This window comes from Pseudomonas sp. MPR-R2A5, from assembly GCF_058793055.1.
Genome location: NZ_JBXAFK010000016.1, coordinates 55876 through 113546 on the forward strand (window position 1 = coordinate 55876; position 57671 = coordinate 113546).

Consider the following 57671-nt stretch of genomic DNA (forward strand, 5'->3'; position numbering starts at 1 on the left):
CCAATGCTGGCCGGGTCCCATTGGTGCACGGCCAACAAGTAAATCGCCAGGTACGGTCCCAGGCCGTCACGCACATCGGCCAGGAAGAAATTCAGGCTGTCCAGGGACAAGGTGGTGCGCAGGTCGTTGTGATGGGCCACGGTGCGATCTTCGAGGAGCGGTGTTCAAGGACTGGACACCCGTTGGCTTAATGACCTTCGGGCTTGCCGGGAAGTTTCCCCTGCGCATAGGGTTTTATCTGACAGGCAATTGGCTTATTTTCCCAAGCTTGCCGCACTGATTCTTAGGAGATGCAATGGACATGCCCTCGGCTCAACAAGCAATTGCCAGCAATAAGGACGCCTGGGATGCATCCGCCAGGCTGCACAAAGACACGCCGACTTGGAAAGCGCTGTTGGGCGCAGTGGTCAACCCGAGGTTTTCGTGCCTGGACCCGACCATCACCGCGCTGCTGCAAGCGGTCGGCGTAGAGGGCAAGGATGTGGTGCAGCTGTGTTGTAACAACGGCCGCGAAAGCCTGTCGCTGTTCGGCCTGGGCGCGCGCTCGGTCGTCGGGGTCGATCAATCCCGGGCCTTCCTGCAACAGGCCGAAGAGCTGGCCGCCGTGTCGCCCCATTGCCCCGAATTCATCGAAACCGATATCCATCAACTACCCGAGCGCTTGCACGAACGCTTCGATGTCGCCTTAGTGACGATCGGTGTACTGGGCTGGATGCCCGATGTGGCGTTGTTCATGCGGCACGTTGCCAGTACCTTGAAACCGGGTGGCACCCTGGTGATGTATGAAACCCATCCGTTCCTCGAGGTGTTCGACCCGCGGGCGAGCGACCCGCTGCGGCCCGCCAGCGCCTATTTTCAGCGTGAGCCCTTTGTGCTGCAGGAATCCATCGTGTACGAAGGGCTGGCTGAAACTACCGGTCCAACCTCCTATTGGTTCGTGCATACCCTGGGCAGCCTGGTCAACGGAGCGATTGCGGCGGGCCTGCAGATCGGCCACTTGCAGGAATACCCGCATTGCAATCGTGAGGAACTCTACGATCAGTACGAGGATCAGCCGGCGCAATTGCCCTTGTGCTTTACCCTGACAGCGACCAAGCGCTGCGTATAACGACCTTTTCGGCACGCAAAAAAAGCCCGCACGTAGAGGCGGGCTAAGGGATTCACTGGAGTAGGTAAGTTTCACTCTATAGACCGCGAAGTGAACGCTTCGTGAAAATGCGGTCGCAAGTTTGCGCGGTGTATAGGCTTACCGCCGGCGTACAAAGGTCCTCATTGTCTGACCTGGGCCAGTAGTGAAGACGGTTGGCCTGGGCATGCCTTCATCTGCGGCAATGAACACAAAATCATCCCCTTCGAGGCGGTAGCTCGCAGGCAGTTGCTTACCCGCATCTTCGCCCATGGCGTCCACCCAGGTAATGCGCTTGGGCACTGCGCTGCTGTCCAGGAAGAATCGGCCAGCCAGTAATATTGCTCCAGTGGTGGTAGTCACGGTGAACTGGTCGCCTGTAATGGTGGTTAGAGCACCAGGCGCGCTATGGGCATCCACCGGGTTAAGCACGCCACTGTCTTCGAGCGAAGTTTGCTCCCAGGCACCTTGAAGGGCTTGGTAGTCCGGGTCTGAAATGGATGACATACAAATTCCTTTTTGTTGAAGGGCTAATTGCAGGCGGTCTTGGGAAGGGAGGACGATTAAATCACCTGAGACGCTATCAGATGTGGGATGGATCTGATCGATGCCCGACCGTCATCTTCCACACCCTCAAAAGCACACTCACTAGACAGCTTTTCACAAATCTTAGTTAACTTTTGGTTACAAGATGTGGCTAAATAACGGCCAATGCGCATGACCGGTCTGTCACCCGGCCGATCATGCTGCGTCTATGTGAATTGTGATTTCAGGTGCTGCTATCCAATCCTCGGCCGTCGTGGGCACGCAGGAGCAGCCTGTCTTCTTCTGACTTGTGACGAAATCTCTTGAAACTCATCATTGTTGCTCTCTACGTTGCCTCTATTGCGTATGTCCACCTGCGTGGCCGGGTGCGGCATAAGTTGGGCCGCCAGCTCAGCGATCACTCGACTTTCCTGGCGCCGGTCAACTGCTTTCTCTACCTGTTCTCCAAGCTGCCCAGCCGGCCCTTCCTGTCGCCCAGCGACTTTCCGGACCTGAGCCCGTTACAGGAGCATTGGCAGGAAATCCGCGCGGAAGGCGAGAACTTGATGCGGGAAGGGGCGATCAAGCGCTCGGATCAGTACAACGATGTGGGTTTCAACTCGTTCTTCAAGTCAGGTTGGAAGCGCTTCTATTTGAAATGGTACGGCGACAGTCATCCTTCGGCGATGAAGCTGTGCCCGCGTACCACTGAGCTGGTGCAGAGCATCGGTTCGATCAAGGCGGCCATGTTTGCCGAGCTGCCACCAGGTTCCCGGTTGGTGCGGCACCGCGACCCCTATGCCGGTTCCTACCGCTATCACTTGGGTCTGGACACCCCTAACGATCCGGGCTGCTACATCAATGTGGATGGCGAAAGCTATTCCTGGCGTGATGGCGAGCCGGTGATGTTCGACGAGACCTATATTCACTACGCGGAAAACACCACCGCGCAGAACCGTCTTATCTTGTTCTGTGACATCGAGCGACCGATGAAATACCGCTGGGCGGCGGCGTTCAACCGCTGGTTCAGCCGCACGGTCATGGCGGCAGCCGGCTCGCCCAATGATGACGGCGACAAAACCGGTGGCCTGAACCGTGCCTTTAACCGCCTGTACAAGATTCGCCTGCGTGGCAAAGAGCTGAAAAAGCGCAATCGCACGCGCTACTACCTGGAGAAGTGGGCGATTTTCGCAGTGCTGGCGTTGATCTTCATCCTGATCTGAGCCTGGGCCGGCGCGACTCACTCAGGTGGAGTCGCGCCCAGCTTGTCCCACATCTTCTTGCTGATCTTCTGTCGATTGGCATAACCCGCCCACGGGTTGTCCTTCAAACCCTGCAAGCGTTCGTGCAGGTTGGCCACCGTCCACTGCTGGGCACCGCGCAACCCTTTCAATTCGTCACGGCTGACCGGCACCGATACCGGCAGGCCGGGTCGTGCCCGAACCGAGTAGGCCGCGACCGTGCTGGCGCCACGGGCATTACGCAGGTAATCGATGAAAATCTTGCCGACGCGGTTGTTCGGCCCTGACGTGGCGGTAAAGCGCTCCGGCAGTTGCTGGGTCATGAACTGGGCGATGGCCTTGGCGAAGGCTTTCACGGTGTCCCAATCGTCGCGACGTGCCAACGGGACAACCAGGTGCAAGCCCTTGCCGCCACTGGTTTTGATAAAGGCTTGCAGCCCCAATTCATCCAGCACCGATAAGGTCAGTTGCGCCGCTTCCAGCATGGTTTTCCACGGCAGTGCGGGGTCCGGGTCGAGATCGAGCACAAACAGATCTGGGGTCTCGATCTTGTCCGAGGTGGCGCCCCAGGTGTGCAGCTCCACGGTGCCCATCTGCACCGCGCCCACCAGGGCGGCGGTGTTGTCGATTTCCATCAGGCGGGCATGACCGGGGTCCAACGCCGGGTCCAGTTGCTGGAGATGCGGGATCGCCAGGCGCTCTGTGTGCTTCTGGAAGAACTGCTCGCCCCCCACACCTTCCGGGGCACGGAGCAATGCCACAGGGCGATGGTGCAGGAAGGGCAGGATCCAACGGCTGATGCTGTCGTAGAACTGCGCCAGTTGCAGTTTTTGCGTGCCGCTGTGCTGATCGATGATCCGCTCCGGGTGGGTAATCTTCACCCCGGCGACGGTGCTGGGCGCGCCGGACTTCCGGGCCGTTGGTGCTTGCAGCGATTTGGCCGCGCGTGGCTGCTCATGAATGATCTGTTGCACCGGTTTATCAGAACGCAGCGCGACAAACGCGGCCTGGCGTACCACGCCTTCCCGGGTCCACTCGGCAAATCGCACCTCGCCGACCAATTGCGGCTCCACCCAATGCACGCCGCGGGCCTGGGCGCGGGTCAGTGGCTTGTCCAGGGGTGAAGTCTTGCGCTGCAGCGGCGTAAGCCGGGCGTAGATGTCCTGCAGCGCGGCCCGATCAAACCCGGTGCCGACACGCCCGGCATAGACCAGCCCGGCATCGCCGTTGACCGCCAGTAACAGCGCGCCAAACCCGCTGCGCGAACCCTGGGGGCGGGTGTACCCGACAATCACGAACTCCTGGCGCAGGCGGCATTTGAGCTTGATCCAGTCGGTGTTGCGACTGGATACATAGGGGCTACCCGCACGCTTGCCGATCAAGCCTTCCAATGCCAGGTCGCGGGCGCTTTCGAAGATATCGTGTTGGTTGGCGGCAAACGCCTCGGAGAAACGCAACAGTTTGCTCTTGCTACGGGCCAAGGCCGCCTTGAGCGCAGCGCGGCGTTTTTCCAGCGGGTCTTGCCGTTGATCGCGGCCCTCCAGAAACGGTGCGTCGAACAGGTAATAGACAATGTCCAGGCTGCGTCCGATATCGAAGGCGTTTTGCAGGGCCTGGAAATCCGGCAAGCCATCGCCATTGAGGCTGACCACTTCGCCGTCGAGCCAGCTGTCCTTGAGTTTCAGGGCTTGCAGGGCCTTGGCCTGGCGCGGCAAGCGGTCAGTCCAATCATGGCCGTTGCGCGTGAACAGGCGCACTTCGCCGTCACGAATACGCGCCAACATGCGGTAGCCGTCGAACTTGATTTCGTAGAGCCAGTTACCCTCCGGTGCACGGTCGACCAAGGTGGCCAGTTGAGGCGCGAATTGATCGGGCAGGGCGAGCGTTTTCTTGCGTGAGGCTTTTTTCGCGGAGGGTTTGGCGGCGGTCGTCGGCGTGCCCACCGATGCATCACTGAGCACGCTCCGGGGCTGTGCCTGGACGATATCGTAGTCGCTGCTCGGGCGTGCCTGCTGATCCTGTTCCTTGATCAGCAGCCATTGTTGCTTATCGCCGCTGCCTTTGAGGCGGGTACGCACCAGGGTCCAGTCGCCGGCGAGTTTCTCCCCGACCAGGGTGAATTTCAGCTTGCCGGCGGCGTAGGCTTTTTGCGGATCGTCATGGGGTTGCCAGACGCCGCGATCCCATACGATCACGTCGCCGGCGCCATATTGGCCCGCCGGGATGCTGCCCTCGAAACTGCCGTAGCTCAAGGGGTGATCCTCGACATGCACGGCCAGGCGTTTCTGGCTGGGGTCCAGGCTGGGGCCCTTGGGTATTGCCCAGCTCTTGAGTACCCCGTCGAGTTCCAGGCGAAAGTCGTAATGCAGGCTGCGCGCATCGTGCTTTTGAATCACGAACGCCAACGCCGATGCCTGGCGCTTGTTGGGTTTCGAGTCACCCGCAGGTTCGCCAGTGATCTCGAAATCGCGCTTTCGGTGGTATTCGCTCAAGGGTTTTGCCATGTCGTTTTCTCCCTTCTATGGCGGACTCAAGAGGCCTTTTTGCTGGTTTTTTTCGCGGCTGGTTTTTTCGCCGGGCGCTTGGCGGTGGATTTGCCGGCCAGACTGCGCTTGAGCAGTTCGGTGAGGTCGATCACGTCAGCCGACTTGCGTTCTTCGCTGCCGGCCTGGCTTTCCACGTCCTCGATCTTGCCGGCCTTGGCCTTCTTCGCCACCAACGCCATGATCTTCTCCTGAAAACTGTCACGGTAGGCATCGGGCTGCCAGTCGGCGCTCATGTCTTCCACCAGGCGCCTGGCCATGTCCAGCTCGCCCTTGGCCAGGCTGGGCCGGGTCACATTGCTGCCCAGCTCCAGTTCATCGAGGCTGCGCACCTCAGCGGGCCAACGCAGCATCACCAGCACCAGGGCCGACTCCAGCGGCATCAGCGCAGCCAGGTGCTGCTTGGTGTGCAACACCACATTGGCCAGGGCGACCTTGTTGGTTTTCTTCAGGGTTTCGCGCAGTAATGCATACACCTTGCCGCCGCGTTTGTCCGGGGCCAGGAAGTAGGGCGTATCGATGTTTTGCAGGGGGATCTGGTCGCTGGCCACGAAGGCGATAATCTCGATGGTCTGGGTCGACTTGGGGTGGGCCGAGCGGATTTCCTCTTCGCTGAGCACCACGTAGCGGCCTTTCTTGAACGCCACGCCCTTGACGATGTTGTCCTTGGTGACTTCCTTGCCGCTGGTCTTGTTGATGCGCTTGTAGCCCACCGGGTCCATGCTGCGTTTATCCAACCAGTCGAAGTCGACCCCCTGGGAAGCCGTGGCCGAAACCAGCGACACCGGGATATGGACCAAGCCAAAACTGATGGCACCTTTCCAGATTGCCCTAGGCATGCGTGCAGTTCCTTGAGAAGAGGCTATGTGCGGCTGACTCGTGGGCGTTGGCAAAAGTTTCGATCAGCGGATGCGCGGACAGATCGTGTTACACCTGATGAGAAACTATTTAGTGTCGAAATTCGAACCCAGCGCGTAGCGTGTTATCGAAAGCACGTACTCCTCGCCTAGAGAGGCTTTGTCATGAACATCTGTGTGCGTCATCTTGCAGCGCTGGCATTGGGCTTGGCGCTGGCCACCGCTGCCCAGGCGCAAAACCTGCCTGGCAGCAACAACTCGGACAATGGCCCGATCCACCGGGCCAACCCCAACAGCATGCAGGGCACCCAGCCCAATCCGTCGCTGATACGCGGCATCCAGACCGCTCCGACCCCGCGTACACCCACCCTGGAAAACGGCGGCATCGGCAATCGTTATCCGCAGCGCGACGCAGCACCCAGCCGCCCCGCGACCGAAACCAAAGCCCCCACTGTTGATGCCAACGGCAATCGCCGGCCTTGAGCGCCGGTAAGGACCCCGCCTTATGTTTCTACGCAAAACGTTTCTTGCCGCCTTTTGTGCCACGACCTTGCTGCCGCTGACGGCGGTTTACGCAGCCGATGTGCAGCAATTCCCAAGTGAGCAGGGCAGCATCACCGTCACCCCGATCGCCAAGGGCCTGGACCACCCATGGGCGGTGGCTTTTTTGCCCGACAGGCAGGGCTTCCTGGTGACCGAGCGGCCTGGGCACCTGCGCTTTGTCAGCCCGGACGGCAAGCTGTCGGCGCCGCTGAGCGGTGTGCCTGAGGTCTGGGCCAAGGGGCAGGGCGGCTTGCTTGACGTGGTGCTCTCACCCGACTTCAAGCAGGACCGCATGGTGTACCTGTCGTACGCTGAGGGCGGTGGCCAGGGCGGTACGGCCGGTACGGTGGTAGGGCGCGGGCGTTTGTCGGACGACTTGAGTGGCTTGAAGGACTTCAAGGTGATCCTGCGCCAGGAACCCAAGCTGTCCACCGGTAATCACTTTGGCTCACGCCTGGCCTTCGACCGTGATGGCTACCTGTTCGTGACGTTGGGCGAAAACAACGACCGGTCCACGGCCCAGGACCTGGACAAGTTGCAAGGCAAGGTGGTGCGGATTTACCCCGATGGCCGCATCCCCGATGACAACCCATTCGTGGGGCAGCCAGGCGTACGTCCGGAAATCTGGTCCTATGGCCAGCGCAACCCCCAGGGCCTGGCACTGAACCCCTGGAGCGGCACGATCTGGGAAAACGAGCATGGGCCGCGTGGCGGCGATGAAGTCAACATCATCGAGCGTGGCAAGAACTATGGCTGGCCGCTGGCGACCCATGGCATCAACTACTCCCTGACGCCGATTCCCGAAGCCCAGGGCAAGACGGTGGAAGGCACAGTCGCGCCGCACCATGTGTGGGAGAAGTCTCCAGCTATCAGCGGCATGGCGTTCTACGACGCCGACCGCTTCAAGGCCTGGCAGCACAACCTGTTCATTGGGGCGCTGTCCAGTCAGGAGTTGATTCGCCTGCAGTTCGATGGCGACAAGGTGATCCATGAGGAACGCTTGCTGGGGGGCTTGAAAGCGCGGATTCGTGACGTGCGCCAGGGGCCGGATGGGTTTCTGTACGTGCTGACGGATGAAGACGATGGGGTGTTGTATCGCGTCGGTCTGAATCAGGACTGACACTTACGGGTTTCCAAACGGTGGGATAGCCCGCTGACTCTGCAACTTAGCGCTGCCGCACAGCAAACTGGAACCCCTGTGGTGAGGGAGCAAGCGCCCTCACCACAAAGTGCAGTCGTTTAAGCCGGCATTTAATCTTGGATAATCAATAAATTATCTTATAGGTGCCGGGGGCTCCCGCCTTCTGGAAGCGTGCAAGCCCTAAAGGCCGAGTTCGGACAGCCCCGGGTGATCATCCGGGCGCCGGCCCAGGGGCCAGTGGAACTTGCGTTCACTTTCCTTGATCGGCAAATCGTTGATGCAGGCAAAACGGTTGGCCATCAGGCCATTCTCGTCAAATTCCCAGTTCTCGTTGCCGTAGGAACGAAACCAGTTACCGGAATCGTCGTGCCACTCATAGGCATAGCGCACGGCAATACGGTTATCGGTGAACGCCCACAGCTCCTTGATCAGCCGATAGTCCAGCTCCTTGGCCCATTTACGGGTCAGGAAGCCCTTGGCTTCTTCGCGGTTGTAGGCGAATTCGGCGCGGTTACGCCACTTGGTATCCAAGGTGTAGGCCAGGGACACCCGTTGCGGGTCGCGGGAGTTCCAGCCGTCTTCGGCCAGGCGGACTTTTTCGATCGCCGATTCACGGGTGAAGGGCGGCAGCGGTGGACGGATTTGCGAGGTGGATGGCATGTCATGGCTCCTGGGCTAAAGAAAGTTGCGCGGGTGATGCGTTCAAAGCCCCAATAACGTTCGCGCCATGCATTGCGCATTATCAGCAGCGGTTGAATCGCCCATCACCAGGGCAACGGTAATGGCGCCATCGATCAGGATCAGCAGTTGCGCGGCCTGCCGTTCGGGGTCGGGGGTGCCATGTGCTTGACACAGTTGGCGTGTGTATTCGAACAGTTTCTGTTTGTGCGCCTTGGCCAGCAGGCGCACGGGGTCTTGAGGGTTGCCGGTTTCACCGCTGGTGTTGATGAAGGCGCAACCGCGAAAGTCCGCCGAGCCGAACCAGGCCTTGAGTGCGCTGAACAGCGCAAGCAAGCGTTCGCCGCTATCGTCGACGCGCTCCACTTCGTCGCGCAGCCACTGCATCCAACGCTCATCACGGCGTTGCAGGGCGGCGACCACCAACTCGTCCTTGTTGGCGAAGTAACGGTAAATGCTTTTGCGCGAGACCCCGGCGGTTTTCACCAGGAAGTCCATGCCGGTGGCGGCGATGCCATGGCGATAGATCAACTTTTCGGTGACGTCGAGGATGATGTCGCGAGTTTCATTGTGGGTCATGTCGTTCATGCTGCATAAAGTAGAACGATCGTTCTTCTTGGTCAATAGGCTTTTTCCATGCCGGGCAGCGAGACCTGAGCAACCCCATGGTGTAAGCTCGGGGCCTCTTCGGATTCGACCCATTGCGAGCCTTATGCCGTCGTTCTTCAAACGCTCCCTGTTGCCCAAACTGCGCGGTTTTCCTCTGACTACCGATGCCATCGATGTGTTGTCCGGCGCCGATGCGTTTCGTCGTTGCCTGCTGGAACAAATCCACAAGGCCACGCGACGCATCTACATCGTCGCGCTGTACTTGCAGCAGGACGAAGCGGGGCAGGAGATCTACGACGCCTTGCACGCGGCCAAGGCCGCGCGACCGGAATTGGACATCGTCGTGGTGGTCGACTGGCTGCGCGCCCAGCGCGGGTTGATCGGCGCTGGCAAGCAGCCGGGCAACAGCGCCTGGTACCAGGCCATGACCCAGAGCCATGCCAGTGAAGTGCCGGTGTATGGCGTGCCGGTGCAAACCCGCGAACTGTTCGGCGTGTTGCACCTCAAGGGGTTTGTGATTGACGACACTGTGCTCTACAGCGGTGCCAGCCTGAACAACGTGTACCTGCACAAGTTCGACAAATACCGCTTCGACCGTTACCACCTGATCCACAGCCAAGCGCTGGCCGATTCGATGCAGCATCTGGTGGAGCACGGGTTGGTGGCCTCCAAGGCGGTGCATCGACTCGACTTGCCCAACCCGCCGACCACGCGCAGCCTGCGCAATGACATTGGTGACCTGCGCAGCCGCCTCAAGCATGCGGCCTACGACACCACGGCGGGCCAGTTGCCCACTGGCAACCTCTCGGTCAGCCCGTTGCTTGGTGTGGGCAAGAACAACCCACTGAGCCGGGTCATCTTGGAGCTGATCGCCAGCGCCCAGCATCAGTTGACCATCTGCACGCCGTATTTCAACCTGCCGCTGCCGGTGACCCGCGAGATCAACCGCGCCCTGGCGCGCGGGGTGAACATCGACATCATCGTCGGCGACAAGACCGCCAACGATTTCTACATCCCGCCCAGCGAACCGTTCAAGGTCATCGCAGCGCTGCCGTATCTATACGAAATCAGCCTGCGCCGCTTTGCCAAGCGTCATCAGCCGATGATCGACAGCGGCCAACTGAACCTGCACCTGTGGCGCGACGGCGATAACACTTACCACCTCAAGGGCATGTGGATCGACCAGCGCTACACGTTGCTGACCGGTAACAACCTCAACCCGCGGGCATTCCGCCTCGACCTCGAAAACGCCTTGCTGATCGATGATCCCAAGCATGAGTGGCTGGAGCCGAGGGGGGCCGAACTGGCGCAGATCTTCCAGCACACCACACGCATCGAACGCTATCAGGATTTGCAGAGCCTGGTGGACTACCCGCAAGCGGTCGGCAAATTCTTGCGTCGCGTCAGCCGGGTGCGGATTGAGCGGTTGTTGTATCGGATTCTCTGAATGTGGCCTCGCCACGACATTTCTCATGATTAACCGTGAACCGATGACGGGCCTGGGACCACTTCTCTGACGGAATAACCTCAAGAGAACGTGCCCATGTCCATTTCCTTGCAAAACCGCCAGCGATTTATCCCGGATAACCCGATCCCCGTCGGGCTCACTGTGCTTACCCCCGAGCACCCACGCGTGCCGGTTGAGCACTCACGGCCGGCATCGCGGGGGCGCCGTGCCGCAGAGGGGCAGGGTGATCAACGCCCCGCTGCCGATGTGAGGCTGGGGCAACGGTTGGGTGCGGCAATGGAGAGCGGTTACGCCATGGTCGAGGTGCCCGCCAACAGCAGCCTGGCGCTCTACCGCCAGCTTTGGAGCCAGCCGGCCCTGCAGGCCTGGCTGACCAGCAAGGGCCTGGAGACGGGGACCTTGAGACTGCATAAAGATTTCATCCAAGGCTACGTCGTTCGCGATGGCGTGCGCACGCCTGTGAGGTTCTCCACCAGCGATGCGTCGGGATGGTGGCAAGTTTCAGCGCCGTTGCGTGCTCTTCGCGAGGTTCTGGACCCACGGGACCGAGGTCTCACCCACCTGGCAGACGGTGAGCAGTGGGTGCCTCGGCACCTGGTTCTACAGGCGTTTGGCATTGAGCTTCCGATGGGCATCGAGCAGGCCAATCAATTGGAGCGGCAATTGCGCACCCAGGGCCTGTCGATGCCGCCTGCGCGGGCCCGATCAATGGCCGCCGATCTGGCCCAGGTGCAGCTGACCCTTGGCGAACTTGAAGAACGTCCCCGCTTGGCGGACCAGCTTGAGCGACTCATCACGGATTTGCCGGACACCACGCCCTGGGACGGGGCGCTGCCAGCAGACGGTTCCCCTACGCTGCGCCAGATCGTTGAGCAAAAGGGCCTGGGTACCCCACACACCGTGGGAGAAGTGCGTAACGTCATCCAATGGCTGCGCACCACCTTGCCTCCGGCGCCGCCCTTGGGCAATTACGCCGGTTTCATGGATTGGACGTGGGCTCCGGGCCAGTTATCGGTGTCAGACAAAGCCACGCTGGCGGCATTGGCCAACGCACAGTTGGGCGGTGCGAGCGCCGAGGGCTTCGACTACCTGAAGGGCCATGGCCTAGAGGCACTGCAAGCGGATCCGGCCGGGCATCTGCACCGCCTGCTCGACAGTCCCGAGGCATTGGATCTGGGCGAGCGCTGGGCCCGCAGTGTGAATTGGTACGGTACGTTCGATATCGGCACGACAGTGCCAAAGGCGGTATGCCAACAGATGGTCATTGCGGCAATCAAACTGCACGCCGATCCACAGGCACCGGGAAAACCGGGGCAGGTGGCCGGTTATGACCTCTACCAGCCCGCCAACATGGGGCGCACGTTTACCGCCATACGCCGCGACCTGGAAAACCATCTGATCCACCAAAAAGGCCTGGACTCGAAACTGGCGGTACTGGCCGCGCATATCGGCCTGGCACAGGCTGCGCCGGAGTTCCTTGTACGCGATGTGCCTGATGCGATCCACATGGGAACCCCGGCATGGATGGAACTGCGCCTGGGATGCGGCATGGTCGACAACTTGGCCCCGGGTACTTCGCGAGCGATGGACGAAGAGCAGATCAGCGCCATCACTGTCCTGGGGCCCACCAGTGAGGCGCAGGCGACCCTGATGCGCTTGCTCGGCCTGCGTATCATCACCGATTGGGCCGTGCTCAACGGGGTGATTCCTCGCGCACCCGACGGCGAGTACTCCGCGCACATGATTCAGGCCGCGTCTGCGGCATTTCAGGGCCAGCGCGAAGATGTCAGCCGCGCATTCACGCAGTGCGCGTCCGGGTTGCCGACGCGCAGGTCGGTCGCCATTGCCGAGTTGCTCAAGGTTTTCCCAGGCGTCGCCGCGAGCCGCCTGGAAGGCATGACGGTACAGCTCGCCGATGCCGGGGCGCGTCGTAACATGCGGGTCTCCGAACCCCGTACGCGTTCGCTGGTGGAGACCTATATGACCGGTGATCTGACCCCCGGCAAGTGGGTGCTCACCAGTGACCTGCCACAAGCACCAGCGCGCGCGGCGAGTTCGCCCTACCAGCCACGCAGTGAGGTGATAGCGCCCGTCGAGAAACGCAACGAACTGGATGCCCGCATTCGCCGTCTACCGGCGTTGGACGGCCTGCTGAAAAAGGCTGTCGATGAGCATCGCAGCGCCCTCAAGAGCGCTTATGCGACCCAGCTCAAACTCAGAATCGCCGAGTTGCCATTGGCGGATCGCAAGCTGCTGGAACTGGGCAATGTCGAGCTCTTTACCCTGCGCGGCGAAACCGGGGAGATTCAGGCCAAGGAGACTGATGCGCATCGTGACGCGGCCAAGTACCGGCAAGGCACCCTGATACGTGCGGAGCACGGCACCACCGTGAGTTATTACGAGGTGTTCGCCAAAGGGCCAATCGTCAAGCGCACAGACCTGCCGTCGCAGTTGGTGTTGGGGGGCGTGGTGGAGAGAAAGCGCGTCCCCGCGCCGTGGGGCGTTACCTCCGTGCCGATTGTCCGCGGCACTGCCCTGGCCATCGACGTCGACGCCTACGCCAAGGGATCGGATCCTCGGTCAACGCGGGAGCCTTCCAAGGTCATTGTTGAAAAGCTTGGCGCAACGCTGCCCGGCGTTCCCCGCCCGGAGGGTTTCGCACCCGATGATTTCGTCCCTGACAGCTACTCATCGTCGAAGACAGCCGACATCGTGACGCGAATCACCCAAGGCAATTTTTATGAATCGCAAGAGACTATGCTCGCCAGGGCGAAGGGGGTGTTGCCCCTTGAACAACACCGCGAGGCCGTTGCGCGCGATCATGGGATCCTGCTCGGGTTGGTGCCTTTCGTGGGGGCTTATCAAGAGTTTGCGGCAGGCAATATTGGCAGCGGCTTGTTCAGCCTGGCATTGGATGTGGGCGGGGTGGCACTGTCGGCCGCTGGCCGGGCACGCTCGTTGATACGTGCGGGAAGGGCACTGGCGCAGGCCCCCGTGGCCGGGGTTATCCGGCGGCTGGCGCCGACGCTCAGTCCCCTTGTACCGAAAACGGCCTGGGTAAAACCGGTAGCGTCCTTCAGCGACAAGGCCTTCGATTTCGTCAGGGAAGGCGTATTGTTCACCAGCGCCGCACTCAACCCGTTCGATGGCTACCCGCAAATGGTCAGCGCGGCCACGAAGGGGCTGGTCAAGTTACCTGCGTTGGTTGCAGGCGGCGCGACCCGGCTGGGTAAGTCTGTGCCGCATTTGATAACGGCCGAGGAGAAGATGAGGTGCTATCTGATGGCGGCGGCCGGTCAAGCAGCACCCTCGCGGCCTCCAGCGGCGGGCGTTGCGGGAACGAGCCAGGGCATTGACGTGCACGCCACGGGCAACAACGGACGTTGGTATGCGATTGATCCGCGCAGCGGCCGGCCGTTCGGCACGCCATTGAGCGGGTTCCAGCAGGTACGCTGAGCCGACGACCTCCCGCGCCGGGCGCGGGAGGGTGAGCGGCCATTGGCGCGTTGTGTCAGTTCAAACCCAGTTTGCCGCGTAAGGTGGACAGGTCTTCCGCCAGGGTGTTGACCGGACCCACCAGGGCCTTGCGGTCGTTTTCCTTGACCTTGTCATAGGTCTCGAAACCGCCATCCTTGGTTTTGTACTTGGCGAGGATCTTGTCTACGGTGGCGAAGTTTTTGTCGACCTTGGCCAGGAAGGCTTTGTCCTGCTTCTCGATCTGGCCACGGAACAGGTCGACGATTTTCTTCGCGCCGTCGATGTTGCCCTTGAAGTCATACAGGTCGGTGTGGCTGTAGCGGTCTTCTTCACCGGAGATCTTGGTGGCTGCGACTTCTTCGAGCAGCGCCGCGGCACCGCCGACGACTTTCTCAGGCGGGAAGGTCAGGCCGTCGACACGGGTCTTGAGATCGTTGACATCGGCGTTGAGCTTGGTGGTCAGCGCTTCCAGGCCTTTGGTCGAGTTCTGCGAGAACAGCGCGTATTCGATACGGTGGAAGCCGGTGAAGTCTTCGGCGGTCACGCCTTTTTCATGGTCATCCACGCGCGAATCGATCGACGCATCCAGGTCGCTGAACAGTTCGGCGATCGGCTCGATCGACTCGTAGTGCACGCGGGTCGGTGCGTAGAGCTTCTTGGCCGTGGCCAGGTCGCCTTTGTTGATCGCATCGGTGAACGCCTGGGTCTGGGTCACCAGCTCACCGATTTCCTCAGTGACGTAGATCTTGTAGTCCGACACCGGGCCTACAAGGTCCAGCGGCGCGGTAGCGGCGAACGCTGCCAGCGGCGAAAGGGTGATTAACAACGACAATGCGATAGACGACTTCTTCATGGGACGATTTCCGCTCTGGTGTGTGTTTTAGGTGTTGGCAGGGGTGTGCGGGTGCGTTGCCGCGAGGAGCGTGCGCCCGATGAAATCCTTAGGGCCCGTGACCCCCGGCAAGGTGAAGAAATACCCACCGCCGACCGGCTTGAGGTATTCCTCCAGAGGCTCGCCGTTGAGCCGGGTTTGCACGCTGATGAAGCCTTTCTCCAGGTCAGCCTGGTAGCAGATGAACAACAGCCCCATGTCCAGCTGACCGTTTTTATTGACGCCGTTGGAGTAGTTGAACGGCCGGCGCAGGATCAGGTTGGCCTGGGTCTGCGGGGTGCGCGGGTTGGCCAGGCGGATGTGGGCATCGAGCTTGGTCAACTTGCCTTCCGGGTCCTTGCTGTAGTCGGGAACCTGGGTTTCCTGCTGGCCACCCATGGGCGCGCCCGTGGTCTTGACACGGCCGATGATGCTTTCCTGCTCTTGCAGGGGGGTACGGTCCCAACGTTCGACAAAGTTGCGGATAATCCGCACGGCCTGGTAGCTGCCATGGGCGGCCCAGGCGGGCTCATCGCTGCCGGGCTGGACCCAGACGATCTGGTCTATCGCCTGGTTGTCGTTGGAGTTCGGGTTGGCCGAACCGTCACGAAAGCCGAGGAAGTTGCGCGCGCTCTGCGCCGGCTCGCCAGGGCGGGCAGGGGCCTGGGGCGGGACGCTGCCTTCTTGTTTCCAGCGCACCAGCAGCAGGTCGGGCAGGTTCTTCACGATGTCGCGCAAGGCGTGGATATTGGTGTCCGGGGTGTTGGAGCAAAATTGCAGGCTCAGGTCGCCGTGGCACTGCGCCGGCTCCAGGGCATCGTTGGGAAAGCCGACCATGCGGCTCAGGCGCTTAGGCTTGACGCTGCCAAGGCCGAAGCGTTCGTCGAACAGGGATTCACCCACGGACACGGTGATGGTCAGGTTGTCCGGCGTCACCACCGGGCCGAGAATCCCGGAATCGGTGGGCGGCAGCTTCGGGTCGACTTGCGGCACGGTACCGCCGCTCATCAGGAAGCGGATGCGCTCGTTGAGGGTACGGAACAAGCGCTCCAGGTCCTGGCGGTCGTTGGCCAGTACGTCGAACGCCACCAGCATGCCGCAGGCCGGGCGCGGCGTGACGATGCCGCTCTGGTGTTGGCCGATAAAGTCGTGGTGGTCCTGGGTCTTGTCACTGCTGGGGGCGGTGGTGACTTGGGCTTGCGCGGCGGCCGCCATGGCCGGGCAGCTCAAGGTGCTGCCGGCAATCGCGGCGCCGGTGGCGGCCATGCCCAGCAGGACACGGCGGCGCTGAAGGTCAAACAATTGTGAGTCACTCATGTGTGCGGTCGTCTTCACTGCAGGCCGGAAAGGCCAAGGGCGGGGTCGATTCCATCGAGTACATTGGCCAGAGCCTTGGCCTTGTCGGCGATCTGCTTGCGCTGATCGGCGGTAACACTGTCATAGCGGCGGTACTGGCCGTCGACCTTCAAGCCACTGAGCTGGGCATCGAACGCATCGAGCGCGCTGTCGATCTTGGGCAGCAAGTCAGCGGCGGATTTGCTCAGCAACGGGCGCATCAGGTCCACGACCTTGTGGGCGGCATCCAGGTTGGCGGCAAAACCGTTGAGGTCGATATGGCTGTAGCGTTCTTCTTCACCGCTGACGGCGCGTACATCGGCCAGGCTGTTGAGGTTGCGCACCACGATGCTCACCAACTGCTCCGGTGGCAGCGACTGCGCCAGCAGTTGTTGCTTGAGGGTGGTCACGTCGGCAACCAGCCGCTGGGCAATCGGCGCCAGGCCATCGAGGCTGCGCTGTTGGAACAGGCTGTATTCGAGGCGGTGGAAGCCGCTGAAGGCCGGGTCTTGTTCGCGTTTTTCAAAGTAATCCGCGCGGGCGTTGATGGCATTGTCCAGCTCCGCCAGGCGTTGCGACGCCGGGGCCAATCGCTGGTAAGCCTCACGGGCCGGCACGTACAACGCCTGGGCCTGGGCCAGGTCACCGGCGTCGATCGCTTGCTGCAAGGCGCTCACGGCCTTGACCAGTGCACTGCCCTGGCTGCTCAGGTACACGCGGAACTCCGACAGCGGGCCGATAAACGCCACCATCGACGGCTTGGCCTTGGCCTGGGCGTCGGACTCCGCCGTCGCGGTCACATGCAGGGTGCCGCGCGGGTTGCTCAGCAGGCCGCAGGTGATCGCATAGTCGCCGGGCAGCAGGTTGGCATTGATCACCTGGCTCAGGCCGGGGGCGATATTTTCACGTTCTTCGACCACCAGCACGCCATCGAGGATTTCCCACTCCACCGCGCGATCCGAGCGGTTGATGATGCGAAAGCTTGCGCGGCCAGCCGGTACGGTCAGTGCGTTCGGCTCGCAGGCGTGGCCATGAATGGTCACGGCAATTTCATTGTGGTTGGTCTGGCGCTTGGCGGCGGCCATTTGCGAGGCGTAGTAGAACAGGCCTGCGGCGGCGATCATCACGACCACCGAGCCGGCTACCGCCCAGCGCAAGGCGCGGTGCGGGGAGGCGGGTTGAGGCGTTGGGTTGGACAAGGGACGGTCCTTACTGGCTGGAAACGGAAGAAGAGGTGACGGCCGGCTTGGCCGGTGCTGCGGGCAGGAAGAACATCACCAGGGCCACGACCAGGTAAATCAGGTAGGCGCCCAGGGTGCTGACGGTCGGCGCTTCTTGATACCCGAACATCCCGGCCAGTACCGAGCCCAACGGGCTGTCCATCGGCAGCACGGCGCTGAAATCGAACAGCACGGTTTGCAGGTGGTTCCACAGGCCGGCTTCATGCAAGGCCTGCACTGAGTTGGCGAGAATGCCCGCGGCCACCACCAGGATGAACAGACCGGTCCAGCGGAAGAACGCCCCGAGGTTCAGGCGCATGCTGCCGGTGTAGATCAGGAAACCGACGATGACCGCCAGGACCAGGCCGAGCAGGGCGCCCAACGGTGCACCGGGGCCTTCGCTTTGCTGGAACACCGCCAGCAGGAAAAATACGGTTTCCAGGCCTTCGCGCGCCACGGCGAAAAACACCATGAGGATCAACGCGATGACCTGATGTCTGGAGCCGGCCAGTGCATGATCGAGGGAGGCGTGCAGGGAATGCTTGATGGAGCGCGCCACCTTGCGCATCCAGAACACCATGGAACTGAGGATGCCCACAGCCACCAGGCCGACCACGCCTTCAAACAACTCCTGTTGCTTTTGTGGGAACTCGGCGCTGACCAATTCCAGCCCGCCGCCCACCAGCAAGGCCAGCGCGGCAGCGAGAAACACGCCGATCCATACCGCTGGCATCCACTGGCCGCGGCCGGTCTGTTGCAGGTAACTGGCGATGATGCCAACGATCAGGGCTGCTTCAATTCCTTCGCGCAACATGATGAGAAAGGGGACAAGCATTCGGCACCGCAGGGTAACTAGATAGGAAGCTAATTTGTAACATAATGATACTCATTGCTAAACAAGAAATATTGACCTTTACTGAACGCCGGCTGAACGGTGGTGGGGAAGCGCAACCGCCCTTATGATGCACACCACCTTTTGAGCCGTTGGATTGCCCCGCCCCCATGTCGGAAAAAGACACCATTTCCATCCATCTTGTGCGCGAAGCGCTGGCGCAGAGCTGTGCGCCGGGGGCCGCCACCGTTGAAGCGTTGAACAAGGTGGGCATCGACCCCGAGCTGTTGCTGCAGCCCGGCGCACGTGTGTCGGCCACCGCCTACGCGCGGTTGTGGCGCCTGCTGGCGCGTCGCCTGGACGATGAGTTCTTTGGCATGGACCCGCGCAAGCTCAAATCCGGCAGCCTGGCGTTTCTGTGCCGGGCCGCCCTGGCCCAACCCACCGTGGTCGATGGGTTGGAAACCGGGCTGGGGTTCCTGTCATTGATGCTCGACCATCTGCCCGCGCAACTGGTGCGCCAGCAAAGCCTGGCGGAAATCGTGCTGTTGGAAACCGAGGCAGAGCCACGCCGGGCGTTTACCTATTTCACGTACTGGATGATCGTCCACGGTGTTGCCTGCTGGTTGGCGGGGCGGCGTATACCGATCCTCGCCATCGAGCTGCGCTGCCCCCAGCCGGATTTCTGCGATGACTACCAGGTGATGTTCTCTGACAACCTGCGCTTTGATCGACCTCGCACCCGCATGATCTTCTCCGCCGACTGCCTCGACCTGCCCATCAAGCGCAGCCCCGAGGAGCTCAAGCGCTTCCTCGCCCATGCGCCGGCGAACATCCTGGTCAAGTACCGTGACCCCGACAGCCTGGCCACCCGCATCAAGCACGACCTGCGCCAGATGCCACCCGACATCTGGCCGGAAACCGACGGCCTGGCCGCCAGCCTGTGCATCTCCGCCTCAACCTTGCGCCGCCGCCTGGCGGAAGAAGGGCAGACCTATCAGGGCCTCAAGGACAGCGTGCGCAAAGAGCTGGCGATCGTCTGGCTGGCGGAACCCCACATCAGCTTTGCCGAGATCGCGACGCGACTGGGGTTTGCCGACACCAGTTCGTTTTATAAGGCGTTTCGTAAATGGGCGGGGTCGAATCCGGGGCATTATCGGAGTTTGATTTTGAATGAGACAAATAGGCTGTAACCGCAGGGGTGTGCGGGATTAGGAAATAACTGACTTAGTTCTTCTTGCGGACGACAGAAGGGTCTTTCGAGATTTTAGGAAGTTGGGGGCAGAGCGCCACAGATTTACATTCAACAACAGGTGGGCGGTTCCTGGAAAACAGTGGCCGGTAACCCCTTGTCAGCCTATGCCTCATGGCTCGGTCCACTGGGTACTTACCGGGTAATGCTAGAGAACCGCGAAACGGTCTCCAAGTCCTATTGGGGAACGGTCAGGTTCGGTCGGTAATGTCCTGAAGCAGCAGGGCGCCGAGGATGTCGTTGGCGCCCTGCATGGGGCTCATTTCAAGCATGCTCTTCTATCGAAAGTTCGTTTTTGGATGAATTGACGAAAAATGTCAGTGCATTGATTGCGTGATTGGCAGCGACCATGCCCTGGATATATTCGGGGATGCCTTGGGAGCGCTTGACGTTTGGATGACTTTCAACAAACGACAGGTAGTCTTCTAGCTTTTCATTGAATAAAGCGATTGCATTGTATTTTACGTCGGTTTCGGCTTGCTGGCCGTTGGCATCAAAAGCACCCAGGCCAGAGATGAACATATGAAAAGCTTCGCCATCAATGACGCCACTGTTATAGAGTCGGCTGCCGACTTTTTTTAGTTCGTTGGTGGTGATCGACGTCATGTCATAGTCTTTCAAGAATACTTTCAACTCATCAATCGATTGCTGCTTGCCAAGTTTCAGCGTTTCCGCGGCTTTTGATTCTTCCGTTATTGTGAATTTGTTCGTCACCTGTTCCGGATGTTGTATTTGAAACGGGTTCGACGCTTTCGTGTGCCTCATTTGTTCCGCAGTCAACAAAACGGCCATCGTGAAATCCTCCATTAGTTGAAAACTACACTTAATTTATCGGCCATCCTAAATGTCACTTTAAAAAAAAGCCCCGCGACCGAATGGACCGCGGGGCAAAAAATTGGCTGGATGCGACCAACCAAAGGAGCTCTTTACGTTACTGGGCAGTCGCCACGACGGTGTCTGGTTTCCAGCCACCCCCTAGCGCCTTGTAGATCGCCACAATCCCGCGATACAGGTCGACTTCGGCCTGGGCCTGGGAGTCTTCGGCGGCCAGGCGTTCGCGTTGGGCGTCGAGCAGGACCAGGAAGTCCACGGTGCCTTCGCGGTAGCGGATCGCGGCGAGGTCGGCGGCGGCGCGGCTGGATTCGCTTTGACGGATCAGCGAGACCAGGCGTTGCTGGCGTTTGCCGTAATCACTGAAAGCATTCTCGGACTCTTCCAAGGCCAGCAACACTTGCTGCTCGTAGGTCGCCAGGGCGCCATCGGCTTCGGCGTCTGCGCCGCGCAGGCGGGCACGCACGCTGCCCAGGTCAAAGGCGGCCCAGGTAATGCTCGGGCCGAGGGCCCAGGCGTTCGCGGCCGATGAGCCGATCTGCGAACCCCGCCCGGCGGTAAAACCGAGGAAGCCGCTGAGGCTGACCCGTGGGAACAGGTCGGCCTTGGCCACGCCGATGCGCGCGGTGGCGGCGGCGAGTTTGCGTTCGGCGCTGAGGATGTCCGGGCGTCGTTGCAGCAGTTGCCCTGGATCGCCGATCGGCAGCGCCTTGGCAATCGCCGGCAAGTCTTTCGGGCTCAGGTCCACGGTCAGCTTGTCGGGGCGCTGGCCGAGGAGGGTGGCGATGCGGTTACGCTCGCGCACTTGCTCGGCTTGCAGTTGCGGCACGCTGGCTTCCACCGCCGCCAGGCGTGCGTCGGCACGCTCCACGTCGAGTTGATCGCCCACACCGGCGTCGCGCAGGCTGACGGTGATGGTGCGTGACTCCTGTTGGTTCTTCAGGTTGTCCAAGGCGATGCGTTCACGCAACTGCGCGCCACGCAGTTGACCGTAGGCGTCCACCAGTTCGGCAATCATCGTGACTTGCAGTTGGTAGAGGTCGGCTTCGGCGGCCTGCTGGTCGGCGTCGGTGGCTTCCAGGTTACGCTGGATGCGCCCGAACAGGTCCAGTTCCCAGGCCATGTCCAGGCCCAGGTCATACCGCTCGCTGTTCACCCGCCGGGTGGTCTGGCCAGGGATTTGCCCCTTGGCCAGGTCACTGCTGGCGCGGCTGGTAATCGTCGGCATGGCGTCGTTGCTGGCGTCGTCGCGGATCGCCCGTGCAGCGCGCAGGCGGGCAAAGGCGACGCGCAGGTCACGGTTGCCTTGCAGCGATTGCGTGACCAACTGGTTGAGGGTCGGATCGTCGAACTGCTGCCACCAGATGCCTTCGAACTTGGCGTGGTCATACTGTTTGGCATCCGCGGCGGCGGTGATATTCGCCGCCTCCGGGGTCTGGGTTTTGTAGTCCGGGCCCACGGCACAGGCGCTCAGCGCCAGGACCAGCAAGCTCGGCAGAAAGACTTTCACACTCATTGCTGTGTCTCCAGCTTCAAGGCCTTGGCCGCTTTGCGCGCTTCGCTGCGCTCCACATAGCGACGGATCAGTACGTAGAACACTGGCGTCAGCAACAGACCGAAGAAGGTCACACCGATCATCCCGGAGAACACCGCCACACCCATGGCATGCCGCATCTCGGCACCGGCACCGGTGGACAGCACCAAGGGCACCACGCCCATGATGAAGGCGAACGAGGTCATCAGGATCGGCCGCAGACGCAGACGGCAGGCTTCCAGCACCGCAGCGAGCGGGTCGAGGCCTTCCTGCTGTTTGTCCTTGGCAAACTCGACGATCAGAATCGCGTTCTTACAGGCCAGGCCCACCAGTACGATCAGGCCGATCTGGGTGAAGATGTTGTTGTCGCCGCCCGAGATGATCACCCCGGTGATGGCCGACAGCAGCGTCATCGGTACGATCAGGATCACCGCCAGTGGCAGGCTCCAGCTTTCGTATTGGGCGGCCAGTACCAGGAACGCCAGCAGTACGCAGAGCGGGAATACGAACAGCGCGGTGTTGCCCGAGAGGATCTGCTGATAGGTCAGGTCGGTCCACTCGTACGTCATGCCGTTGGGCAGTTCATCCTTCAACAGTTTTTCAATCGCCGCCTGGGCCTGGCCGGAGCTGTAGCCCGGTGCCGCGTTGCCGTTGATTTCAGCGGTGATAAAGCCGTTGTAGTGCATCACACGGTCTGGCCCTGAGGTGTCGCTGACCTTGATGAAGGTGGCCAGTGGGATCATCTCGCCTTTGTTGTTACGCACTTTCAGCTGGCCGATCTGGTCGGAGTCCTGGCGGAACTGTTGTTCAGCCTGCACGTTGACCTGATAGGTACGCCCGAAGCGGTTGAAGTCGTTGGCATACAACGAACCCAGGTACACCTGCAGGGTGTCGAAGATGTCGCTGATTGCCACGCCGTGGGTCTTGGCCTTTTCACGGTCGATGGCCGCGTCGACCTGTGGCACGTTGACCGTGTAGCTGGTGAACAGGCCGAACAACTCCGGCACGCCACGGCTCTTGGTGATGACGTTCTGCACTTCTTTGTACAGCTCGTCATAGCCGAGGTTGCCACGGTCTTCGATCTGCAGGCGGAACCCGCCGATGGTGCCCAGCCCCTGTACCGGCGGCGGTGGGAAGATCGCCATGTAGGCTTCTTCGATGCCGCTGTACTTGCCGTTCAATGCACCGGCAATTGCCCCGGCGGACATGCTCGGGTCTTTGCGCTCATCGAACGGTTTCAAGGTCACGAACACGATGCCGCTGTTCGGGCTGTTGGTGAATCCGTTGATCGACAGGCCCGGGAAGGCAATCGCGGCTTCCACACCGGGTTGCTTCAAGGCAATGTCCGACATGCGCTTCATCACGTTTTCGGTGCGGTCCAGGCTCGCAGCGTCGGGCAGTTGGGCGAAGGCCACCAGGTATTGCTTGTCCTGGGCCGGTACGAAACCGGTCGGGGTGTGGGCAAACCCGAAGAAGGTCAGCACCATCAGGCCGGCGTACACGAACAGGGCAATGCCCGTGCCGCGAATCACCCGGCGTACGGTACCCACGTAGCCATGGCTGGCTTTCTCGAAAAAGCGGTTGAAGGGACGGAACAGCCAGCCGCCAAAGAGCTTGTCGAGGAACTTCGAGAAGCGATCCTTCGGCGCATCGTGACCGCGCAGCAACACGGCGGCCAGGGCAGGGGACAGGGTCAGCGAGTTGAACGCCGAAATCACCGTCGAGATCGCAATGGTCAAGGCGAACTGTTTGTAGAACTGGCCGGTCAAGCCACTGATAAAGGCGGCTGGAATGAACACCGCACACAGCACCAGCGCCGTGGCGATGATCGGGCCGGTCACTTCACTCATGGCTTTTTCAGTCGCCGGGAACGGCGCCAGGCCCAGCTCGATATTACGTTCGACGTTCTCCACCACCACGATGGCGTCGTCCACCACGATGCCGATGGCCAGTACCAGGCCGAACAATGACAGGGCGTTGAGCGAGAACCCGAACAGGTGCATCACCGCAAACGTACCGATCAACGATACCGGTACTGCCACCAACGGAATGATCGAGGCGCGCCAGGTCTGCAGGAACAGGATCACCACCAGCACCACGAGGATCAGTGCTTCGAACAGGGTATGCACGACCGCTTCGATGGAACCGCGCACAAAGATCGTCGGGTCATAGGCGATACGGTAATCCATGCCCGCCGGAAAGCTCTTTTTCAACTCGGCCATCTTGGCGCGCACATCGTTGGAGATGTCGATGGCGTTCGAGCCGGGGCGCTGGAAAATCGGAATTGCGACGGCCGGCTGGTTATCGATCAGCGAGCGCAGCGCGTATTGGCTGGACCCCAGCTCGACGCGGGCGATGTCCTTGAGGCGCGTGATTTCACCGTTGGCGCCGGCGCGGATCACAATGTTCTCGAACTCTTCCTCGGTGACCAGGCGACCCTGGGTATTGACCGACAACTGGAAGCTGGTATCCGTTGGAGCAGGCTGGGCGCCCAGGGCACCGGCTGCTACCTGGCGGTTCTGCTCGCGGATCGCGGTGACCACATCGGTCGCGGTCAGGTTGCGCGAGGCGGTCTTGTTCGGATCCAGCCAGACACGCAGGGAGTAGTCGCCCATGCCGAACAACTGCACGTCGCCCACGCCACCCAAGCGGGCCAGCTCATCCTTGATATTGAGGATCGCGTAGTTGGACAGGTACAGCATGTCGTAACGCTGATCCGGCGAGGTCAAGTGCACCACCATGGTCAGGTCGGGGGAGGCTTTGTCCACGGTAATACCGATGCGCGTCACTTCCTCAGGCAATTTTGGCTGAGTCCGCGTCACACGGTTTTGCACCTGCACCTGCGCGTTGTCCAGGTCGGTGCCCAGGGCGAAGGTGATGGTCAGGGTCAGCTTGCCGTCGGCGGTCGACTGCGAGGACATGTACAGCATGTTCTCGACGCCGGTGATGGCTTGCTCCAACGGTGCGGCCACGGTTTCACCGATGACCTTGGGGTTGGCGCCCGGGAAGTTGGCGCGTACCACCACGGTGGGCGGCACCACTTCCGGGTATTCGCTGATCGGCAACTGGAACAGCGAGATCGCACCGGCGATCAGGATCAGCAGCGACAGCACCGCTGCGAAGATCGGCCGCGAAATGAAGAACTTGGAAAAATTCATCTTGAGTCGTATCCCTTAACCGCGTGGAGTCGCAGCGCTGGCAAGTTTGGGCGCGGTTTTGTCCGGCGCCACTTGTTCCAGGTTGCTGGCTTCAAGCGCTTGTCGTTGTTGGGCCAAGGCGGCGAGGGTTTCCTTGCTGGCCATCGGAATGGTTTCCGGGGCGACCGGCGAGCCGGGGCGCGCGCGTTGCAGGCCCTTGACGATAATGGTGTCGTCCTTGTTCAGGCCGCTGCGCACAATACGCAAGCCTTCGATCTTCGGCCCCAGCTCCACCGCGCGATAAGCCGGCTTGTCGCCTTCCATCACCAGCACGAACTTCTTGCCCAGGTCGGTACCCACGGCCTCGTCGTTGATGAGCACGGCGGAGTAGGTGCCGCTGCCGACCAGTTTCAGGCGTGCGTACAGGCCAGGGGTGTATTCGCCTTTGCTGTTATCGAACACGGCGCGGCCACGGATGGTGCCGGTGGCCGGGTTGACCTGGTTGTCGACAAAGTTCATCTGGCCCAGGTGCGGGTTGCCGGTTTCATTCGACAGGCCCAGGTACACCGGGGTGGTCGCCCCGCGACGGCCTTGGCGAGCCAGCTCGGTGTACTTGAGGTACACGCGCTCATCGGCGTCGAAGTAGGCGTAGACCTTGTCGGTGGAGACCACGCTGGTCAGCGCGGTGACATCGGCGGTCACCAGGTTGCCGGCGGTGATTTCGGCACGGCTGACGCGGCCGCTGATCGGCGAGGTCACGCGGGTAAAGCTCAGGTTCAGCTTGGCCAGGTCCAACTGCGCCTGGATCCCGGCGACAGCCGCGCGGGCTTCCTGGGCGGCGGTGGTGCGCGAGTCGGCCAGTTCGGCGGAGATCGCATTGCTCTGGCGCAGGCGCTCGCCGCGTTGGGCTTCGTTATCGCTGCGGGTGGCAGCGGCTTTGGTTTGCGCCAGTTGGGCTTCGAGGCGGCGCACTTCAGCCTGGAATGGACGCGGGTCGATCTGGAACAGCAGGTCGCCTTTCTTGACCAAAGCGCCTTCGGTGAAAGCGACTTGGTCAATCTGGCCAGAAACCCGTGGACGAATCTGTACGGTCTCAGGCGCTTCCAGGCGACCGGTGAACTCGTCCCACTCGTTGACCGGTTGTTCGAGTACCTTGGCCACGCTGACTTTCGCAGCAGGCATGGCGGCAGCTTGTTCCGGCGCCTTGCCGCACGCGCTCATCACTACCACGGCCAAAATCGCCAAGGGAAAGCGTAAGTGTTTGAGTGACTGTTCCATGAGGTGCATCCGCCAATGTATTTGAGATGGGCGGATCATGCGCGGCGAGGCGGTATGTCACGAATCGAATGAAGCAAAGGTAACTATCATTCGGAATGATATAAGCGCGTTGTCAGCCCTCTAGCATGCAGGTTTCATTAGGCAGCTATCAATGTGATTGATAGCAAAGGTGTGTTGCGCAGGCTGCAAGGAACTTATCCAGGCTTACGGTGTGCCCTCAGCCGTCAACTGCGCGGCGATCCGCTCTATCAGCAGGCGCACGCGCCTGGGCTGGACCCGCGAGGGCGGGTAGACGATGTTCAGTGCGGTGCCACCCAGGTCGTAGTCCTTGAGTACTTCGACCAAGCGCCCGGCATCGAGGTCGGCGCGCACATCCCACACCGATTTCAAGCACAGGCCATGGCCGGCCAGGCACCATTGCCGGACCAGCGCGCCGTCATTCGCCACGCGGCGGCCACTCACCAGGATGCGGTGTGTCTTGCCGTGCAGCTTGAAGGTCCATTCCCGCGCGATATTGATACCGAAGCGCATGACCAGGCATTCATGTCGGGTCAAGTCCTCGGGGTGTTGCGGGGTGCCATGCCGGGCCAGGTACAGCGGTGACGCACACACAACACGTCGGTTTTCACCGATCAGCCGCGCATGCAGCGTGCTGTCGGCCAACGCGCCGAAGCGCACGGCGAAATCGATTCCCTGGCTGACGGGATCGACGTAGCCGTCGCTGAGGTTCAGGTCGATGCTGACCTGCGGGTACTCCTGCATAAACTGCGCAAGGATCGGCTCGATGTATTGGCGGCCCAGGTCTTCCGGGGCGCTGAGGCGGATCGGCCCGGAAATTCTCTGGGTGCCCAAGCGAATGCTGCTGTGCAACTCATCCGCCTCCGCCAGCAGGCGCCGGGCGCCATCGACCAGCAGGCGACCTTCATCCGTGAGGTTTATCGCGCGGGTGGTGCGGTTGAGCAGGCTGGCACCGTAGAAACTCTCCAACTGCGCCAGCCGTTCCGACACGGAGGCCGGCGATAAACCCAGTTCCCGGCCGGCCGCGGATAACCCGCCTTTCTCGACAATCAGCAAAAACAGCTCAAGGTTCTTCAGTAGCATTATTCGGTTTTTCCGAAAGTGATTTTTGATTTTCGCTCAATTATCAAAATAAACCTAAAGGCTTAGGGTTGCATCCGTGTTTATCCAACGGAGTGACGCTCATGTCATACGTGAACCTGCAACGGCGTACTTTCCTGGCCCAGGCGGGCGCCGGTGCCGCGGTACTAACCGCCGGATCGTTGCTCGGCACGGCCAACGCGGCCACGGCGCCAACGGACGCTGCCCCAGCGGCAAGCGTACGCCGGGCCAAGGGCGGCTTCTGGCCGGGCAATACGCGCCTGGTGGTGTCGGTGTCGATGCAATTCGAAGCCGGCGGGCAACCGCTCAAGGGCACCGACAGCCCGTTTCCCCCTGTGGACTTTCCCGACAACGTGCCCGCCGATCCGGCCACCAATACCTGGTTCGCCTACGGCTACCGCGAAGGTATTCCCAGGCTGCTCGACCTCTGGGACCGGCATGGCGTCAAGGTCACCAGCCACATGATCGGGGACGCGGTAAAGCGCCACCCTGAATTGGCCCGCGAGATCGTCGCGCGCGGCCATGAAGCCTCCGGCCATGGCCCGCGCTGGAGTTCGCAATTTGCCATGAGCCGTGATGAAGAACGCACGTTCCTGCGCCAGGCCGCCCGCATGCTGCAAGACGTCACCGGCCAACCGGTCAGCGGCTACAACTGCAATTGGTTGCGCCGCGGCCCCAATACCTTGTCGTTGCTGCAAGAGCTGGGCTACGTCTATCACATCGATGATGTGAGCCGTGACGAGCCGTTTATCGAACAGGTCAACGGCAAGGACTTTGTGGTGGTGCCGTACACCTTGCGCAACAACGACATTGTCCTGATCGAAGGCCGCAACTACTCACCGTCGCAGTTCCTGGAACAGGTGAAGCTGGATTTCGACCAGCTGTACGAAGAGGCCGGCAGCCGGCGCCGCATGATGTCGATCAGTGCCCACGACCGCATCAGCGGTACGCCGCAAATGGTCAGGGTCTGGGATGAGTTCCTGCGCTACGCCAACAGCCACCCCGGCGTTGCCTTCATGCGCAAGGACGCGATCGCGCAATACACCCTCAAAAGCCCCCTCAGCGTCAGGGAAAGCGAGACGATTTGAACCGTCCCCCATACAAGGAAACTGCAGCATGAAACACTCAGCAATATCGCGCTTTGGCATTGTCATTACGCTCCTGGCCTCGTCGTTTTGCAGCGCGGCCATGGCGGCAACCCCCGAGCTGGTGAAGCCGGGCGTGCGGGTGATCGACAACAGCCTGTCGGCCGCACAGCGGGCCAGCATGGAAACCGCCGCCCTGCGCTATGACACCTTCTGGAATACCGGTGACGAACGCCTGGCGCTGCAAGCCCTGGCCGATGATTTCGTCGACAAAACCCCGCCGCCCGGTCGTCAACCCGGCCCGCAGGGCGCGTTGCTGGCGTCGCGGACCTTTCGCGGTGCGGTGCCGGACCTGCGTTGCGAGGTCGAACAGATGATCCTTGCCGGTGACCGGGTGGTGGTGCACCTGCATTTTCGCGGGCATTTCACCGGTACATTCGGCCAGATCAAGGGGGCCGGGCAATCGGTGGATTTTATCGCCACCGATATCTACCAGATCGAAAACGGCAAGATCGCCGCCAACTGGCACATCGAAGACAACCTGAGTGTGATGAAACAGCTGGGCGCGCTCTGACGCCTGAGAGGGGCAGGGCAGACACTTCGGGCCAGGTCGAAGCATCCTGGGGTGGCAATTCCCTATAGTTGGGGCTTCTATTATTGCAGTGTTGCCCCCTGAGGAAACTCCATGACTTCGTCTATCGATCCTGGCCTGTTGGGTATTTATGAAGCTTGGCACACCACCGTCTGTGCGGGCGACCTCGCGGCCACTGCAGCGCTGTACGCAGAACACGCGGTGTTCGAGACACCCCTGGTGCTGGCGATCTACCCCGACCACGGCAGCGGGGTACTGGTGGGGCGCGACGTGATCCAACGGTTCATGGAAGACAGCAAGCGCAAGTTCCCCAGTGACTTGGCCGAGTGGTATCGCAGCGACAAAGCGTTCATCAATGGTCGCAACCTGACCTGGGAGTACCCGCGCAAGACGCCCAAAGGCGAACAGGTCGACCTGATGGAAATGATGGAGATCGAAAACGGCCTGATCACCTATCACCGCGTGTATTGGGGCTGGTACGGCGTACGGTTGCTGGCGCCTGTCCTGGCCAAGGCGCATACGTTGTGACGCGGCGGGCGACGGTCGCCATCATTGGTGGCTCAGTCACCGGCGTTGCGGCCTTTATCAAGCTGGTGCGCACGGGCGTGGCGGGTTGCATCGAGATCATCGATCCCGAAGGGCTGGCGGATTCAATCGCCTTCACGGCCTCCCAGGACGCGCTGTTGTGCAATACCTCGGTGCAGACCATGTCGGTGCTGGACGACGACATGCATGACTTCCAGCACTACCTGCGGGACCAAGGCATCGATGCCGGTGAACAGGCGTTTGTGCCGCGGGCCTGGGTGTCGGGCTACCTCAAACAGCGGTATGCCGAGTATCGCGACCTGGCCGAGGCCCGGGGCATCGAGCACCGGGTGGTGCGTGCGGCGGTGCGCCATATCAAGCCGGTCGCCCACGGTGATTACCGCTTGGAACTGGAGGATGGCAGCCAGCGTTCAGCCTCGGCGGTGCTGGTATGCACCGGCAGCGCGGCGCCGTTTGTGCCGCCGCTGGTGACCCCGCACCTGGGCGCACCGGGGATTTTCGCGACGCCGTACCCGACCCGGTCGTGGTTGGCGAGCCTGACCCGGCCTTCGCGGGTATTGGTGCTGGGCAGTCGGTTGTCGGCCATCGATAGCGTGCTGCTGTTGTGCGGCGCGGGGCACCAGGTGCTGATGGCTTCGCCGTCCGGGCGTTTGCCGGGCGTGCGCACGGGCACTCCCCGACGGTGCACGGCGAGCCTGGATGAAGCGCGGTTTGCCCGACTGGACCTGGAAAGCCCCAAGCTGTACTGGCATTTGCTGCGCATCGTCGCGCGTTCGGCCAAGGCCATCAGTGGCCGCTCGTTGCGCGCGCAGATCGATCGCAGTGCCGAGCCTGTCCAGCGCCTGCGCGGTGAAATCGCCCTGGCCGAGGGGGGCGCGACAGACTGGCAAAACCTGCTGGTGCAGTGCATGGACCTGGCCGACATCAAGCTGCGCGCCGCGCCGCCGGCAGTCAGGCTGGCGGCGCTGCAAAACTGCTGGGAAGCGGTTGGGCGCTACCTGTTCGCGGTGCCGTTGCAGACCGCGACCACCCTGTTGCGCCTGATTGACCAAGGGCAGCTGCAATTGGCGCCCCAGTTGCCGACGACGCTGGAGTGGCAGGGCAGATGGCAGGCCCGTGACCGCCATGGCCGTGTCGAAGTGGTCGATGCCGTGGTCTGCGCCACCGGCTTTCACAAGCAACCGTTCCATGCCACCCCGGACGGCCTGGCCCTGCACGTGACGCCCGCCACGCCCTGCACGCCCCCCGAAGTGTCTGCGCAATTGCAGGTCAGCTTGCCGGGCGCCGGGGCGCCGGAAAACATCTGGCTGCTGGGCGTGGCCTCCTACCTGGCGGCGCCGATGGTCAATTCGGTGTACCAATCGGTGCGTCAGGCGGGCGAGGTGGTGGTGATGCTCGGCGAGCACTTTTCATTAATGGACGAACAGGCAACCGAGGCAGTGGCATGAAAGTGTATGGCGACAGAGGTTCGAGCAATACCCGGCGTGTGCTGACCACGGCCGCTTACCTGGGGCTGGACGTGGAATTCGTGTTCCTCGACCTGTTCAGCGGCCAGAACCGTACGCCGGAGTACCTGGCGCTCAACCCGAACGGCACGATCCCGACCTTTGTCGACGGCGACGTGGTGCTGTTCGAGGCGTCGGCCATCATGATTTACCTGGCGGAACAGGCCGGTTCGTCGTTGTTGCCCTCGGGCAAGGCCAAGTACGAAACCCTCAAGTGGATGTTCTGGGCCGCCGAACATTTTCGCCGCGGGCCCACGGTGCTGATCGAACAGCGTTTCATGGAGCGCCTGAAGGGGCATGCCGAAAACCCGACCCTGGTTGCGGAAGCCCTGCACGCCATCCACCGCTACACCGCCGTGCTCGAGGGGCACCTGAGTACCCGCCGGTTTATGGTCGGCGATGGGCTGACCCTGGCCGACATCGACCTGGCGGCGCCCTTGAGCCATATCCCGCGTACCCAGGCGCCGTTCCTGGAGTATCCCCATGTGGCGGCCTGGTATGAGCGGATCAACGCGATTGCCGCCTGGCAGCAGAGCGGGGTTGCCCAGGAGCGCAGGATCCGCGAAATCGAAGGGCTGTTCAGCCCGCGGCGGGAGCCGGCATAAGCCTTTTGCGGGCCGGCGCCATCGCATGCAAGGGCGCCTCCAGATGCCGCAAGTGTTCAATCCCCAAATGCATTTTGAACGCGCGCCAGCCGGCGCCGGTGACGTGCACCGCGCGCGTGCCGGTGGTTCGCCTTAGCCAGCCCAGCTGGCAAAAGGTCTCCAGCAGATGGGCCCCAAGCGGGCCGGCGATGTGGTGCTCGCGTTCGGTCCAGTCCAGGCAACGACGGGCCTGGACGTGGTCCTGGAAGCACGGCTCGCCATTGTCCGGGTTAAGCGATTGCAGCCATTCAATGCCGCGCAGCGTCAGCACATATTCGCGTTCGTTGCGATCGAGGATGTAGCCACGGTCGAGCATGCCCTGGGTCACCGCAACGCCGACCTGGCCGGCCAGGTGGTCGTAGCAGCAACGGGCAAAGCGCAGCTCATGGGCGGCACGGTTGGGCAGGCTGCGCCAGGTACTGGTCTGCGGCGACACCGCCGCCAGGCTTTCCAATACATGGGATACATCAGGGCCGGCCAACTGATAGAAGCGGTTGCGGCCCTTGGTCTCGACCGTGAGCAAACCGCCATCGAGCAACTTCGCCAGGTGTGAACTGGCTGTCTGCGGTGTCACCCCAGCAGCATCGGCCAGGGCACTGGCGGACATGGAACTGCCATCGGCCAGGGTGATGAGGATCACGGCGCGTACAGGCTCGGCGATCAGGTAGGCGATGGATGAAATTTTGGGCTGGGTCATTCCATTGAACTCCGCGCTTGCCAGGTGATGTCGGGTTTCAGGATGACATAAACACTAACACTTCGACACAGCCCGAAGCGTTTCAATTGAAAAGCTGCTTATAGTCAAAGCGCCATTATGGATAGGAAAGACGGGGTTATGGAACTCAACACGCGCTACCAACGACAGGTACTGATCGCCACCAGCCTCAGCTATGTGGTCGTCATTCTGGATACCTCCATCGTCAACGTGGCACTGGAGTCCATCTCCCAGACGTTCGGCTCGGATATCACCGGCCTGCAATGGGTGATCAACGCTTACACCCTGACCTTTGCCAGCCTGCTGCTGACGGGCGGCTTGCTCGGCGACCGCTACGGAGCAAAGAAAATCTACGCCGTCGGCCTCGGCCTGTTTGCGCTGGCCTCGGGCTTATGCGGGCTGGCCAACGATCTGCCTGAACTGGTGGGCGCACGCGTCCTGCAAGGGGTAGGGGCCGCGCTGCTGGTGCCATGCTCCTTGATGCTGATCAACAGCGCCTACCCACAGACCCACCAGCGTGCCAGTGCCATCGGCGTGTGGGCAGGCTGCGGTGGTATTGCCATGGCGGCCGGCCCCTTGGTGGGTGGGGTGCTGATCGAACTGTTCGGCTGGCGCAGTATTTTCCTGATCAACGTGCCGATTGCCCTGGTCGGCGTCTGGCTGACGTCGCGCATCCCATCTTCAGCGCCCCTGGCGCCCAACCGCCACTTGGATGTCACGGGGCAAATCACCGCCATTATTGCGCTGGCGACCTCGGTGGCCGTGCTGATCGAAGGGGCCAAACTGGGGTGGAATTCCGAGTGGGTCTACGTCGGGGTGTTTGTCGCGTGTATCGCCTGGTGCGCATTCCTGGTGACCGAGAGCCGGCACAAGGACCCGATGCTGCCGCTGCATTACTTCCGTAACCCGGTGTTTTCCGGGGCAACGTTCCTGTCGCTGGTCTCGGCCCTGGTGTTCTACGGGTTGTTTTTCCTGCTCAGCCTGTACTTCCAGACCGACCGGGGCTGGTCACCGTTGGAGACGGGCCTGGCGTTCCTGCCATTGACCGCCATGGTCACCCTCGGCAGCTTCACCTGCGGCCGGTTGACCCGGGCCTATGGCGCCCGCGCCGTGCTGTGTGCGGGGTTCGGCCTGTACACCCTGGGGTTTATCGGCCTGTTCGCGTTGGCCGTCGATGCGCCGTACTGGCGCATCGCGCTGTGTTACCCGGCGGTGGGGTTCGGTGCGGGGATCATTACGCCGGCCGCCACCTCCGTGCTCATGAGTGTGGTTGATCGTGCCAAGGCCGGGGTGGCCGCAGGCACGCTCAATGCCAGTCGACAAAGTGGTTCAGCCTTTGGCGTGGCGATCTTCGGGGCCCTGTTGACCTCGATCGAACCGCGTAGCGATGCCATCTACCTCGCTGTCAGCGTTGCGATCGGCTTGTCATTGCTGGCCATGATGCTGTCCGCCCTGGTGCTCAAGGTGCCAGCTGCGCACCCCGTGAAAAACTGATGCGTTTGCATTTGTAAAACCATTGCCCAGCACGCCTTCGTGAATGCCGCGAGGCGCCGCTGCACCTGAAAAACATCATCACTAGGGATAATGATCATGAATGTGCTCTCTGCGGCAGCCGTTGTAGATATAGCGGGAATCGGCATTGGCCCGGCTAATTTGAGCCTGGCGGCGCTGGCCCAGCCCAAACCCGGCCTTACCGCGACGTTTTTCGAGCGCAGCAGCGAATTTCAATGGCATGCGGGGATGATGGTGCCCGACGCCATGTTGCAGGTGCACTACCTCAAGGACCTGGTCAGCCTGGTGGACCCGTCCAATCCACTGTCGTTCCTCGCCTACCTGGCCAAGCAAAAACAGTTGTTGAGCTTTATCAACGCCAATTTCGATCAAGTGCTGCGCCGCGAATTCAACCAGTACTACCGCTGGGCCTGTACCCAACTGCCCAACCTGCATTTCAACAGCGAAGTGCGCTCGGTGGAGTTCGAGAACGGGCTGTTCCTGCTCAAGGGCGATACCTGGGTCCAGCCGGCGCGCAACCTGGTGCTGGGCACCGGGCAACAGCCTTCGATCCCGGCATTCGCGCGCCCACACCTGGGCGACACGCTGTTTCATTCCTCCCAGTACATGACCCGCAAGCGCAGCCTGAAAGACAAGCGTGTGGTGGTGATCGGCGGCGGCCAGACCGGCGCCGAGATCATTCAGCACCTGCTGTCCGACACCAGCGCGCTACCGGCCAGCGTGACCTGGGTGTCGCGGCGCTGGAATTTCTCGCCGCTGGATGAATCGCCCTTTACCAACGAGCTGTATACCCCGCAATACAGCGACCACTTCTTTGCCCAACCCGAGGCCGTGCGCCAGTCGCTGCTGGTCGAACAGAAACTGGCGAGCGACGGCATCTCCCAATCGTTGTTGCAATCGATTTACCGCCGCCTGTACGAGCTCAAGCACGTGCTGCATCACCCTTGCAAAGTCCGCCTGTTGCCGGGCCGCGAGTTGACCGCAGTCCAGCAGCGTCCCCATCACTGGAGCCTGTCGCTGGTGCATGGGCACAGCCATGTGCAGGAAGAGCTGAGTGCCGACATGGCGGTGCTGTGCACCGGGTACGCCTACCAGATGCCGGAATGCCTGGGGGCGATCGAGCCACGCATCACCCGGCGCAACGGCGAATACGTGTTCAACCAGGACTACTCCGTGCAGTGGGACGGCCCGCAGGGGTCGGCCATCTACGTGCAAAACGCCGCGCGCAGCCAGAAAGGCATCGCCGACCCGAACCTGGGCCTGATTCCCTGGCGCTGCGCAAACATCCTCAACAGCGTCAGCGGGCAAGCCCTGTACGACCTGGACGAACCCGACGCGTTCGTCCAATGGGGCCCCAGCGCTGCCTTCGACGAGGTCAGCGACGCGCGTTTCGATCGCCTGACCGCCCTCGCCAACTAGACCCAGGAGCCCGGCCATGGAGCCCATCACACTACCGCCCAACGGCAACGCCCCGGTCATTCGCGAAACCGAGGAACCGGTGGCGCTGCAAGGCGTGCACCTGTACCTGCACCACTTTTCCGGCAAATTGGTCAACGCCCCGATCCAGTCCTCGCGTTTCACCATCGATCCCGACTGCGCAACGGATGAAGACAGGCACGCAGTCAACGAGATCTGGTTTATCAGCGGCGGCGACCTCAACGTGTTCTACGACGGTACCTGGCACGCGGTAAAAAATGGCGACAGTTTGTATTTTGCCCCCTGGCGCCCACATTTAGCGCGCAACGCCGGCACCGCGCAGGTCCAGGTGTTTTCGGTGTGGTGGGCATGAGCATGCAGCAGGATTTCGACCTGGTGATTGTCGGCGGCGGCATTATCGGCGCCTGGGCCTTGCACCACGCGGTACAGCGTTACCCGCACTGGCGGATTCTGTTGATCGACCGCTACCGCATCGGCGATGGGGCGACCTCGCACTCGGCGGGGGTGCTGCTGGCCACCGGGCGCTCGGCACGCGAACGGCGCCTGGCCGGGGAGAGTGCCGGGCTGTACCGCGCGCTGCGTGATCGGCTGGGCATCCGCACCAGCCAGGCGCCGGTGTACTGGCTGGCGGATCGCAGCCTGACGCCCGAGATTCAGCAGGCCGTGGTCGAGGCCACGGTCGAGCCCGCCGACCTGTCGGCCGCCGACCTCGGTGAACGCCTGGGTGCGCCGCTCACGGTGGGCACGGGCGAGTGCCTGTTGCGCGGCGGCACCGCCGAAAGCTACGAGCCGCCTTGGGTGGCGCGGTTGCTGATCAGCCAGAGCCTGGCCAGCGCCCAGGTGCGTTGCATCGAGGGCGTGGGTGTGCAGCGTATCGATGCGCAGGGCAGCGGTTCGCGTATCACCCTGGCCGATGGCGCCAGCGTGCGCGCCCGACGCACCCTGGTTGCCACCGGGCCATGGGTCAGCGAGTCGCCGTTTGGCGCACTCGCTACCGAGCACGGGCTACGGGTCAAGAAGGTGGTGGCCTTGCATATCGATGGCGTACCGCCGGCGAATGCCGCGGCGTTGTTCCTGCCGCAATCCGATGCGTACCTGATGCCACTGGCCGCCCGCAACCAATGGCTGTTCAGCTTTCGTTGCGATGAATGGGATGTGGCGCCGCGCAAGCACGCGCTGGAAATCACTCCCCACGACCGGGACGTCGCCAACCGCACGCTGGCGCACTACCTGCCGGCGTTGGTGGCGCGGTGTCGCGGCGGCCGGGTGTTCTGCGACAGCTACAGCCCCAGCGGCGAATCGCGGGTGAGCTTCGACCCGGTGCACCACCTGGTATTTGCCGGTGCCGGCAGTGGTGCGGGTTTCCGCCTGGCCCCCGGCATTGCCCGCGAGGCCCTCGATTTGATCGTGGCTCATCGGCCCGATACGGCGGCCATCGCCGAACCCACACTTTCCGCTGCCTCGATGGATTGAAAAGATGACTGCTATCACCGCGCAAAAATTCTTCCTGATGCCGATTCCTCCCACGCCCAACGGCAGGTTGCACCTGGGCCACATTGCCGGTCCTTACTTGCGCATGGACATGCTCGGGCGCTACCTGCGCACCCAGGGGCACAGTGTCGATGTGGTCTCGGCGGTAGACGGCTTCGACTCCTACGTCCTGTGGAAAGGCGTGCAGGAGCTGCGCGCGCCCGAAGAGGTGGTGCGTGACTACCACGGGCAGATCGCCAACGACCTGCGCGCGCTGGATGTCGAGGTCGATGACTTCCTCGACCTGGTGCAAGGCCCGTACGCCGCGCAGCATGCAGACAATGCCCGGCGCACGGTCGAGCGCCTGGTGGCGTTGGGCGTGACCGAAACCGTGGTCGAACGTGTGCTGTATTGCCCGCATACCCGTCGCTACATGGCCGGCGCCTGGCTGGTGGGGCAGTGCCCGTATTGCCAGGCCGGGGCTGGCGGCTACTTCTGTGAAGCCTGCGGTGCCTTGTTCCGCCCGGAAACCATGCTCAATCCCCAGCCGCGCATGGGCGACAGCCCGTTGCAGTGGGTCGAGGTCGAAAGTCTGTTCCTGAAAGTGGCCCACCCCGACCAGTTGCTGCGGCGCATGGCGGCGTCCGGTGCGCCGGCGTCGATCATCGAGGTGATCGCGCGCTTCCTGGAACGCGAAAATGGCCGCGTGCGGCTGACTGCACCCGGCGACTGGGGTGTGGCCTGGAGCCCGGATCGTTTTGACAACCCACGCGTGTTGTTCGAGTCCGGCTGGGAATACGCACTGACCTGCGCCGACCGTGCCCGCGAGCACTCCCCGGAGCACGGCCACTCCATGCTGCGCAGCAGCGAGGTGACCACGCTGGTCAGCTTTGGTATCGATAACGCGGTGTTGCTGCTGGCGGGCAGCGTGGCGGTGATGGATGCCCTGCAGGATCACCAGTCGTTTGACTACGTGTTGACCAACTACTTCTACAACCTGCAAGGCGCGAAGTTTTCCACCAGCCGCCTGCATGTGGTCTGGGCCGCCGATATCGTCGAAAAAACCCCGGCCACCAGCGATGGCGTGCGTTATTTCCTCTGCCGCGAAAGCCCCGAACTGGGCGAAACCAATTTCGCCGTGGAGGAGTTTGTCGAGGTGGTCAATGTGGACCTGGCCGGTGCCCTCGACCGGCGTGTCGACCTGGCCCTCGGCAGCCTCGATCAGGCCCGGTTGCAGTCCATCGAGCCAGACTTGTTGCCGGGCCTCGAAATGGCCGTTGCGCGCCTGGGCCAGGCGTTCCGGCTCGACGCTGTATCGGTGCGCGACGCCTGGGAGGTGTTGCACCAGTGGATGCAACGGCCGGACCTGGACGTGACACAGCCTGGGCACGCTTACTTGTGGCTCAAGGGCCTGGCGTACCTGGCCGCGCCGATCATGCCGCGCCTGGCCGAGCACCTGTGGCACCGCCTGGGCCATGACGGTTTGCCGGTGGTCCAGGCGCTGTATGCCGCCTCGCTGCCGAGGCCGGAGACCGTGGCGCGCCCGCGCTTTGCGGCCTTGTCCCCGCTGGCGCTGGCGCCATGCTTGCCGGCCAGCGTGGTGCTGGCGGGTGCATCCAGCGATGCATGAATACGCTGACGTCATCGTGATCGGTGCCGGCACCACCGGTACCAGCGCCGCCTGGCACCTGGCGCGCGCCGGCGCGTCGGTACGGCTGCTGGACAAAGGCGCGATTGCCAGTGGCTCGTCGGGTGCGTCGCCGGGGATCGTGCGCGAGTATTACGCCGACCCTGTCCTCAGCCAACTGGCGGCAAGGGGCGTGCGGGCCTATCGCGATTGGCGGCAGCACTATCCCGGCACTTGCGGCTACCAGCGCACGGGGTTCTTGACCGGTATTCCCGCCCGCGAACAAGCGGCCACCCAGGCCAACGTCGAGCATTTGCGCGCGACGGGCGCGGCGCTTGAGTGGTTGTCTGCCGAGCAAATGCAGGCGCAGGTGCCTGACCTGATTATCGACGGCCTGGCGGGCGCGGTGTTCGAGCCCGACGCGGGCTATTGCGATCCGCGCCTGACCGCGCGCAGTTTTGCAGCCGGTGCACTGGACCTCGGCGCGGTGATCGACGAGGGGCGGGCGGCACGACGGATCGTGCGCCAGGCCGGGCGCGCCATCGGCGTGCAGACCGACACCGGCTTTATCGCCTGCGCCCATGTGGTCAATGCCGCCGGGCCGTGGGCTGCCACCCTGGCTGACGATTGCCAGGCGCCATTGCCGATCCACGCCACCCGGCAAAGCGTCGGCATTGTCCAGGTGGAGGGCGTTGACTCGCCGATGCCAGGCTATTGCGACCGGGAGGCGGGCTTCTACCTGCGCCCGGACCAGCCCGGCAGCTATTTCATCGGCTCGCTGATTGCCGCCGAAGGCGCAGTGATCGACCCGGATAGCTTCGACCGCAGCTTCTGCGACGCCAACGTGCTGGCCTACCGCGACCGCGCCGCCCTGCGCTTGAAGCGCCTGACCGGCGCACGGGCCACCGGCCGCCGCGTGTCGTTCTTCGACAACACACCGGATGGCAACCCGATTGTCGGCCCCGACCCTCGGGTGCCGGGGCTGTTCGTCGCGGCGGGGTTATGTGGGCATGGCTTCAAGTTTGCGCCGTTGTTTGGGCAGGCGATTGCGCAGTGGGTATTGCAGGGCGAGATGCCGGCGCAGATGGGGGTGTTTGCGGTAGAGCGATTTCTCGGGAGCGTTCAGTCAACCTAGTTGATCCTGACGTCCGAGCCGGCGATCAGCCGGTGTCGACGATTCGACAAGGCCGAATGCCTGTAAGGACTGTTAGGACTGTAAGGAATGTAAGGAATATAAGGAATGTAAGGAATGTAAGGAATGTAACTGTGGCGAGCGGGCTTGCCCCGCGTTGGGCTGCGCAGCAGCCCCAAAACCAGGCCCCGCGGTGTGTCAGTTAAAAACACATCGCCTGGAATGGGGCCGCTTCGCGCCCCAACGCGGGGCAAGCCCGCTCGCCACAACAAACCCGCTCGCCACAGCAAGCCCACTGGCCACAACGGCCCTATCTACCGGGGGGCTCAGCCGCGCGCTTCATTTCGAATGAAGGTGCGAAACACATGATCCCACAGCGGCGAAGAGACCCCGAAGTTCTTCTCGATACCTTTGCGATGGTGCAGATCGTGATTGGCGATCAGCCCTGGAATGAACCGATAAGCCCAATGGTTGGGGCGGTGCATCACGTAGTGCACCGAGATGTAATAGAAATAGCCCACCACCGCACCGACGAATACCGAGGTCAGTTGCCCATACCAGGCCAGCAGTAACAGGACCGCCAGCGCCGAACTGGTTTTCCAGCTGGATACACCGATGAAGGCGAGCACATCGACATGGTGGGTCCAATGTTCGTGGCGATACAGCGAGTGGAACAGAAAACGGTGTACCCCATATTCCACCAACGTCCATCCCAACAATCCGGCAAGCGCCAGGCCGGGATCAAACGGTGCGAGGTAAAGTGCGAGGATCACGAACAGCGGAACGCTAAAGAAGTCGAGGTAGTACGCGACCGATGACATCAGCCATTTGTTTGATGCAGCCATGCGCAGGGTGTCCTTGAATGCCCGATAAGGGGCGGGCGTGCTGTCCGTAGGGGCGCTGAATGTACCCGAAGGTGTGTGCCGTTTGAATGCGCGGCCGCAAATAAATCCTCCCATCCACACCGCGCAAAGCGGCCGAGGCGCTGTTGGTGGCGCAACACCGGTTCAATAAACTGTGCGATTTCACGGGCTCTACGCTTCGCGCGAATGGGGGTAACCCGTTGAATCTACGAGGCTTATGCTTTGGCATGATTTGTGTTGTCAGTGGGTTGGCACTGACCCGACAACGGGAGGGTTAACCCTCACCTTTCATAAGAAACCACACCCATGCACATCCCCTTCAAGCGCACGTTAATCGCCGGCCTGCTGGCCATCGGCACATTTGGCGGGCTGTTGCCTGCCGTGGCCCAGGCGGCCAATGATCAACAGTTCATCCCGTTGGCGACCTATCGGGTCGGCGCCTACGCCTCCAGCGGCATTCCGTGGTGGGCGGGGGAGATTGACTACTTTCGCTACATCAACGAGGTCGAGGGCGGTGTGAACGGCGTCAAGCTGGTCTGGCAGGAGTGCGAGACCGAGTGGAAGACCGATCGCATCATCGAATGCTACGAGCGCTACAAGGCCGGCCTGGACGGCGCGCCCACCGGCTTCTTCTTCACCCATAGCACGCCGGCGTCCTATGCGCTGATGGACCGTGCCGCCGTCGACCATATCCCGTTGATCGATGGCGCCGGCGGGCGTACCGAGTCGACCGATGGCCGCGTGTTCCCCTATGCCTTCCCGTTGCTGCTCAACTACTACGGCCAGGCGTCGGTGGGCATCAACTACATCGCCCAGCGTGAGGGGGGACTGGACAAGCTCAAGGGCAAGAAGATCGTGACGGTCTACCACGACTCCGCCTATGGCCGTGAAACCCAGGCCGCCATGCAGTTGCTCGCAGAAAAGTACGGCTTCGAGAACATCCAGATCCCGGTGGCCGACCCTGGCAATGAACAGTCCACCCAATGGCGGCAAGTGCGCCAGATCAATCCGGACTGGGTCTTCCTGCGTACCTGGGGCGTATCCACGCCGGTCGGTATCAAGACCGCCGTACGTTTCGGCATCCCGGTGGATCGCCTGATCGGGGATGTCTGGGCCGGCTCCGAAGCCGACGTGATTCCCGCGGGCACCGCTGCCAAAGGCTACCAGGCACTGGCGCCGTTCCCGGGTGGCGACACCTTTGAAATTCACCGCAGGCTCAAGCAGTTCATCCTTGATCCGGGCAAAAGCAACCTCAAGGACCCCAGTTACTTCGGCAAGGTCTACTACAACATCGGCCTGATCAACGCCGCCATTGCGGTCGAGGCCCTGCGCACCGGCCAGGCCAAGTTCGGCCACCGTGGGTTGAACGGCGAAGAAACGCGCTGGGCGTTCGAGCACCTGGACATCGACGCAGCGCGCATCAAAGCGTTGGGGCTCGAAGGGTTGCTGGCGCCGTTGAAACTGTCCTGCGCCGACCATGAAGGCGGCGGTGCGGCGCGGGTGCAGCAGTGGGACGGGCAAAAGTGGGTGTTGGTGACCGACTGGGTCCAGGCCGACCGCGCCACCTTGCGTCCGTTGATCGAAGCCAAATCCGCTGCGTATGCCCAGGAAAAAGGCATCGCAGCGCGTGACTGCGCGGCCGAGTAGGCCGCCGGCTCAGGCGGCGGTGGCCGCCACGCTGCCAGGGATGGCGGCAATCAACTCACGGGTGTAATCGCTGCCCGGCCGGTTGAAAATCTGTTCCACCGTTCCCTGTTCGACCACCTTGCCATTGCGCAGCACCAACACCTCATGCGCAAAGTTGGCCACCACCGACAAGTCGTGGGACACCAGCACATAGGCAATCCCCATTTCCCGCTGCAGCTCTTCGAGCAGGTCGAGGATGTGCGCCTGCACCGACACATCGAGGGCGCTGACCGGCTCGTCGAGCAGCAACAGGTCCGGCTTCAACGCCAGCGCACGGGCGATCGCGACACGCTGGCACTGGCCACCGGACAGCTCGCGCGGCAGGCGATCGAGGAAGCTGACCGGCAGGTGCACGCGACCGATCAGCTCGCGCGCCGCGTGTTCCAGCGCCGCCCCCTTGAGCCGCCCGAACGACACCAGGGGTTCGACAATACTGTCAAACACCGTGAAGCGTGGGTCGAGCGCGGCGAACGGGTTTTGCTGGACCAGTTGCAGGCGTTGACGCAGCGGGCGGAATTCGCGCCAGCTCAGGGTGGTGACGTCTTGCTGCTCGAACCAGACCTGGCCCTGGGTGGGTTTCTCCAGGCCCAGGGCGATGCGCAACGCAGTGCTCTTGCCTGAGCCGGATTCGCCGACGATAGCCAGGGTCTGGCCGGGGTAGACCTGCAGGCTGAGGTCTTGCAGGGCCACGAAGGAGGGGGCTTCGCCCTTCACCTTGGGCAGGCTGAAGGTCTTGCCGACGTTGTGCAGGCGCAGGATCGGTGCGTGCGTTGCATCGGACCTGGCGTGTGGCTCTCGGCGCCTGGCGAACGCGGGAGCGGCGGCGATCAGCGCGCGGGTGTAGTCGTGGCGCGGGTTCGCCAGTATCTGCCGGGGCGGGCCCTGTTCGACCACTTCGCCTTGCTTCATCACCAGGATGCGGTCGGCGCGGTCGATGGCCACGCCCAGGTCATGGGTGATGATCAGCAGGGAAATGCCCCGTTCACTGACCAGCCGTTGCAGGTGGTCGAGAATCTTGCGTTGTACGGTGACGTCGAGGGCGCTGGTGGGCTCGTCGGCAATGATCAGGCGGGGGTTGCCGGCCAGGGCGATGGCGATCAGCACGCGCTGGCGCATACCGCCGGAGAGTTCATGGGGGTACTGGCGGGCCCGCAGGACCGGCTTGTCGATACCCACCTGTTGCAGCAGCTCGACAATATCGGCATCGACGCCGGGGTAGCGCTTGCCCTTGGCCAGGATCAGCGCCTCGGCGATTTGCTGGCCGATGCGCAGGGTCGGGTTGAGGCTGACCATCGGGTCCTGGGGCACCAGCCCGACGGTGCGCCCACGCTGCAAGCGTTTCTGGCGTTCGCTGGCATGGGACAGGTCGTTGCCGCCCACCCACAGTTGACCCGCACTGATCTGCGCGTGGTCGGGCAGCAGGCCGAGAATCGCGTTGGCCAGGGTTGATTTGCCCGAGCCCGACTCGCCGACAATCGCGACGGTTTCGCCCTGGGCCATCGACAATGACAGGCGTTGTACCGCCAACAGGGTCTGGCCGCCGGAGCGGTAGCCGACACTGAGTTGGCGCACATCGATCAACAGGTTGTTATCGGCGGTCATCGCTGGATCTCCTCGAAGGTGCGGGCGATATGGTTGAGGCTGAACACCACGGCCACCAGGAACAGGCCTGGCAGCAACGAGACCCACGGAGCGGTGATCAGGAAGTGCCGACCGTTGGCGATCAAGGTGCCCCATTCCGCTGCCGGTGGCGCAGCACCGAAACCGAGAAAGCTCAAGCCGGCTGTCGCCAGGATCGCGGCGCCGAAATCCAGGGTGGCGAGCACCGCCACCGGGCCCCACGCGTTCGGCAGGATGTGCCGCAGCAAGGTGCGCCGCCAGCTGGCGCCGCCCAGGCGCGCGGCTTCGACGTAGGGCAGGGTCTTGACGCGCAGCACTTCGGCGCGGGTGGTGCGGGCGAACCCCGGAATGATGCCGACGCCCACGGCGATGGCCACCGGCACGGTACCGAAGCCGATAGCGGTGACGATCGCCAGGGCCAGCAGCAGGCCGGGCAGGGCCAGCAAGACATCGATAAAACGCATGAGCACCGCATCGATGCGACCGCCGGCAAAGCCGGACAGGATGCCGAGCCCCAGCCCGCCGACCAGGGCGATCCCAACCGCGAGGAACGCCGCCAGCACTGACAGGCTGGCGCCGTAGACCACGCGGGTGTAGAGGTCGCGCCCCAGTTCATCGGTGCCGAACCAGTGGCCCAGGCTGGGCGCGCTGAGTTTGGCGGCCGGCGCGGTGGCGTAGGGATCGAAACTGCTCAGCAATGACGGCGACACCGCCGCGACCAGGGCAAACAGCACCACCAGCAGCGCCAGGCTGAAACCGGGACGGCGCAGCAGGGGCAGCACCGCCGAGGCGGCGCGTTGCAATCGGCTGCGACGGCGCCAGAGGGGGGGGCCCAGGGTGGTTGGCGCAAGACGCCGGTCAATCGTGGTCATGGTCTAGGACACCTTTGGCGTATGGGAGATGCGCGGGTCGAGCCAGGGATAGAGCAGGTCGACCAGCAGGTTCACCAGCACAAATGCCGCCGCCGAGACGGCAACGATGGCCAGCACCACTGGAATGTCCTGGCGCAGCACCGCTTCCTGCGCCAGGCGGCCGATGCCGGAGCGGGCAAAGATGGTTTCCACCAGCACCGCGCCGGACACCGTATTGCCCACTTGCAGCCCGATCAGGGTGAGAATCGGCAGGGCCGCGTTGCGAAAGCCGTGACGCGCCTGCACCTGGCCACGGCTCAAGCCCTTGGCATAGGCCGTGACGATGTAGGGCTCCTGCCACACCCCTTGGAAACTGCGTTGCAACACCTGGGCGTACACCGCCGCGCTGGGGATCGCCAGGGTGATCGCCGGCAGCACCAGGCTTTCAACCCCACGGCTGCCGGTGGCGGGAAACCAGCCGAGGCCGAACGCGAATACCTGGATCAGCAGCAGGCCCATCCAGAACACCGGCACTGAAAAGCCCAGCGACGGCAACCGGGTCAACGCGATTTTTAACGGCCGCCAGCGCAGGTACGCAGTCAGGTAGGCCAGGCCGACACCGCCGAGCAGCGACAACACAATCGCCAGCCCGGCCAGGGACAAGGTCTGCGGCAATCGCTCGGCGAGCAGCTCGGCCACCGGTCGATTCAGCGACAGCGACTGGCCGAAGTCACCGTGCAGCGCGCCGAGCAGCAGGTTGAAATACTGCTCGAACACGCCCTGGTCGAGGCCGTAATAAGCGCGGGCCTTGGCCAGGTCTTCGACCGACAGCGCGTCGGCCTCCATGCCCGAGGCGCTGAGCATGATGGACAGGGTGTCGCCCGGCAGCAGGTACAAAATGAAATAGGTGATGCTATAGGCGCCCCAGAGCACCAGCAGCGCCTGGCCAATCCGGCCGATCAGGTAACGGCTCATGGCGTACCGACCTCGATATCACCCAGCAATGCGAAGCCCTCGGCGGTCCAGCGAAAGTGTTTCACCCGTGGCGAGGTCGCTGCCTGCCACACGCGTTCATACACCGGGAACGCCGAACCCTCATCGATCAACAGGTCTTGCAAATCGCCATAGGCCGTGGCGCGTTGTGCGCCCTGGGTGGCGGTGATGCCGGCATCGAACAGGCCCTTGGCGGTGTCCAGCACGGCCGGCTCATAGAGGTTGGTGGCCAAGGTCGAGCTGTTGGCGGTGCGCGGATCGAGGATGGTTTGCAGGATGATCGGATCAGCACGGGTCATATAGTTGATGGTCAGGTCATAATTGCCGGCGGTGTTGTTGGCGACCCATTCGGCGCGGGTGACCACGCTGAGTTTGAGCTCGATGCCGACCTTGCGCAGCTGATCCTGAATCAACACATCGCCGGCGGTTTCTGCCGGGCTGATGTTGTAGCTCAGGCTCAGGCGCTTGCCGTTTTTCTGCCGATAACCGTCCGCGCCCTTGGCCCAGCCGGCTTGATCCAGCAGGCGCTCGGCGGCGGCCGGGTCGTAGACCAGTTTGGCGCCCTGGCTCTTGAAGTAGGGCGTGGTCACATCGAAGATGCCGTCCACCACCGGGAACTCGGCGTTGTACACCGTGCTTGCGTAGCTCTTGCGGTCGATGGCTTTTTGTACGGCCAGGCGCACCTGTTTGTCGGCCAAGGCACGCCCGCCACGGGTATTGGGGTACAGGTTCAGCGCCGGGCCCGGCAGCGAGCGGCTTTGAATGGTTGCGCCCCTGGACTGGAACAGTTTCAGGTCCACCTCGGAGAACGGGTTGCGCGGCCACAGGATGTCGGCCTTGCCTTGCAGGAAAAGGCCGTTTCGCACGCTTTCCTCGGGGATATAGCTGATGTCCACCGCGTCCAGGTGGGCCTCGCCCTGGTTCTTCATATTGGCCGACGCCCAGGCATAACCCTTGCGCTTGGTCAGGTGCGCGCCGACTTCCGGGGTATAGCTGGCCAGGATGAACGGGCCGGTGCCGATGATCTTGCCCAACGAGCGTTCCTTGGCGCTGAGCGCATAGGAGGCCGGGGCAAGGATCGACAGGTTGGTGGTGGATGTGGCCTGCAGGAAGCCCGCATTCGGCTTGGCGAGCACCAGCTTGACGGTGAAGTCGTCGACCACTTCGGCGTGATCGAACCCCGCCAGGTACGTGGCGCCGAAGGTGGCCGGCAACTCGGTGGCCAGCGCCTTGTTGCTGTCGAAGGCCGTCTTGACCGCCTGGGCATCGAAGCGCTCGCCGTTGCTGAAGGTGACGTTATCGCGCAGGTGGAAGGTGTAGGTGAGGGCGTCGTCGCTCACTTCCCAGCTTTTGGCCAGCCAGGGAATGATCGTGCCGGTTTCCGGGTCCTGGTCGGTCAGCGACTCGGCGACATTGCGCAGCAACACCCGGTGTTCAAGCCAGTAGACCTGGAACGGATCGACGCTGACCAGGGTGGTGTTGTCGCCGAAAAAGGCGATGTTGAGGGTCTTGCCGGCCTGGGTGTCGTTACCCGACGGTGAGCAAGCGGCAAGGCTTAACGCCAATGCGCAGGGGGCCAGCAGACGGCTCATCAAGTTGGAGGTATTCAATGGAGTGCCCTCAGGTGGCGATTGCGGTGTATGCAAGGGGTGGGTCAGAAGTCGTAGGCCAGCTTGGTGTACCAGTAGCCGCCGCCTGGATAGAACGGCGGGTTGCCATAGGGCGCCAGGCCCAGGTTGCTGTAGACGGCGTGCCGGTCGGGACGCACGTCGAAGATATTGGTGCCGCCGACGCTGACGGTCAGGTGGTCGACGAAGGTGTAGCTGACGTCCAGGTCGGTGATCCATTTGGCGCCGAAGCTGCGGTCGCCCGTGGGGTTCACCGCCAGGGTCTTGACCGTGCCATAGCGGCTGGTTTGCAGGTTGACCGCCAGGTCCGCGACCTTCCAGTTGGCGCCGAGGATCCATTTGGTCTTGGGCGACGCTTCGGTGAGGTCGCCCTCGCGGTCGCGGCCCACCAGGGTCACGCCGGAATTGGCGAGGGCGGCGGGTGTGCCGCGACTGTCTTCAATGGTGGTCTTGTTCCAGTTGAAGCCCAGGCTCCAGCGCACATCGCCCCAGGCATCCAGCGGCGTGGTGTGGTCGGCAACGATGTCCAGGCCGCGGGTGCGGGTGTCGAAGGCGTTGGTGTAGTAGTTGACCCAGGTACCGGTGGGCACACCCTGGGCGGCGAGGATGGCATTAATGGCGCCATTGCCCTGGTCGTAGATATTGCTGGTCAGGGCGATGCGGTCATCAATGTCGATCAGGTAGGCATCGGCGGTGATGCTGGTGCGTGGCGCTGGCTGCCAGGTCAGGCCCAGCCCCAGGTTGCGTGATTTCTCCGGCTTGAGGTCGTCGCCACCCAACGCCTTGGCCAGGTTGCTGCCGGAAGGGGTCAAGCGGGTCACGGCGGGCACCACGTTACCGTTCACATCGGTGGCCACTCGGTTGTCTGCCACCGTGTAGCCGATCTGCGTCAGGGACGGCGCACGAAAGCCGGTGCCGACCGTACCGCGTACCGCCACCGTGTCGGTCAGCTCGTAGCGTGAGTTCACCTTCAGCCCGAAGGTATTGCCAGAGTCATCGTCGTAATGTTCGACACGGCCGGCCACGTCGAGGAACCAGCGCTCGGTCAGGTCAAAGCCCAGGTCGAGGTAACCGGCGTAGTTATTGCGGATCAGGCTGACTTCATCCTCCGGGCGAATCGTGACGGCCGCCTGCGCCCCCGACGCCGCCGGGTAAGTGCCGGTGATATAGGCCTCGGGATCTCCGGCGAAGGTACTGAAATGTTCCCAGCGGTGTTCCAGGCCGGCGGACACCTGCACAGGCGAGGTCAGGTTGAACAGGCTGTCGTAGCGGCGAGTGATGTCCAGGTTGTTGACCCACTGCTCAAAGCGAAAGGTCGCCAGGTTGTCGAACCGCGTCGGTGAGGCGGTGCCCAGTGACGGGTTGATATTCAGGTCGCTGGAGTGGTGGACGTTGTTGCGCCCATAAGTGGTGCTCAGGTCCCAGTTCCACTCGGCCACTTGCCCCTTGCCGCCAAACAGCAGTTGGTAGTCGCGGTCCTTGATGTTGTTCAGCGGGTAGTAACCGTCCGGAAATACCTCGGGCACCGCGGCCCTGCCGGTGGGCAGGCGAAAGTAGTTGGCGGCCTCGGCGTCACGCTCGCCATAGGTGGAGAAGGAGTACAGCGTCAGGTCTTCCAGGGGCAATTCGGCGTTGTAGGCCAGGTTGAATGCCTTGAGGTCAGGGTCGCCGTTCTTGATCGCCACCCGGTTCCAGGCGGCTTCCTTGGCGGGGTCGCTGAACGCCCTGACCGTGCTGTCGGCCTTGTCGTTCCAGGCGGCGGTCCCGCGTTTGCGGGCATCGGCGGAGAAGTGGAAAAAGCCGCGTTCGCCGAGCTTGAACCCCTCGTCGCCCGCCACCTTGATGGTTTCGCCCTGGCCGGAAAACAACTGGCCGTAACTGGTCTCCAGGTGGCCGCCGCTGTTGTCTTTCTTGAGGATCACGTTGATCACGCCCGCCACCGCATCCGAGCCGTACTGGGCGGCAGCGCTGTCTTTGAGCACCTCGATATGGTCGACGGCGCTGACCGGGATCAGGTCGATGTCCACCGCGTTCGCGCCGCTGTTATCGATCGAACCGCGCTGGCCGGTCGCGCCGTTGTGCCGGCGCTTGCCGTTGACCAGTACCAGGGTGTAGGCCGGGCCCAGGCTGCGGTTGCTGAGGGGGCGGGTCACTGAGTTGTAGCCGGCAATGTTGGTGCCGAAGTTGAACGAGGGCAGCAGCTTGGCAATGGCCTCGGACAGTTCGGCGCGGCCGGTCTTGAGCAGTTGTTCGCTGTTGATCACGTCAATCGGTGCCGGGCTGTCGGCCACGGTGCGCTGTTGGCCGCGCATGCCGGTGGAAATCACCGTGACCGTGCCCAGTTGGGCGTCATCCGTCGTGGTCTCGGCGAAGGAGGGCGCGCTGGCCAGCAGCAACGAGCTGGTCAAGAGTGACAGGTGGAACTTGTTGAGGGGGCGCGGGGCGGTGATGTCTGGCATGTTGGAAAGGTCCATGTAAGCCTGCTGAAGGCTCCTGGTGGTCGTGGGGGTACGTCCTCCGCCAGGCATGGGGTCGGTCTGTGATGTGAAGGTATTACTATAAGAAACGGGAGTGAAAGTCTTTTTTGGAATAAGCTAATTATTAGATATTGTTATCTTAATAATTTATAAGATCATCTATTTTTATTATGTTGCCCGTGAGCGGCTCAACGCTGCGCAAAGTCCTCGGTGCACGCTCCATAGGCCCCAGCATCGCGGGCCCCCTCGGCTTGCATATGCCGCAGATAGATAATATGTTAACGGAATAACTAAAAAGAATCAGTGGGAGGGGGGTATGCCTGCCTTGCTTCACGCTTGCGATGCATTCGCCAACTGGAACCGCGACTTGCGTGCAGTCTGCGGTAACTTCAACACGACGCTGTCAAACCAGCACAGCCTGTTTATCGGCAGTGTCCATGGCCAGGATGTCTGCGGCCTGGGGGTGGCGCATATCCGTACCAACGCAGGGCTGATCAGCCGCCAGCGCACCTCGGGGGATGGGGACGATGATCGCTACTGCTTTCTGATTCTCCAGGGCGCGGGCCATCAGCGCATTCGCCAGCAAAACCGGGTGATCGAGTTGGGGCCTGACGACATTGCCCTGGTCGACTCGGCGCAGGCATTTGAGATCGAACCCCAGGGCCTGGTGCACAACATCTCGATCCATCTGTCACGTGACGAAGTCAGCCACCAGCTTCGCCCCGAACAGTTGTTCGGCAAGCTTGCGCGCAATAGCGTCGCCACTCACATGATTCGCACGTTGGCGCGCTCGCTGGGGGATGTGGAGTTGCGCAAGGACGAAGGTGGCCGCAGCGATGGCCCGGCACTGGCGCAAGCATTGATCGGCTTGGCCGCCGCCGGCCTGCGCGAGCGTGACGAACGCCAGCCCGGTTTTGCCTGCGTGGGCCAGGATGATATTTACGGACTGGCCACGCGACTGGTGGAAACCTCTCTGCAAGAGACGGAACTGGGCCCTGAATACCTGGCCCGACACCTGAACGTCTCGGTGCGCCAGCTTTACCGGCTGTTTGAGCAACGCCACGAGAGTATCTCCCGCTACATCCAGCAACGCCGCTTGGAACGGGTGGCGCAAGACCTGTGCGCGCAAGACCTGCGCCATGAATCAATCACCCAGATCGCGTTTAAATGGGGGTTTGTCGACGCGGCGCATTTCAGTCGCGTCTTCAAGCGCCATTTCCAGCATGCCCCTCGGGACTATCGCCAACACGCCCTATAAATGCCGGCCTGGCAGGGAATGCCAAGCGGTTTGGCAGACTCAGTCAAGTCCTCGGACGTGGCAGGCACTCTAATAAGATTGCCTGGGCTGGGGTTGATACCGAGCCGATTATTGCTGGAGAAAAATAAAAATGAGAACACGGAGCTTGCTGATCGGCAGCCCTTTACTGATGGCTGCGTTGTGCCCGGGTGTGTGGGCGGGTCCGGCGCAGGTCGACGGTCGGCGCATCATCGCCGCCGACCAGGAGCCAGGCAACTGGATGAGCCACGGCCGCACCTACGACGAGCAACGCTACAGCCCGCTCGATAGCGTCAATGCCGACAACGTCGGGCAGTTGGGCATGGCCTGGACGACGAAACTGGATATCGACAGCGGCACCGAAGCCACGCCGCTGGTGGTCGATGGGGTGATGTACACCACCGGGGCTTTCAGCATTGTCTATGCGATCAATGCCGCCACCGGCGAGTTGCTCTGGAAATATGACCCTAAAGTCCCGCCCGAAAACCTTAGCCAGGGCTGCTGCGGCCCGGTCAATCGGGGCGTGGCGGTGTGGCAGGGCAAGGTCTATGTGGGCAGTTTTGATGGACGCTTGATTGCCCTGGATGCGGCGAATGGTCAGCCGGTGTGGAGCGTCGACACCATCATCGATCGCACCAAGAGCTACTCGATCACAGGCGCGCCGCGCATCGTCAAGGGCAAGGTGCTGATCGGCAATGGCGGCGCCGAGTTTGGCGTACGCGGCTACGTCACGGCTTACGACGCCGAGACCGGCCAACAGGTATGGCGTTTCTACACGGTGCCGGGTGATCCGAAACTGCCACCGGAAAACCCGGCCATGGCCAAGGCGATGAAGACCTGGGACGGCGATGGCTGGGTCAAATGGGGCGGCGGCGGTACCGTCTGGGACTCCATGGCCTACGACCCCGAGCTGGACCTTCTTTATGTGGGCACGGGCAACGGCTCACCCTGGAACTACCAGTTCCGTACCAATGGCAAGGGCGACAACCTCTACGTCTCGTCGATCCTGGCGCTGCGGCCAGACACCGGCGAATACGTGTGGCACTACCAGATCACCCCGCAAGACCAGTGGGATTTCACCGCGACCCAGCACATGATCCTCGCCGACATCAAGATCGACGGCACCCTGCGCAAGGTGATCATGCAGGCGCCGAAAAACGGCTTTTTTTACGTTCTGGATCGCACTAACGGCCAACTGCTGTCGGCGAAGAGTTTCGTCCCGGTCAACTGGGCCAGCGGTATCGACATGAAAACCGGACGCCCGATCCTGACCGGTGCGGCCGACTATTCCAAAGCGCCGAAAGTGGTGCAGCCCAGCTTTCTCGGTGGGCACAACTGGCACCCCATGTCGTTCAGCCCTAAGACCGGCTACGTCTACATCCCGGCCCAGTACACCTTGGCCGAACTCAAGGCCGCGAAGGCACCGATGTTCTTGTCGAACAAGTCAGTGGTGAACTTCGGGCTGGATGTGCCGGACCTGCCTGAAGACCCGAAAGCCTTGAATAAAATCCGTGACGCCTGGAGCGGTGAGCTGATTGCCTGGGACCCGGTCAAGCAGCAGGCCGCCTGGAAGCAGCCTTATATCAGCGCCGGCAACGGCGGCACACTGGCCACGGCGGGCAACCTGGTGTTCCAGGGCACGGCCGATGGCCGCGTGGTCGCCTACCGCGCCGACACCGGCAAGCCATTGTGGGAGCATCGCGCCAACTCCGGGGTGATGGCCGGGCCTGTCACCTATACCGTCAAGGGGGAGCAATACGTGGCGTTCTCGGTGGGATGGGGCGGGATCATCCCCTTGCTGACCGGACCGTTGACCAATAAGGGCAAGGTGCGCGCCGAATCACGGGTGATTGCCTTCAAGCTGGGCGCCCACGGCAAACTGCCGCCCCCCAAGGTTGCCCCGGTATTGCCGACCACCCACCAGGCACTCACGGCAACCCCTGAGCAACTGGCGCAGGCGCGCGGCCTGTTCAACGGGTTGTGTGCAGGTTGCCATGGCCTCAACGCGATCAGTGGCGGTGTGGTGCCGGACCTGCGCTACCTGGACGACAACAAGCATGCGGCGTTTCCGGCGTTTGTCAGCGGCGCGCTGATCACCCGCGGGATGCCGAACTTCTCCGACATTCTCCAGCGCGAAGACATGGAGTTGATCCGTCAATACCTGGTCAAGCGCACCCAGGATCTGCAAGCCGACCTCAAGGCTGTCGGGCACGTCGACGCCCACTGATTCCCCGTTGTTTCACCTGTGCCTGGCGACTCCCCACGGAGTCGTCATGGCGAAGCCATGCCCCCAATAACAATAAAGAGATCCGCCATGAAAGCACTCAATACCCTGACACTGAGCACACTTCTCGCCAGCCTGGCCCCTTTGGCCCAGGCCGATGTCAAACCCGATCCGGGCGACTACACGGCGCTGCCCCAAGGCACGGACGTGGTGGTGTTGTACCAGCAGAATCCGCGCGGGGATAAGGTGTACTCCGGCGGCAAGAAAGTCGCCGACAACCTCGACCTTGACCTCACCGTCGGGGTGCTGCGGCTGATTCACTTCACCGAGTTCTTCAACACTGGGCTGACCTGGGACCCCCAGATCGTCATCCCCTTCGGCTACCAGAAGACCGGCGCCACCGACAGCAAGCATTCGGGGCTGGGGGATATCACTTTCGGTGGCACGGTGTGGACCATCGCCGACCTGGCCAAGAACGAACACCTGGGCTGGTCGGTATTCGTCACCGCGCCGACCGGCAGCGAGAAGAACCAGGGCTTTGCCTTGAGCAGCAACCGCTGGGCCCTGGACTTCCAGGTCGGTTACATCAAGGGGCTTACCGATAAAATCACCTGGGATGTGATCGCCGAAACCGAGTTCTACGATGAGCAGCGCTCCACCGATGCGAAAAAGGATCCCTTGCTGCAATTGCACAACCACCTGCGCTACAACTTCACCCCGGACACCTACGCTGCGGTCTCCTACCGGCATAACTGGGGCGCGCGCGAAACCCTTGACCATGAAACCCTGGCCACCAGCCGCAGCAACGGCACGCTGGGCTTCACCGTGGCGACCATGCTGGGCAAGCAGGTGCAAGTGATGGGGCAGTTGATGCATGACACGTCGGTGCGCGAGGGCGTGAAGATTGATAATTCGCTGCAGTTTCGCCTGGCGTACTTCTACTGAGCCAAGGGTTGCCCGGCATGGACACGGTCCATGCCGGCGCCGGATCAATAGCGAATCATCACCGATTTGAGTTCGGTGTAATCGTCGATAAATGCTGAGCCGAATTCGCGCCCGATCCCCGATGACTTGACGCCGCCAAAGGGTACGGCCGGGTCCAGCAGGGTGTGCATGTTCACCCACACCGTCCCGGCATGGATGGCCGGTACCATGCGCAGCGCCTTGCTCAGGTCATTGGTCCAGAGGCTGGCACTCAAGCCATAGGGCGTGTGGTTCATCAGCGCCAGCAACTCTTCTTCGGTGTCGTAGGGCAAGAACGTGGCAATCGGGCCGAAGGTTTCCTCGTTGAGCAAGCTGTCGTTGAGGCTGTTGGCGAGGATCACGGTCGGCTCGACATAGCAGCCGGGACGATCCATGGGCTTGCCGCCGTGAATGATCGTATTGTTTTCGGCACGGGCCTTGGCAAAAAAACCTTCGAGCTTGCGTTGGTGCTGGCGGTTGGTGACCGGGCCGAATTCAGTGTGTTCATCCAGCGGCGAACCGATGTGCAGTTTGCCCAGACGCTCGGACAGCCGAGCCATGAGCGGCTCGATCTGCGAGCGATGGGCGAAAAAGCGTTCAGCCGCGGCGCAGATCTGCCCGGAGTGCAGGAAACCCGCCTCAATGATGCCGTTGACTGCCGTGTCGAGGTCCACATCGCGCAGGAACCCCGCCGAGTTTTTCCCGCCCAGTTCCAGGGTCGCGCGGGTTAATCCTGCGCTGGCCGCACTGCGGCCTACGGCGATGCCGGTCGGCACCGAGCCGGTGAATGACACCTTATCGGTCCCCGGGTGTTCAACCAGTGCCTGGCCGACCCGACCGCTTCCGGTCAACACGTTCAGGGCCCCGGCAGGCAAGCCCGCGTCGACCGCCAGTTCGGCGATGCGCAGGATGGTCAGCGGGGTGAATTCACTGGGCTTGATGATAATGCTGCAGCCGGTGACCAACGCCGAGGCGAGTTTCCAGATGGCGATCATGGTCGAAAAATTCCACGGCACGATGCCTACCACCACGCCAACCGGTTCGCGCAGAGTGAACGCGGTATAGCGTTCGCCGGCAAAGGAGGGCAGGGACGGGGTGAGGGTCTGGCCGCTGATCTTGGTGGCCCAGCCGGCGTAGTAACGCAGGAAGTGCGCGGCCTGGTCCACTTCGAAGGCGCGGGAGACCTGGATGATCTTGCCGGACTGGCACGTCTCGATCTGGGCCAGTTCCTCGCGGTTGCGTTCCAGCAGGTCGGCAAGCTTGAGCAGCACGTTGCCGCGCACGGCCGGGGCCACTTGGGACCATTGCTGGAAGCCACGACGAGCGGACTCCACCGCCGCGTCGACGTCGGCAGCGTCCGCATCGGCGACGTGGGCGATCACCTGGTCGGTGGCGGGGTTGATGACTTCCAGGGTCTGGCTGGAATGGCTCTGCACGTAGCCGCCATCGATAAACAGCGTATGGCGACGACGCAGGAAGGCTTCGACTTGGGGCAGGAGGGTGATGTCGGTCATGGGGTTTTCCTGGTGGCGAACAAGGGCAAACGGGGAGGTTAATCAACCGCTGCCACGTCGGCTTGACTGTGACTGCCTGGCGCCATGCCTGTGCCTGCCATCGGCGCGCCAGTCGTGTTGGCGGGGCGCGGCCAGCGCCCATGAAAAGTACAATTTTGCATCTGGAAGGTGCATTTTCCGGACATGCCGCTCACCGCATACTGAGCCTGCAGCCCGCGCCGCCCCTCGATAATGGAAGGCCGCCGGACATCCAATAATAAGCAGGGCCCTCCATGAAAAAGCCAAACCCGCTCCTCGAAGACCTCAAGTCCATTCTGCCGACCATTGCCGCCAATGCGTTCAAGGCGGAGCAAGACCGCAGGGTCCCCGACGAAAACATCGCGCTGCTCAAAGGCATCGGCCTGCACCGTGCTTTTCAGCCCCGTGCCTTCGGTGGCATGGAGATCTCCCTGCCGCAATTTGCCGATTGCATCGCCTTGCTCGCCGGAGCCTGCGCCAGCACGGCCTGGGCGATGAGCCTGCTGTGCACCCACAGTCATCAACTGGCAATGTTTTCCGCGCAGTTGCAGCAGGAAGTCTGGGGCGAGGACCCCAATGCAACCGCGAGCAGCAGCATCGCGCCGTTCGGCCGCACCGAAGAGGTCGACGGGGGCGTGTTGTTCAGCGGCGAGATGGGCTGGAGCAGTGGCTGTGACCATGCCGAGTGGGCGATTGTCGGTTTCCGGCGCAAGAATGCCGAAGGCACCCAGGACTATTGCTTTGCCGTGCTGCCGCGCAGCGACTATCAGATTCGCGATGACTGGTTTGCCGCCGGCATGAAAGGCAGTGGCACCAAGACCCTGATCATCGACAACGCCTGGGTGCCGGAGCACCGCATCCAAAAAGCCAAGGACATGATGGAAGGCAAGTCGGCAGGCTTCGGCTTGTACCCGGACAGCAAGATTTTCTACTCGCCATACCGTCCTTACTTTGCCAGCGGTTTCTCCACCGTCAGCCTGGGGGTTGCCGAGCGCATGCTGGAGGTCTTCCGCGAAAAAACCAAAACGCGCGTGCGTGCCTACACCGGGGCCGCGGTGGGTGCGGCTACGCCCGCACTGATGCGCCTGGCCGAGTCGACGCACCAGGTCGCCGCGGCCCGGGCCTTTCTCGAAAAGACCTGGCAGGAACACGCCGAGCACAGTGAGCAGCAGCGCTATCCGAGCCGTGAAACCCTGGCGTTCTGGCGCACCAACCAGGCCTATGCGACCAAAATGTGCATCCAGGCCGTGGACCGTCTGTTCGAGGCCGCTGGCGGCAATGCCTGGTTCGAGCACAACGAGATGCAGCGCCTGTTCCGTGACTCGCACATGACCGGTGCCCATGCCTACACCGACTACGACGTCTGCGCGCAGATCCTGGGTCGTGAGTTGATGGGCCTCGAGCCCGATCCCAGCATGATCTGAGTCATTCGCCCTACGCGCCATAACAATAATCAGGGCTGCTTGTGCAAGCAGTCCGGGAGTCTTGCATGTCTGATAAATGTTCTGCGTCTTTCGACCCTCGCGCCTTTCGCCGCGCCCTGGGCAACTTTGCCACTGGCGTCACCGTGGTGACGGCGGCCGACGCCAGCGGGCGCAAGGTCGGTGTGACGGCCAACAGTTTCAACTCGGTGTCCCTTGACCCCCCGTTGGTGCTGTGGAGTATCGACAAACGTT

General features: G+C 62.3%; 47 protein-coding genes (2 of these 47 only partly in view). 24 read left to right on the top strand and 23 right to left on the bottom strand.

Translation table 11 applies throughout. The features are described from left to right. Positions 1-140 carry the start of an MFS transporter gene (locus AC1Q6I_RS13775; protein ID WP_069075922.1) on the bottom strand. The gene continues 1099 nt to the left of window position 1, outside the view, so the window shows 140 of its 1239 coding nt (coding positions 1-140); the start codon lies at positions 138-140; its stop codon lies off the left edge, out of view. A 155-nt stretch (positions 141-295) separates the two neighbouring features. Here AC1Q6I_RS13775 and AC1Q6I_RS13780 point away from each other — a divergent pair, with 155 nt between their 5' ends. Beyond that, a complete protein-coding gene (locus AC1Q6I_RS13780; protein ID WP_024075298.1) occupies positions 296-1108 on the top strand; it encodes a class I SAM-dependent methyltransferase in 813 nt (270 codons plus the stop codon). Positions 1109-1246: 138 nt separating this feature from the next. Here AC1Q6I_RS13780 and AC1Q6I_RS13785 read toward each other — a convergent pair whose 3' ends face one another. Next, positions 1247-1633 carry a TIGR03067 domain-containing protein gene (locus tag AC1Q6I_RS13785; protein ID WP_102623850.1) on the bottom strand — a complete coding sequence of 129 codons (387 nt, stop codon included), beginning with the start codon at positions 1631-1633 and terminating at the stop codon, positions 1247-1249. Between the two features lie 341 nt (positions 1634-1974). Here AC1Q6I_RS13785 and lpxO point away from each other — a divergent pair, with 341 nt between their 5' ends. Beyond that, positions 1975-2874 carry a lipid A hydroxylase LpxO gene (gene lpxO, locus AC1Q6I_RS13790; RefSeq protein WP_102623849.1) on the top strand — a complete coding sequence of 300 codons (900 nt, stop codon included), beginning with the start codon at positions 1975-1977 and terminating at the stop codon, positions 2872-2874. 17 nt (positions 2875-2891) lie between these two features. Here the strand turns inward: lpxO and ligD are convergent, their stop codons facing one another. Both ligD and ku read right to left on the bottom strand, forming a co-directional pair. Then, on the bottom strand, positions 2892-5396 hold the full coding sequence (gene ligD, locus AC1Q6I_RS13795) for a DNA ligase D (protein ID WP_102623848.1): 2505 nt from the start codon (positions 5394-5396) through the stop codon (positions 2892-2894). A 26-nt stretch (positions 5397-5422) separates the two neighbouring features. Beyond that, positions 5423-6274, bottom strand: coding sequence for a non-homologous end joining protein Ku (gene ku / locus AC1Q6I_RS13800; protein ID WP_102623847.1), 852 nt, complete (start codon positions 6272-6274; stop codon positions 5423-5425). A gap of 183 nt (positions 6275-6457) precedes the next feature. Between ku and AC1Q6I_RS13805 the strand changes: the two genes are divergently transcribed. After that, positions 6458-6775 (top strand): hypothetical protein, encoded by a 318-nt coding sequence (locus AC1Q6I_RS13805; RefSeq protein ID WP_024075304.1) that lies wholly within the window; start codon positions 6458-6460, stop codon positions 6773-6775. A 22-nt stretch (positions 6776-6797) separates the two neighbouring features. Further along, the gene (locus AC1Q6I_RS13810) at positions 6798-7955 is read left to right on the top strand and encodes a PQQ-dependent sugar dehydrogenase (protein WP_102623846.1); all 1158 of its coding nucleotides are present in this window, start codon (positions 6798-6800) and stop codon (positions 7953-7955) included. Positions 7956-8156: 201 nt separating this feature from the next. Here the strand turns inward: AC1Q6I_RS13810 and AC1Q6I_RS13815 are convergent, their stop codons facing one another. Both AC1Q6I_RS13815 and AC1Q6I_RS13820 read right to left on the bottom strand, forming a co-directional pair. Then, positions 8157-8636, bottom strand: coding sequence for a nuclear transport factor 2 family protein (locus AC1Q6I_RS13815; protein ID WP_102623845.1), 480 nt, complete (start codon positions 8634-8636; stop codon positions 8157-8159). A gap of 42 nt (positions 8637-8678) precedes the next feature. Beyond that, the gene (locus AC1Q6I_RS13820; protein WP_024075307.1) at positions 8679-9242 is read right to left on the bottom strand and encodes a TetR/AcrR family transcriptional regulator; all 564 of its coding nucleotides are present in this window, start codon (positions 9240-9242) and stop codon (positions 8679-8681) included. A gap of 124 nt (positions 9243-9366) precedes the next feature. On the opposite strand from AC1Q6I_RS13820, the gene pssA reads away from it, so the two are divergent. Together pssA and AC1Q6I_RS13830 are read left to right on the top strand one after the other, a co-directional pair. Then, the gene (pssA, locus tag AC1Q6I_RS13825) at positions 9367-10710 is read left to right on the top strand and encodes a CDP-diacylglycerol--serine O-phosphatidyltransferase (protein ID WP_102623844.1); all 1344 of its coding nucleotides are present in this window, start codon (positions 9367-9369) and stop codon (positions 10708-10710) included. A 96-nt stretch (positions 10711-10806) separates the two neighbouring features. Further along, complete coding sequence (locus AC1Q6I_RS13830) at positions 10807-14187, top strand: hypothetical protein (RefSeq protein WP_146015753.1); 3381 nt, start codon at positions 10807-10809, stop codon at positions 14185-14187. A 55-nt stretch (positions 14188-14242) separates the two neighbouring features. On the opposite strand, the gene efeO (AC1Q6I_RS13835) is transcribed toward AC1Q6I_RS13830, so the two are convergent. Genes efeO (AC1Q6I_RS13835) through efeU form a run of 4 tightly spaced genes read right to left on the bottom strand, consistent with a single transcriptional unit; the run spans position 14243 to position 18469 of the window. After that, the gene (gene efeO, locus AC1Q6I_RS13835) at positions 14243-15061 is read right to left on the bottom strand and encodes an iron uptake system protein EfeO (RefSeq protein ID WP_024075310.1); all 819 of its coding nucleotides are present in this window, start codon (positions 15059-15061) and stop codon (positions 14243-14245) included. A gap of 27 nt (positions 15062-15088) precedes the next feature. After that, positions 15089-16396: an iron uptake transporter deferrochelatase/peroxidase subunit gene (gene efeB / locus AC1Q6I_RS13840; RefSeq protein ID WP_102623866.1), complete on the bottom strand. Its 1308-nt coding sequence runs from the start codon at positions 16394-16396 to the stop codon at positions 15089-15091. 14 nt (positions 16397-16410) lie between these two features. Further along, positions 16411-17613: an iron uptake system protein EfeO gene (gene efeO, locus AC1Q6I_RS13845; protein ID WP_024075312.1), complete on the bottom strand. Its 1203-nt coding sequence runs from the start codon at positions 17611-17613 to the stop codon at positions 16411-16413. Positions 17614-17623: 10 nt separating this feature from the next. Beyond that, entirely contained in the window at positions 17624-18469 is an 846-nt protein-coding gene (gene efeU / locus AC1Q6I_RS13850; RefSeq protein ID WP_024075313.1) for an iron uptake transporter permease EfeU, read from the bottom strand. Positions 18470-18636: 167 nt separating this feature from the next. Between efeU and AC1Q6I_RS13855 the strand changes: the two genes are divergently transcribed. Continuing rightward, positions 18637-19659, top strand: coding sequence for an AraC family transcriptional regulator (locus tag AC1Q6I_RS13855; RefSeq protein ID WP_069075914.1), 1023 nt, complete (start codon positions 18637-18639; stop codon positions 19657-19659). Between the two features lie 323 nt (positions 19660-19982). On the opposite strand, the gene AC1Q6I_RS13860 is transcribed toward AC1Q6I_RS13855, so the two are convergent. The 5 genes from AC1Q6I_RS13860 to AC1Q6I_RS13880 form a co-directional block, all read right to left on the bottom strand. Continuing rightward, positions 19983-20510: a hypothetical protein gene (locus AC1Q6I_RS13860; RefSeq protein WP_041160930.1), complete on the bottom strand. Its 528-nt coding sequence runs from the start codon at positions 20508-20510 to the stop codon at positions 19983-19985. Positions 20511-20649: 139 nt separating this feature from the next. Further along, complete coding sequence (locus tag AC1Q6I_RS13865) at positions 20650-22065, bottom strand: efflux transporter outer membrane subunit (RefSeq protein WP_024075316.1); 1416 nt, start codon at positions 22063-22065, stop codon at positions 20650-20652. Next, positions 22062-25241 carry an efflux RND transporter permease subunit gene (locus tag AC1Q6I_RS13870; protein ID WP_024075317.1) on the bottom strand — a complete coding sequence of 1060 codons (3180 nt, stop codon included), beginning with the start codon at positions 25239-25241 and terminating at the stop codon, positions 22062-22064. The genes AC1Q6I_RS13865 and AC1Q6I_RS13870 overlap by 4 nt, the downstream gene beginning before the upstream one ends. Before the next feature lie 15 nt (positions 25242-25256). Continuing rightward, positions 25257-26498 carry a multidrug efflux RND transporter periplasmic adaptor subunit MexE gene (gene mexE / locus AC1Q6I_RS13875; protein WP_102623865.1) on the bottom strand — a complete coding sequence of 414 codons (1242 nt, stop codon included), beginning with the start codon at positions 26496-26498 and terminating at the stop codon, positions 25257-25259. 204 nt (positions 26499-26702) lie between these two features. After that, positions 26703-27599 (bottom strand): LysR family transcriptional regulator, encoded by an 897-nt coding sequence (locus AC1Q6I_RS13880; RefSeq protein ID WP_069075913.1) that lies wholly within the window; start codon positions 27597-27599, stop codon positions 26703-26705. A 101-nt stretch (positions 27600-27700) separates the two neighbouring features. On the opposite strand from AC1Q6I_RS13880, the gene AC1Q6I_RS13885 reads away from it, so the two are divergent. From AC1Q6I_RS13885 to AC1Q6I_RS13905, 5 genes are all read left to right on the top strand, one after another. Then, positions 27701-28705: a polysaccharide deacetylase family protein gene (locus AC1Q6I_RS13885; protein ID WP_102623842.1), complete on the top strand. Its 1005-nt coding sequence runs from the start codon at positions 27701-27703 to the stop codon at positions 28703-28705. Positions 28706-28733: 28 nt separating this feature from the next. Then, positions 28734-29276, top strand: coding sequence for an ester cyclase (locus AC1Q6I_RS13890; RefSeq protein WP_102623841.1), 543 nt, complete (start codon positions 28734-28736; stop codon positions 29274-29276). 111 nt (positions 29277-29387) lie between these two features. Then, positions 29388-29822, top strand: coding sequence for a nuclear transport factor 2 family protein (locus tag AC1Q6I_RS13895; protein ID WP_024075322.1), 435 nt, complete (start codon positions 29388-29390; stop codon positions 29820-29822). Next, the gene (locus AC1Q6I_RS13900) at positions 29819-31288 is read left to right on the top strand and encodes an FAD/NAD(P)-binding protein (protein ID WP_102623840.1); all 1470 of its coding nucleotides are present in this window, start codon (positions 29819-29821) and stop codon (positions 31286-31288) included. Before AC1Q6I_RS13895 ends, AC1Q6I_RS13900 begins: the two co-directional genes overlap by 4 nt. Further along, on the top strand, positions 31285-31950 hold the full coding sequence (locus tag AC1Q6I_RS13905) for a glutathione S-transferase family protein (RefSeq protein ID WP_024075324.1): 666 nt from the start codon (positions 31285-31287) through the stop codon (positions 31948-31950). The genes AC1Q6I_RS13900 and AC1Q6I_RS13905 overlap by 4 nt, the downstream gene beginning before the upstream one ends. Here the strand turns inward: AC1Q6I_RS13905 and AC1Q6I_RS13910 are convergent. Continuing rightward, on the bottom strand, positions 31925-32686 hold the full coding sequence (locus tag AC1Q6I_RS13910; protein ID WP_102623839.1) for an ArsR/SmtB family transcription factor: 762 nt from the start codon (positions 32684-32686) through the stop codon (positions 31925-31927). The two genes, AC1Q6I_RS13905 and AC1Q6I_RS13910, sit on opposite strands and share 26 nt — an antisense overlap. 138 nt (positions 32687-32824) lie before the next feature. Here AC1Q6I_RS13910 and AC1Q6I_RS13915 point away from each other — a divergent pair, with 138 nt between their 5' ends. The 6 genes from AC1Q6I_RS13915 (at position 32825) to AC1Q6I_RS13940 (ending at position 39885) form a co-directional block, all read left to right on the top strand. Then, positions 32825-34198: an MFS transporter gene (locus AC1Q6I_RS13915; RefSeq protein WP_102623838.1), complete on the top strand. Its 1374-nt coding sequence runs from the start codon at positions 32825-32827 to the stop codon at positions 34196-34198. A gap of 96 nt (positions 34199-34294) precedes the next feature. Then, positions 34295-35635: a lysine N(6)-hydroxylase/L-ornithine N(5)-oxygenase family protein gene (locus AC1Q6I_RS13920; protein WP_206379763.1), complete on the top strand. Its 1341-nt coding sequence runs from the start codon at positions 34295-34297 to the stop codon at positions 35633-35635. 16 nt (positions 35636-35651) lie between these two features. Beyond that, complete coding sequence (locus tag AC1Q6I_RS13925) at positions 35652-36005, top strand: cupin domain-containing protein (protein WP_041160931.1); 354 nt, start codon at positions 35652-35654, stop codon at positions 36003-36005. After that, on the top strand, positions 36002-37126 hold the full coding sequence (locus AC1Q6I_RS13930) for an NAD(P)/FAD-dependent oxidoreductase (protein ID WP_227496877.1): 1125 nt from the start codon (positions 36002-36004) through the stop codon (positions 37124-37126). Before AC1Q6I_RS13925 ends, AC1Q6I_RS13930 begins: the two co-directional genes overlap by 4 nt. 4 nt (positions 37127-37130) lie before the next feature. After that, positions 37131-38753 (top strand): methionine--tRNA ligase, encoded by a 1623-nt coding sequence (locus AC1Q6I_RS13935; RefSeq protein WP_102623837.1) that lies wholly within the window; start codon positions 37131-37133, stop codon positions 38751-38753. Further along, positions 38746-39885, top strand: a complete 1140-nt coding sequence (locus tag AC1Q6I_RS13940) for an NAD(P)/FAD-dependent oxidoreductase (RefSeq protein ID WP_102623836.1) — start codon at positions 38746-38748, stop codon at positions 39883-39885. The genes AC1Q6I_RS13935 and AC1Q6I_RS13940 overlap by 8 nt, the downstream gene beginning before the upstream one ends. 323 nt (positions 39886-40208) lie before the next feature. Here AC1Q6I_RS13940 and AC1Q6I_RS13945 read toward each other — a convergent pair whose 3' ends face one another. Next, positions 40209-40727 carry a sterol desaturase family protein gene (locus AC1Q6I_RS13945; RefSeq protein ID WP_024075331.1) on the bottom strand — a complete coding sequence of 173 codons (519 nt, stop codon included), beginning with the start codon at positions 40725-40727 and terminating at the stop codon, positions 40209-40211. Between the two features lie 324 nt (positions 40728-41051). Between AC1Q6I_RS13945 and AC1Q6I_RS13950 the strand changes: the two genes are divergently transcribed. Further along, the gene (locus AC1Q6I_RS13950) at positions 41052-42392 is read left to right on the top strand and encodes an ABC transporter substrate-binding protein (protein ID WP_173903842.1); all 1341 of its coding nucleotides are present in this window, start codon (positions 41052-41054) and stop codon (positions 42390-42392) included. 9 nt (positions 42393-42401) lie between these two features. On the opposite strand, the gene AC1Q6I_RS13955 is transcribed toward AC1Q6I_RS13950, so the two are convergent. The 5 genes from AC1Q6I_RS13955 to AC1Q6I_RS13975 all read right to left on the bottom strand — a co-directional run bounded on the left by AC1Q6I_RS13955 (position 42402) and on the right by AC1Q6I_RS13975 (position 49982). Then, positions 42402-44033, bottom strand: a complete 1632-nt coding sequence (locus AC1Q6I_RS13955; protein WP_102623835.1) for a dipeptide ABC transporter ATP-binding protein — start codon at positions 44031-44033, stop codon at positions 42402-42404. Then, a complete protein-coding gene (locus tag AC1Q6I_RS13960) occupies positions 44030-44923 on the bottom strand; it encodes an ABC transporter permease (protein WP_102623834.1) in 894 nt (297 codons plus the stop codon). The genes AC1Q6I_RS13955 and AC1Q6I_RS13960 overlap by 4 nt, the downstream gene beginning before the upstream one ends. A 3-nt stretch (positions 44924-44926) precedes the next feature. After that, on the bottom strand, positions 44927-45877 hold the full coding sequence (locus tag AC1Q6I_RS13965) for an ABC transporter permease (RefSeq protein ID WP_024075335.1): 951 nt from the start codon (positions 45875-45877) through the stop codon (positions 44927-44929). Then, the gene (locus AC1Q6I_RS13970) at positions 45874-47487 is read right to left on the bottom strand and encodes an ABC transporter substrate-binding protein (RefSeq protein ID WP_041160933.1); all 1614 of its coding nucleotides are present in this window, start codon (positions 47485-47487) and stop codon (positions 45874-45876) included. The genes AC1Q6I_RS13965 and AC1Q6I_RS13970 overlap by 4 nt, the downstream gene beginning before the upstream one ends. A gap of 62 nt (positions 47488-47549) precedes the next feature. Beyond that, on the bottom strand, positions 47550-49982 hold the full coding sequence (locus AC1Q6I_RS13975; protein ID WP_102623863.1) for a TonB-dependent receptor plug domain-containing protein: 2433 nt from the start codon (positions 49980-49982) through the stop codon (positions 47550-47552). A 334-nt stretch (positions 49983-50316) separates the two neighbouring features. Here AC1Q6I_RS13975 and feaR point away from each other — a divergent pair, with 334 nt between their 5' ends. The 3 genes from feaR (at position 50317) to AC1Q6I_RS13990 (ending at position 54445) form a co-directional block, all read left to right on the top strand. After that, a complete protein-coding gene (feaR, locus tag AC1Q6I_RS13980) occupies positions 50317-51258 on the top strand; it encodes a transcriptional regulator FeaR (RefSeq protein ID WP_024075338.1) in 942 nt (313 codons plus the stop codon). A 130-nt stretch (positions 51259-51388) separates the two neighbouring features. Further along, positions 51389-53503, top strand: coding sequence for a PQQ-dependent dehydrogenase, methanol/ethanol family (locus tag AC1Q6I_RS13985; RefSeq protein ID WP_102623833.1), 2115 nt, complete (start codon positions 51389-51391; stop codon positions 53501-53503). A gap of 87 nt (positions 53504-53590) precedes the next feature. Next, positions 53591-54445: a transporter gene (locus tag AC1Q6I_RS13990; protein WP_102623832.1), complete on the top strand. Its 855-nt coding sequence runs from the start codon at positions 53591-53593 to the stop codon at positions 54443-54445. A gap of 44 nt (positions 54446-54489) precedes the next feature. On the opposite strand, the gene AC1Q6I_RS13995 is transcribed toward AC1Q6I_RS13990, so the two are convergent. Next, a complete protein-coding gene (locus AC1Q6I_RS13995; protein ID WP_102623831.1) occupies positions 54490-55977 on the bottom strand; it encodes an aldehyde dehydrogenase family protein in 1488 nt (495 codons plus the stop codon). 272 nt (positions 55978-56249) lie between these two features. Between AC1Q6I_RS13995 and AC1Q6I_RS14000 the strand changes: the two genes are divergently transcribed. Continuing rightward, entirely contained in the window at positions 56250-57419 is a 1170-nt protein-coding gene (locus tag AC1Q6I_RS14000; RefSeq protein WP_069075902.1) for a p-hydroxyphenylacetate 3-hydroxylase oxygenase component, read from the top strand. Positions 57420-57484: 65 nt separating this feature from the next. Next, positions 57485-57671 carry the beginning of a p-hydroxyphenylacetate 3-hydroxylase reductase component gene (locus tag AC1Q6I_RS14005; protein ID WP_102623830.1) on the top strand. It continues 755 nt past the right edge of the window, so 187 of the gene's 942 nt are visible here — the first part of the coding sequence; it begins with the start codon at positions 57485-57487; the stop codon falls past the right edge of the window.

Coding starts and splice junctions, on each gene's coding strand:
- AC1Q6I_RS13780 (WP_024075298.1), top strand. CDS start 296: ATGGACATGCCCTCGGCTCAACAAGCAATTGCCAGCAATAAGGACGCC.
- AC1Q6I_RS13785 (WP_102623850.1), bottom strand. CDS start 1,633: ATGTCATCCATTTCAGACCCGGACTACCAAGCCCTTCAAGGTGCCTGG.
- ligD (WP_102623848.1), bottom strand. CDS start 5,396: ATGGCAAAACCCTTGAGCGAATACCACCGAAAGCGCGATTTCGAGATC.
- ku (WP_102623847.1), bottom strand. CDS start 6,274: ATGCCTAGGGCAATCTGGAAAGGTGCCATCAGTTTTGGCTTGGTCCAT.
- AC1Q6I_RS13805 (WP_024075304.1), top strand. CDS start 6,458: ATGAACATCTGTGTGCGTCATCTTGCAGCGCTGGCATTGGGCTTGGCG.
- AC1Q6I_RS13810 (WP_102623846.1), top strand. CDS start 6,798: ATGTTTCTACGCAAAACGTTTCTTGCCGCCTTTTGTGCCACGACCTTG.
- AC1Q6I_RS13815 (WP_102623845.1), bottom strand. CDS start 8,636: ATGCCATCCACCTCGCAAATCCGTCCACCGCTGCCGCCCTTCACCCGT.
- AC1Q6I_RS13820 (WP_024075307.1), bottom strand. CDS start 9,242: ATGAACGACATGACCCACAATGAAACTCGCGACATCATCCTCGACGTC.
- pssA (WP_102623844.1), top strand. CDS start 9,367: ATGCCGTCGTTCTTCAAACGCTCCCTGTTGCCCAAACTGCGCGGTTTT.
- AC1Q6I_RS13830 (WP_146015753.1), top strand. CDS start 10,807: ATGTCCATTTCCTTGCAAAACCGCCAGCGATTTATCCCGGATAACCCG.
- efeO (WP_024075310.1), bottom strand. CDS start 15,061: ATGAAGAAGTCGTCTATCGCATTGTCGTTGTTAATCACCCTTTCGCCG.
- efeB (WP_102623866.1), bottom strand. CDS start 16,396: ATGAGTGACTCACAATTGTTTGACCTTCAGCGCCGCCGTGTCCTGCTG.
- efeU (WP_024075313.1), bottom strand. CDS start 18,469: ATGCTTGTCCCCTTTCTCATCATGTTGCGCGAAGGAATTGAAGCAGCC.
- AC1Q6I_RS13855 (WP_069075914.1), top strand. CDS start 18,637: ATGTCGGAAAAAGACACCATTTCCATCCATCTTGTGCGCGAAGCGCTG.
- AC1Q6I_RS13860 (WP_041160930.1), bottom strand. CDS start 20,510: ATGGCCGTTTTGTTGACTGCGGAACAAATGAGGCACACGAAAGCGTCG.
- AC1Q6I_RS13865 (WP_024075316.1), bottom strand. CDS start 22,065: ATGAGTGTGAAAGTCTTTCTGCCGAGCTTGCTGGTCCTGGCGCTGAGC.
- AC1Q6I_RS13870 (WP_024075317.1), bottom strand. CDS start 25,241: ATGAATTTTTCCAAGTTCTTCATTTCGCGGCCGATCTTCGCAGCGGTG.
- mexE (WP_102623865.1), bottom strand. CDS start 26,498: ATGGAACAGTCACTCAAACACTTACGCTTTCCCTTGGCGATTTTGGCC.
- AC1Q6I_RS13880 (WP_069075913.1), bottom strand. CDS start 27,599: ATGCTACTGAAGAACCTTGAGCTGTTTTTGCTGATTGTCGAGAAAGGC.
- AC1Q6I_RS13885 (WP_102623842.1), top strand. CDS start 27,701: ATGTCATACGTGAACCTGCAACGGCGTACTTTCCTGGCCCAGGCGGGC.
- AC1Q6I_RS13890 (WP_102623841.1), top strand. CDS start 28,734: ATGAAACACTCAGCAATATCGCGCTTTGGCATTGTCATTACGCTCCTG.
- AC1Q6I_RS13895 (WP_024075322.1), top strand. CDS start 29,388: ATGACTTCGTCTATCGATCCTGGCCTGTTGGGTATTTATGAAGCTTGG.
- AC1Q6I_RS13905 (WP_024075324.1), top strand. CDS start 31,285: ATGAAAGTGTATGGCGACAGAGGTTCGAGCAATACCCGGCGTGTGCTG.
- AC1Q6I_RS13910 (WP_102623839.1), bottom strand. CDS start 32,686: ATGACCCAGCCCAAAATTTCATCCATCGCCTACCTGATCGCCGAGCCT.
- AC1Q6I_RS13915 (WP_102623838.1), top strand. CDS start 32,825: ATGGAACTCAACACGCGCTACCAACGACAGGTACTGATCGCCACCAGC.
- AC1Q6I_RS13920 (WP_206379763.1), top strand. CDS start 34,295: ATGAATGTGCTCTCTGCGGCAGCCGTTGTAGATATAGCGGGAATCGGC.
- AC1Q6I_RS13925 (WP_041160931.1), top strand. CDS start 35,652: ATGGAGCCCATCACACTACCGCCCAACGGCAACGCCCCGGTCATTCGC.
- AC1Q6I_RS13930 (WP_227496877.1), top strand. CDS start 36,002: ATGAGCATGCAGCAGGATTTCGACCTGGTGATTGTCGGCGGCGGCATT.
- AC1Q6I_RS13935 (WP_102623837.1), top strand. CDS start 37,131: ATGACTGCTATCACCGCGCAAAAATTCTTCCTGATGCCGATTCCTCCC.
- AC1Q6I_RS13940 (WP_102623836.1), top strand. CDS start 38,746: ATGCATGAATACGCTGACGTCATCGTGATCGGTGCCGGCACCACCGGT.
- AC1Q6I_RS13945 (WP_024075331.1), bottom strand. CDS start 40,727: ATGGCTGCATCAAACAAATGGCTGATGTCATCGGTCGCGTACTACCTC.
- AC1Q6I_RS13950 (WP_173903842.1), top strand. CDS start 41,052: ATGCACATCCCCTTCAAGCGCACGTTAATCGCCGGCCTGCTGGCCATC.
- AC1Q6I_RS13955 (WP_102623835.1), bottom strand. CDS start 44,033: ATGACCGCCGATAACAACCTGTTGATCGATGTGCGCCAACTCAGTGTC.
- AC1Q6I_RS13960 (WP_102623834.1), bottom strand. CDS start 44,923: ATGACCACGATTGACCGGCGTCTTGCGCCAACCACCCTGGGCCCCCCC.
- AC1Q6I_RS13965 (WP_024075335.1), bottom strand. CDS start 45,877: ATGAGCCGTTACCTGATCGGCCGGATTGGCCAGGCGCTGCTGGTGCTC.
- AC1Q6I_RS13970 (WP_041160933.1), bottom strand. CDS start 47,487: ATGAGCCGTCTGCTGGCCCCCTGCGCATTGGCGTTAAGCCTTGCCGCT.
- AC1Q6I_RS13975 (WP_102623863.1), bottom strand. CDS start 49,982: ATGCCAGACATCACCGCCCCGCGCCCCCTCAACAAGTTCCACCTGTCA.
- feaR (WP_024075338.1), top strand. CDS start 50,317: ATGCCTGCCTTGCTTCACGCTTGCGATGCATTCGCCAACTGGAACCGC.
- AC1Q6I_RS13985 (WP_102623833.1), top strand. CDS start 51,389: ATGAGAACACGGAGCTTGCTGATCGGCAGCCCTTTACTGATGGCTGCG.
- AC1Q6I_RS13990 (WP_102623832.1), top strand. CDS start 53,591: ATGAAAGCACTCAATACCCTGACACTGAGCACACTTCTCGCCAGCCTG.
- AC1Q6I_RS13995 (WP_102623831.1), bottom strand. CDS start 55,977: ATGACCGACATCACCCTCCTGCCCCAAGTCGAAGCCTTCCTGCGTCGT.
- AC1Q6I_RS14000 (WP_069075902.1), top strand. CDS start 56,250: ATGAAAAAGCCAAACCCGCTCCTCGAAGACCTCAAGTCCATTCTGCCG.